Origin of the sequence: Rhizobium brockwellii, assembly GCF_000769405.2 — a bacterium.
GTDB lineage: Bacteria > Pseudomonadota > Alphaproteobacteria > Rhizobiales > Rhizobiaceae > Rhizobium > Rhizobium brockwellii.
The window spans coordinates 3,952,501-4,007,457 of record NZ_CP053439.1; the positions used below are offsets into that span (position 1 = coordinate 3,952,501).

The window sequence follows — 54,957 nt, forward strand, 5'->3', positions numbered from 1 at the left end:
TCGATCCCCTGGCGATCTTTTCCGCCGACGAGCCGCAGCCCGCGCCGCAAAGCCGCACCGGCGCGCTTTACGGCTCCGACGTCGAATCCGAAGTCAGCCTGAAGACCATTCCCTTCCCGACCGGCAAGACCAGCATGCAGATGGCATCCGGCCTGTCGCTTGAGGAGGTCGAAGAGAATGTGCGCTCCAACGGCTCCGTGCTGACCGACGGCAACACGCAGCTCGCAGCCCTTTATTACGTCGATCCGCGTCGTTTCTCCAACGAGGATGCCGATGTCGATCTGACCGCCGGTCTGTCCGCCCGCGTGCTCGAACAGAACATGACGGTCTCCGCATCAGAATCGATCACGCCGCAGACCGAAGAATTCGCCGACGACATCCTGCCCGTGCGTGTCGACACGCCGATCGCCAAGGCGCTGACGGATTCAGGCTATCCGCAGCAATATGCCGATGGCATTGCCGGCTATATCGCGCAGCAACTGGGTTCTGGTGATCTCGACAAGGGCGATGTGTTGCGCATCGGCATAATTCAGAAGGGCGAACAGGCAAAGATCATCCGAGCCAGCGTCTATCGCGGCACGCGCCATCTCGTCACCGTGGCCGTCGACGACAAGGGCAGATATGTGCCCGGCAGCGAGCCGCCGATGCTGGATGCCATCGCCACCGCCTTCGATGACAATTCATTCGCACCGCCCCCCGGCCAGAACCTGCCGCGCGTCTATGACGGCATCTATCGTGCTGCCCTTTCCTACGGCATGACCAAGGATATGACGGCGCTGATCATCAAGCTGCTCGCCAGCAATGTCGACTTCCAGGCGCAACTGAGGCCGACCGACAGTCTCGAAGCCTTCTTCTCCGTCGCCGACAGCGCCGGTCAGGCGACCGAGGATTCCGAACTGCTCTATGTCAACGCCCGTTTCGGCGATACGCAGACTCGCTTCTACCGCTTCCAGGACCCCGACGACGGCACGGTCGATTATTTCGACGAGAACGGCAAGAGCATCCGCCAGTTCCTGCTGCGCAACCCGGTACCGAACGGCATCTTCAAATCGGGCTTCGGCATGCGCCGCCACCCGATCCTCGGTTTTGCCCGCATGCACACCGGCGTCGATTGGGCAGCACCGCGCGGCACGGCGATCATCGCCGCCGGCAACGGTACGGTCGAAAAGGCCGGCTGGGATTCCGGCGGTTACGGCAACCAGACGATCGTGCGCCATGCCAACGGCTATGAATCCTCCTACAATCACCAGAGCGCCATCGCCAAGGGCGTCGTCCCCGGTGCCAAGATCCGCCAGGGCCAGGTGATCGGCTGGGTCGGCACGACGGGCGAATCCACCGGCCCTCACCTGCATTACGAACTGATCGTCAACGGCACCAAGGTCGATCCGCTGCGCATCCGCCTGCCGGGCGGCAAATCGCTGCAGGGCGAGGCGCTGGCGAAATTCGAAGACGAGCGCAAACGCATCGATACGCTGCTCAACAACCAGACGCCGGACCAGGTGGCGAGCAAGTAGCGTCCATCTACGCTGCTTCCCCTCCAACAGACGGCCCCGACCATCCAACGAAAAATGGCGGCCGAAGCCGCCACTTCTCATTCATCCGGCAAACTGGATTTACGCTGCTTCGCTCACCGTCTGCCTCGTCCTGAACTGCAGCCGGTCCGAACCACTCGTCACCGTCACCGTCGATCCATCCGGTACCTGGCCGGACAGGATCTGCTCGGCCAGCGGATCCTGCACGAACTTCTGGATCACCCGCTTCAGCGGCCTTGCGCCGTAGACCGGATCGTAACCCTTGTTCGCCAGCCAGTGGCGGGCTTCCTCGTCGAGATCGATGATGATCTTGCGCTCGGACAGCAGAGCCACCAGCCGCTTCAGCTGGATATCGACGATCGCGCCCATCTCCTCGCGCTTCAGGCGATGGAAGAGGATGATCTCGTCGATGCGGTTCAGGAATTCCGGCCGGAAATGCCCGCGCACGACCTCCATCACCTGCTCGCGAACCGTGTCGCTGTCGTCGCCGTCCCTCAACTGCGTCAGATATTCGGCGCCGAGGTTCGAGGTCATGATGATCATCGTATTGCGGAAATCGACCGTCCGGCCCTGGCCGTCGGTCAGGCGTCCGTCGTCCAGCACCTGCAGCAATATGTTGAAGACGTCGGGATGCGCCTTTTCGATCTCGTCGAACAGCACGACCTGATAGGGCCTGCGGCGCACGGCTTCCGTCAGCGCTCCGCCTTCGTCATAACCGACATAGCCGGGTGGTGCACCGATCAGCCGGGCAACGGAGTGCTTCTCCATATATTCCGACATGTCCATGCGAACCATCGCCGTTTCGTCGTCGAAGAGGAAGCGGGCGAGCGCCTTGGTGAGCTCCGTCTTGCCGACGCCGGTCGGGCCGAGGAAGATGAACGAGCCGATCGGCCGGTTCGGATCCTGCAGGCCGGCGCGCGCGCGGCGGACGGCGCGCGACACGGCCTGAACCGCATCGCCCTGGCCGATCACCGATTTCGCCAGTTCGTCTTCCATCCGAAGCAGCTTGTCACGTTCGCCCTCCAGCATCCTGTCGACCGGAATGCCGGTCCAGCGGGAAACGATATGGGCGATATTGTCGGGGGTGACCACCTCCTGCACCATCGCGCCGCGGTCGCCATCCTGCTTCTCGGCATCGACGAGCTGCTTTTCAAGATCGGGAATGACGCCGTAGGTCAGCTCGCCGGCACGCTGGAATTCGCCTTTGCGCTGGGCAATCGCCAATTCGTTGCGGGCATCATCGAGCTGCTTCTTAAGATCGGCGGCAAGGCCGAGTTTCTGCTTTTCCGCCTGCCAGCGGGCCGTCAGCGCATCGGCCTGTTCCTCGAGATCGGTCACGTCGGTTTCAAGCCGCTTCAGACGGTCGGCGGACGCGACGTCCGTTTCCTTTTTCAGCGCCTCGCGCTCGATCTTCAGCTGCATGATACGGCGGTCGAGTTCATCGAGCTCTTCCGGCTTGGAATCCACCTGCATGCGCAGCCGCGCTGCCGCCTCGTCCATCAGGTCGATCGCCTTGTCAGGCAGGAAACGGTCGGTGATATAGCGGTTGGAAAGTGTTGCCGCGGCCACCAGCGCCGCATCGGCGATGCGCACCTTGTGATGCTGCTCATATTTTTCCTTCAGGCCGCGCAGGATCGAGATCGTGTCTTCGACCGTCGGTTCATCGACGACGACGGGCTGGAAGCGGCGCGCAAGAGCCGGATCCTTCTCGACATGTTTGCGGTATTCGTCGAGCGTGGTCGCGCCGACGCAATGCAGCTCACCGCGGGCAAGAGCCGGCTTCAGCAGGTTGGAGGCATCCATCGCCCCATCCGCCTTGCCGGCGCCCACCAGCGTGTGCATCTCGTCGATGAACAGGATGATCTCGCCGTTTTCCGCCTGGACTTCGTTGAGCACGGCCTTCAGCCGCTCCTCGAATTCGCCGCGGTATTTCGCACCGGCAATCAGCGCGCCCATGTCGAGCGCCATCAGCTTCTTGTCCTTGAGCGATTCCGGCACGTCACCGTTGACGATGCGCAGCGCCAGGCCCTCGACGATCGCCGTCTTGCCGACGCCGGGTTCGCCGATCAGCACTGGATTGTTCTTGGTACGGCGCGAAAGCACCTGGATGGTGCGGCGAATTTCGTCGTCACGGCCGATCACCGGGTCGAGCTTACCCTCGCGGGCCTCTGCCGTCAGATCACGCGCGAATTTCTTCAGCGAATCGAAACCCTGCTCGGCATTGGAAGAATCCGCCGTCCGGCCCTTGCGGATGTCGTTGATAACCTGGTTGAGGCCCTGGGCCGTCATGCCGGCATTTTTCAGCGTCAAAAAGGTAGAGGAGGAGGATTCGATCGCCAGCGCCTGTAGCAGGCGCTCGACGGTAACGAAACTGTCGCCAGCCTTTTTCGCCGCTTCTTCAGCGGTCGAAAGGACCTTGGCGAGCGGTTGTGCCAGATAGATGTTACCGTTGCCGCCGGAAATCTTCGGCAGCTTGGCAAGGGCCGCGTCATTGGCCAGGCGGGCGGCCTTGGAATCGCCGCCGGCACGCTCGATCAGCGACGCCGCCATGCCCTGATCATCATCGAGCAGGACTTTCAGCACATGTTCGGGCGTGAATTGCTGGTGACCTTGCGCCAGCGCGTAAGTCTGGGCCGACTGGATGAAACCGCGCACCCGCTCGGAATATTTCTCGATATTCATATTCTACCTCCATGGATCGCCCTGCCCTGAAGAGGCGCAGACCGATGATTGAGATCGACCCCCTGAAAAGGCAGGCCGCGCTTGGCCCGTCTGGGATTTGGGCGAAGCAGTTCGAGGAGAATATGGTACCCCGTTCTAAGAGTTTAAAGAGCCCATAAAATGAAAATCCCCGACACAAGGCCGGGGATTTTCAAGGAAATTCGAGCAGATCGAATAAGCTTCCCGCTCTCCGCGAAGGGAGAAGCGGAATCCCTTACTCCGATGCGGCATCCGCCAGCACTGGCGCCTCGGCAGAGGCACCCTCGCCTTCACCGGCTGCTTCTTCGCCCTCAGCGCCGCGACGCGGGCGACGGGGGCGGCTGCCGGTGCTGCGGCGGCGGGGCTGGCGTTCGCGCGGCTGGCCGCCGGCACCTTCCTCGTCCATGGCGACTTCGGCCGGAATGCCTTCGATCTCCGGCTGCGGGCCGGTTCCATCGATGACCTCGGACTGGGGTGCCGGCGCAGCCACAGGCGCCTGAGCGGCTACCGGCTTCGGCTGGGCCTGCGGCTGGTGCTGTCTGCTCTGCTGCGGCTGGTGCGGCCTGCTCTGCGGCGGCTGGACGATAACGACATCGTCGCCGTCATTGTCATTCTCATTGTCATTGTTGTCCATATCGTCGCCGTCGCGGTCCGCACCGTCGCGATCATTGTACTCGCCGCGGTCGTCTCGCTGGAAGCGTTCCTGCATCTGCGCCTGGGCGCTGGCGATGATACGATTATAATGTTCGGCGTGCTGGAGATAATTCTCGGCAATCACGCGGTCGCCAGAGCTTTGGGCGTCGCGGGCGAGCTGTGCGTATTTTTCGGCGATATGCTGCGCAGTACCGCGAATCTTCACATCGGGGCCGGAGCTGTCATAGGTCCGGGTTAGCGGATTGCCGCCCTTGCGGTTGAAATTGTTGTTATTGTTATTTCCACCGCCGCCACCGCCGCCGTTGTTATTGTTGCCACGCCCTCGACCGCGCTTGTTCTGCTGTCCTGGCCTCATAGATCGTTCACCTGAATTCTCTGTTTGTGATGGATACATGGCACCAACCGCCATGACCGGAAAACCGGGTCAGGACCTTTGTGCCGCGAGCATACTGCGCCTTTGCGCCGACCTGCCGCTTGGTTCTCAAGTCAGTTTGACTGATTCACGCATTGGGTCGTGTTCAACCGTTGAAACTCTCGTTTAAAAGAGCGGACCCCCGAGGCAAACCAAGTACCGAACGAATCTCGTTCATTCCTATCTGCCCAACACGTGACCGCAACCTATATTGCTTCACCGGGAAATCCAAGCCTTTTCTTCGCAATAACAATAATGTCCTGTTCAATGCCGCATTATCGTCTCTCACGCGAGCGCGAACACGAGCACCCTGTCGTTCTGACCATAGTCTTTCACGGATTTGAGGCACCTGAAGCCCTTCGCTTCAAAGATCGCCGTCACGTCGTTTCGCTGATCGTAGCCGATCTCCAGTCCGACGACCCCATCGGGCCTGATGAACCTTGCCGCATCCTTGGCTATGGCTTTGTAAGCGTCAAGCCCATCCGGGCCGCCATCCAGCGCCGCAACCGGATCAAATTTCGTCACTTCGGGAGCGAGATCGTGAATGACATTGGAAACAATATAGGGCGGATTTGAGACAATCGCGTGAAAGGATCCCTGGATGTTCTCGAACCAACTCGACCGTACGGCTTGAAAACGATCCTGCAATCCATTTCTATCTGCATTCGATCTTGCCGTCAAAAGTGCATCCGCCGATATGTCGCTGCCGACACCTGACGCATCAGGACATTCGCTCAAAAGCGCAAGGCATATCGCCCCCGTCCCGGTTCCCATGTCAAGGATATGGAGACGGCTTTGTGCCTTTGCAAGGTCCTTGAGATAGACGAGAACCGTATCGACCAGGATTTCCGTATCCGGCCGCGGTTCCAGCGTTTCCGCCGAGAGCCGAAGCGGCAGGCCATAGAATTCTCGCTCGCCGAGAATGCGATGCACCGGCTCATGACCAAGCCGCCGCGCCAGCGCCCTGAAAATCACCTCACCCTGCTCAGCAGAAAGCCTCTCGGCCGATCGCGTCAACAGCTCGGTCGGCGACAGTTTCAGAAGGCCCGCGACCAGCAGCCTCGCATCGGTCGCCGGGTCGACGATACCCGCTTCGGTGAAGCGGCGGCGCGCGTCGGCAAGCATATCAGCGACCGTCAAGCTCATTGTTGCTCGCCGAGCTGCGCCAGTTGACTCGCCTGGTAATCAGCCATCAGCGCGTCGACAACCTCCTCGATCTCGCCTTCCATCATCCGGTCGAGCTTATAGAGCGTCAGATTGATGCGATGGTCCGTCACCCGCCCCTGCGGGAAATTATAGGTACGGATACGCTCCGAACGGTCGCCGGAGCCGACCTGACTCTTGCGATCGGCAGAGCGCTCGCTATCGGCCCTCTGCCGCTCGGCATCATAAAGCCTGGAGCGCAGCACCTGCATCGCCTTGGCGCGATTCTGGTGTTGCGATTTTTCCGAACTGGTGACGACGATGCCGCTCGGCAGGTGGGTGATGCGCACTGCCGAGTCCGTCGTATTGACGTGCTGGCCGCCAGCACCCGAAGAGCGCATCGTGTCGATGCGGATGTCTTCGGCCCGGATCTCGATGTCGATCTCCTCGGCCTCCGGCAGCACCGCAACCGTTGCGGCCGACGTATGGATGCGCCCGCCCGCCTCGGTCTCCGGCACGCGCTGTACGCGGTGCACGCCGGATTCGAATTTCAGCTTGGCAAAGACGCCTCTGCCGGTGATCGTCGCGATGATTTCCTTGTAGCCGCCGGCTTCGCCCTCGCTCGCCGAGAGCACCTCTACCTTCCAGCCCTTCTCCGCCGCGAAACGCTCATACATGCGAAAGAGATCGCCCGCGAAGAGGGCGGCTTCGGAGCCGCCCGTGCCGGCGCGGATTTCGAGGATCGCGCTCTTTTCGTCCGCCGCATCCTTCGGCAGAAGCAGGATTTGCATCTCCTGCTCCAGCGCCTCGATTTGCTCCTTCACCTCGGGCAATTCTAGTTCGGCGAGGTCACGCATCTCCCGGTCGACCGATTTGTCCTCGAGCAACGTTTCGAGATCGGCAAGCTCTGCGATCGCCTTCTCGTAGGCGCGGATTTTCGTCACGACCGGCTGCAGCTCGGAATATTCGGATGCGAGCTTCACATAGACATCGGCAGCCGGGCCAGCCGACATGCGCGCCTCGATCTCGCCGAAACGACGTTCCAGCTCGCGCATCTTTTCAACGGGAAGCTTCGCCACCCTTCACTCCGATTCTTCTTAATCTCTGTCTAAAGGGGAATATTGTGGCTCTCGGCGAAGCGGGCAAGCACCTCGCGCATCGGCATCAAGGCGTGGATATCGTCCAGCACCTCGTCCATCGCCTTCGTCAGCGCCCCGACATCAAGACCCAGCAGCATCGCCTTCACCGGTCCGATCGAGGCCGGCGACATCGAGATCGAGCGGAAGCCGATGCCGAGCAGCGCCATCGCCGAGATGGGTTTGCTGGCGAGCTCACCGCAGAGCGTCACCGGTGTCTTGTTCCGGTCCGCGCCGCGCACGATGTCGCGCAGGATGCGCAAGAACGGCTTGCCGAGCGGATCGAAGCGGTCCGAAACCCGCGCGTTACCGCGATCGACCGCCATCGAGAACTGGAAGAGGTCGTTCGAACCGACCGAGACAAAATCGACCGCCTCCATCAGTTCATCAAGCTGCCAAAGCAATGCCGGCACCTCCAACATCGCGCCGAATTGCAGCTTGCGCGGCAGCCCGTGGCCGAAGCGCGACAGATGCTGCACTTCCTTCTGCAAGAGCTCGCGCACCATCTTCAGCTCGGAAACCTCGGTCACCATCGGCACCATCAGCTTCAGCTCGGTGTCGGCCGATGCCTTCAGCAGAGCACGCAATTGGGTGCGCAACAGGCCCGGCCGGTCGAGCGACAACCGGATGGCGCGCCAGCCGAGGGCGGGATTTTCTTCCTCATGGCCACGGAAATAGGGCACGACCTTGTCGCCGCCGATATCGAGCGTACGGAAGGTGACGGTGCGGCCCGCCGCCTGCTTTATCACATTGCGGTAGAACTGCTCCTGCTCCTCCGCCTTCGGCATGGTGGAGGCGATCATGAACTGCAGCTCGGTGCGGAAAAGGCCGATGCCCTCGGCGCCCGATTCCGAAAGCTGCGGCAGATCGACCAGCAGGCCGGCATTCATCATCAGCGCGATCCGCTGCCCATCCTTGGTCACCGGCTCGACGGCGCGCAGCGCCCGGAACTGCTCCTGCCGCCTGGCGCGGAAGCGAACCTTTTCCTCGTAGGAGCGCCGGTGGTCGGCCATCGGCCGCAGATGCACATGTCCCTCGTCGGCGTCGATGATCACGGCATCGCCGTTCTCGGCGAGCGCCACCACGCCCGCTGCCTGACCGATGACCGGAATGCCCATGGCCCGCGCAACGATCACCACATGGCTCGTTACCGCCCCTTCTTCCAGCACCAGCCCGCGCACATTGGCACGCGGATAGTCGAGCAGTTCGGCTGCTCCCATGGCGCGCGCCAGGATGATCGCATCGCTGGGGAAACCTTCGCCGGACGTCCGGCCGGTATAACCGGTCAACTGTCTGAGCAGACGGTTCGCTAGATCCTCGAAATCATGCATGCGTTCACGCAGATAAGGGTCGGTCAACCGCATCATCCGCGCCTTGGTGTCGCTCTGCACCTTCTCGACTGCTGCTTCCGCCGTCAGGCCGTTGCGGATCGCCTCCTCGAGCTTGCGCACCCAGCCCTGGTCATGGGCGAACATGCGATAGGTTTCTAGCACCTCGCGGTGTTCGCCCTCCATCGACACGTCGCGACGCGACAGCATGTCGTCGATCGAAATCCGCAGCGAGCCCATGGCTTCGGCCAGCCGCCGGATTTCCTTCTCGGCATCCTCGTTCAGCAGATTGGTGACGACGATGCGCGGCTCGTGCAGCACGACGTAACCGAGGCCGATGCCGTCATTATAAGTGTCGCCGTCGACGGTGACCGAACGCGTCAGGTCGAGTTCGAGGCCTGGCTTGGTGATCTTCTTGAGCTCGCCGGTGGCGATCATCTCGGCAAGCACCATCGCCGTCGTCTCGAGCGCTTCCAGCTCTTCCTCGCGATAGTTGCGGCTCGCCTTGTTCTGCACGACGAGAACACCGAGCGAGCGCCCGGTCCTGAGGATCGGCACGCCGAGGAAGGAATGGTAGATCTCTTCGCCCGTTTCCGGCAGGTAACGGAAAGCAGGGTGCGACTGCGCGTCGGAAAGGTTGAGCGGCTGGGCCGAGGCCGCGATCGTGCCGACCAGGCCCTGCCCCATCTTCAGTTGCGCGAGATGCACGGCCTCGCGGTTGAGGCCTTCGGTCGCGTAGAGTTCGAGGACGCCGTCGGCGCGCAGCACATAGACGGAACAAACCTCCGCCACCATGTTGCCGGCGATCTGGCGGACGATCCGGTCAAGACGATCCTGCGGCTCCAGCGCCTCCGCCATCAACTCGCGCAGCCGCCTGAGCAGCACGCGCGGACCGCCGGAAAGGTCTCTCATGGCGTCTCAAGCTCCCGAAACAACGCACTCAGTCCCGGCGGGCCGGCCCTCGTCTCCTCAACCTGAAGGGGCAGGCCGCCCGCTGGGAATCAATTCTTATCCAGACCGTAGCAGGAATGCAAAGTCCTGACAGCGAGTTCTGCATAGGGACCGTCGATCAGGATGGAAATCTTGATCTCGGAGGTGGTGATCGCCTTGATGTTGATGCCTTTTTCGGCAAGTGCACGAAATGCGGTAGCGGCGACGCCCGCGTGGCTACGCATGCCGATGCCGATGACCGATACTTTCACCAGCCCCGATTCGTTCTGCACGACATCATAGCCGATCTTCTCCTTATGGTCGCCGAGCACCTTGATCGCCTTCTCGACGTCGCCTGACGGCACGGTGAAGGTCATGTCGGTCTTCGACCCGTCCTCGGAAATATTCTGGACGATCATGTCGACATTGATATGGGATTCGGCGAGCGGCCCGAAGATCGCCGCGGAAACGCCCGGCCGGTCGGCAAGACGGCGAAGCGAGATCTGAGCCTCATCCTTGGCATAGGCGATGCCGGTGACTACTTCCTGTTCCACGATTTCATCCTCGTCACAAATCAGCGTTCCGGGCGGGTTCAGCAGATCGCCCATGCCCGGAGCATCGGGATCTTCGAATGATGAGCGCACGAAGGTGCGCACCTTGTGTACCATGGCAAGCTCGACCGAGCGCACCTGCAGTACCTTGGCGCCGAGCGAGGCCATTTCCAGCATTTCCTCGAAGGCGATCTTCTTCAGCCTGCGCGCCTTCGGCACGATGCGCGGGTCGGTCGTGTAGACGCCGTCGACATCTGTATAGATATCGCAGCGATCCGCCTTGACAGCTGCCGCGATTGCAACGGCCGAAGTGTCCGATCCGCCGCGCCCGAGCGTCGCGATACGGTTGTCGGGTCCCAGCCCCTGGAAGCCGGAGATCACGGCGACCTGCCCCTCGCCCATCCGTTTGACGATGTCGGTGCCGTCGATCTCCATGATCCGTGCCGCGCCATGCGCGTTGTCGGTGCGGATCGGGATCTGCCATCCCTGCCAGGAACGCGCATTGATATCCATCGCCTGCAATGCGATCGCCAGCAGACCGGAGGTCACTTGCTCACCCGATGCGACCACCGCATCATATTCCCGCGCATCGTAGAACGGGGAATTGGCGCCGATGACCTTCGGTGTGCCCTGGACCCAGCCGACCAGTTCATTGGTCTTGCCGGACATGGCCGACACCACCACCGCCACCTCGTGCCCGGCATCGACTTCGCGTTTTACGTGGCGGGCAACGTTCTTGATGCGGTCCAGGTCAGCGACGGACGTGCCGCCGAATTTCATTACGATGCGTGCCATATGCCTCTACCACGACTGGCGCCGGGAAGCGGAAAACCGGACCCGGCATCACGAAAGCTCTGGGGCAGATCGTTTGGGCCAGAGAGCCGGATTCCCAACTTCTGGAACCGCTCTAAAAGCCCAGGCCCCAAAGGCCCCAAGTTGCGGCGTCTCTTAGCGAGTTTGGCGGGGGGAGGCAAGCGCGTCCGATAAAAGCTATTGGCGAGCGGCTCCGTGCTCGTCAGTCCCCTGATCTGCGCCTCTTGACTTATGCTCCCGATCGTCCGACTTCACATGTCACGAATGAAGGAGCGGACGATGACGGAAGGCGCCAGAAGCACGATCGACCAGGGCGAAGTGGACCGCTTCTCGGCGATGGCGGCGGAATGGTGGAGCCCGACCGGCAAGTTCAAGCCGCTGCACAAATTCAATCCCGTCCGGCTCTCCTATATCCGCGACAAAGCCTGCGAGAATTTCAACCGTGATCCAAAAAGCGCGCGCCCGCTCGAGGGCCTGCGCGTGCTCGATATCGGCTGCGGCGGCGGCCTGTTGTCCGAACCTGTCGCCCGCATGGGCGCTTCCGTCGTCGGCGCCGATCCGTCCGAGAAGAATATCGGCATCGCCTCCAGCCATGCGAAGGCCTCCGGCGTTTCGGTCGACTATCGCGCCGTCACCGCCGAGGAACTCACTGCGGCTGGCGAGACCTTCGATATCGTCTTGAACATGGAGGTGGTGGAGCACGTCGCCGATGTCGAATTCTTCATAACCACCTGCGCGAAAATGGTCCGCCCCGGTGGCCTGATCTTCGTTGCCACCATCAACCGCACGATGAAGGCGGCAGCGCTTGCCATCTTCGCCGCCGAGAACATTCTGCGCTGGCTGCCACGCGGCACGCATCAGTACGAAAAACTGGTACGTCCGGAAGAACTGGAAAAGCCACTGGTGGCAAGCGGCCTTGAGATCACCGACCGCACCGGCGTCTTCTTCAATCCGCTGTCGAACCAGTGGAACCTATCTAAGGATATGGACGTGAATTATATGCTGCTGGCAAAGCGGCCGGCATAGTTCCCGCCGTCAATAAGCCGGCTACACTATCGGCGGCGCGAGATGCAGATAGGCGGCCAGACGCGCCGACTGCATGTCAGTTCACGTCCTCCGGCAAAGCCGGAATGGCCGCGATCTCGATGCCTTCTTCCAAGAGCGCCTGCGCCTCGTCGACCGTCGCCTGGCCGATGATACCACGGGCATCCGCCTCGCCGTAATGGATCTTGCGCGCTTCCTCGGGGAATTGCGTGCCGACGTCCTCGGAATTCGCCTTGACCGCCGCAACGGCCTCCTTGAGTTTTTGCAGGGCCTCGCGGCGCATGGCATCCATCGCCAGCGTCTGCCTCTCGTCCTTCCCGCGCGCGGTCGACACCGAAGGCGCCATCAACAGCTTGGAAATGGCGGCGGAATGACAGACCGGGCAGGTCAGGAAACCGGTTTCGACCTGACGATCGAAATCGGCGCTTTCCGAAAACCAGCCTTCGAATTCATGGGCATTGTCACAGGTGAGGGAATAGCGGATCAAGCGGCGACGCCTCCGGCGATTGCCCCCGCAATCTTCTCGACCGAGAATTCCCGGCCATTCCTCAGGTTCGGGATCTTGTCATGCGCGGCCTTGACCGCGGCGGGATCGATCTCGGCGACGATGACCGCCTCACCGGTGGCGCCGGCCGACGCCAGCACAGTGCCCCAGGGATCGATGATCATCGAATGGCCGAAGGTCTCGCGCCCGTCCTCGTGCCGGCCGGCCTGCGCCGCGGCGATGACGAAGACACCGTTCTCGATCGCGCGTGCCCTGAGCAGGATCTCCCAATGCGCCTCGCCGGTCTGCTTGGTGAAGGCGGCAGGAACTGTCATCACCTCGGCGCCGGCAACCGCCTGGGCGCGGAAGAGCGCGGGAAACCGCACGTCGTAGCAGATCGCAAAGCCCATTTCGGCAAAGGGCAGCGACAGGACGCGGGCCTCCGAGCCGGCTGTATAGGCGGCACTTTCACGCCAACTCTGGCCATTGTCGAGGTCGACGTCGAACATGTGGATCTTGTCGTAGCGATTGAGAATCCGGCCGTCGGGGCCGAACAGGAAACCGCGATTGGCGATCTTGCCGTCGGCAAGGGCGATCGCCGTCGAACCGACATGCATGTGGATGCCGAGTTCTACGGCAAGCTCTGAACCTGTCCTGACGATGACGTCATGCGCCTCGTCGGCAAGCACGGCGCGTGCCGCCGCACGGTCGCGCTGCAGTATGCCGGTCATCTCGGGTGTCTGCACATAGGTCGCGCCCTGGCCAACGGCCTCGCGCACCAGCTGCGCCATGGCGGCGGCATTCTTTACCGGATCAACCCCGGAGCACATCTGGACGGCGGCGGCCTTGAAGCTCATCGGTTCTTCCTCAAGCCGCCAGCATCGGATCGAGCTTGCCGGCCCGATCGAGCGCAAAGAGATCGTCGCAACCGCCGACATGATCGGTGCCGATGAAGATCTGCGGAAAGGTAGTACGCCCGTTCGACTTGCCGATCATCTCCTGGCGAAGATCCGGCGAAAAGGTCGCGTCGTGCTCGACATATTCGACGCCCTTTTCTTCGAGAAGGGACTTGGCGCGGGTGCAATAGCCGCAAAACTGCCGTGTATAGATGGTGACGGGTACCATAATCTCTCCAGACTGATGCCGGGTATTCCCTGTCATATAGGCTCGGAGAGAGCCCTTGCAAAGGTCAAAACCGTTATCTCAGCCGCGCCCGCCTTGCGCAGTGTCCGGCTTGCCGCGGCGACCGTCGCCCCTGTTGTATAGACGTCGTCGACGAGGACGATACGCTTGCCGAAAATGTCGTTTTCGCAACCCTTGGCAATCGCAAAAGCGCCCCTGACATTGTCCTCGCGCGCCTTGGCGCCAAGGCCGACCTGCTGGCTGGTGCGCTTGACGCGAACAAGCGTGGCCGCAAGCAGCGGCTTGCCCGAGAGCCTTGCCATATGGCGGGCAAGCTCGGCTGCCTGGTTAAACTTGCGTGCCAGCATACGGCTACGGTGCAGCGGCACCGGGATCAGCGCATCGCAGCTTTCGACCGTCCCGTCGGAAGCGCGCAGCATCCAGCCAGCCATCATCGGCGCCAGATCGGTGCGATCACGATATTTGAGCCCATGGACGAGATCGCGGACGGCATGGTCGTGGGTCGCCGCCGACCGCAGCCGGTCGAAGGGCGGCGGGTTGGCGATCGCCTCGGCGCTGAGGATACCGGCGCCGAGATCATGCGAGAAGGGAATGCCGAGCACCTCGCAATAGGGTCGTTCGATGAAGCGGATGCCGGACCAGCATTTCGCGCAGAGCCCGCGATGGCCGCCGGTGGAAATACCACAGACGGAGCAGGCGGGTGGATAAAAGAAATCGGCAAGCGCCGAAAACGGCCGCAAGAGATGCGCCCGCAGGAACTCTGACGGTTTTTCGATGTTGATCAGTCCCATGCGCAGAGATTAGCGTGTTCTTCGCGAAAGGAAAATCGTCTTGCCGCACGGGCGGTGCGGGACTAAGGACATCGCCATGGAAACGATCTTCGACACAGCCCTGATCGCCGCACATCGCCGTCGCGCGCTTGTAAACAACGACCCGAAAGCCGCCTTCCTGCTCGATATCGCCGCTGAGGAAATGGCCGAAAGGCTTTCCGTGGTCGAGCGGACCTTCGGGACCGCCGTCGAACTGCATGGCGCAACCGGTGCTGCCGCCCGGGCCGCGCTGGCGACGGGCAAGATCGGCACGATGATCCGCGTCGAAAGCGAGATGGCCTATGCCGGGCCGGGCGAAACCTTGATCGAGGCGCCGCTCGAGGACGTGCCGCTCGAACCGCAATCGACCAATCTCATCCTTGCGCCGCTCAGCCTGCATCTGACCAACGATACGCCGGGTGTCTTCATCCGGATCCGCCGCGCCCTGAAGCCAGACGGCCTTTTCCTGGCCGCGATCCCCGGCGCCGGCACGCTGCAGGAACTGCGCGAGGTGCTGCTGGCCGCCGAGGTCGAGATGACAGGCGGCGCAAGCCCGCGTGTCATTCCCTTCGCCGATGTGCGCGATGTCGGCAATCTCATGCAACGAGCCGGCTTCACGTTGCCGGTGATCGACGCGGAAAACTATACCGTGCGTTATGATTCGCTCTTTCCGTTGATGCAGGATCTGAGAGCGATGGGCATGAGCAATCCGCTCGCAGCCCGCGGCCGGATGCCGCTGACGCGCGCATTCTTCCTGCGCGCAGCGGAGATCTACGCCGAACGTTTTTCCGATCCCGACGGACGCATTCGCGTGACCTTCTCGATCATATATGTCTCGGGATGGGCTGCGCACGAGAGCCAGCAAAAGCCGCTGAAGCCCGGTTCGGCCAAGGCACGCCTTGCCGATGCACTGAAGGTGGACGAGCACAAGCTCAGGCAGTAGTGGTCGGTTGCTTCTTCAATTGACGGTCAGATTATTGTTGATCACGTTGAAGACGTCCTGCAGGCTGCCGCTGAAGATTCCTAGAGCGGAGACGAGTGCGCCACCAATGAGGGCGGCGACGAGGCCGTATTCGATCGCCGTCGCACCTCTGTTATCTGCAAGAAATGCTTTCAAAAGACGCATGACCCCACCCGCTGCGCGAAACCGACAACAAACGACGAATTCCACGACCATCGGGACGATGGCCGGCATTTTTCAGCAACCGGCGCCGACGCCGTAGCCCTGGACGACGCAGACCGAGCCGGGCGTATCCTGGAGGACGCTGCGGCGGATCGTATAACGCTTGCCGCTTTCGCTCTTGGGGATCGATCCTGTCGTGATCGTATCGAAATCCGCCGGAGCACTGGCAAAGACGCTTTTCTTCGAGGAATCCGCAAGCATTGGCGTCAGGATGAGCGTCAGCGCGACCACCGCCGTACCGAACAGAAGGGCGATATTCAGCGCACCCGTCCTGCGCGAAGCAGACGAGGCCCGTTCCTTTTCCCGGACAGCTTTCCAGAAATCATCGTCCATGAGGTCAAGCCTTTTAATACACGCACGCCAGATGCTTGATTGAGGCCGATCTTTGGCAGAAGGTGTTAAACGATCCATTAATATCCACAGCCGAAAATGGTGTGGCACAATAATAATCAGATAATGCTAAAGTAAATCCTGCAACATCGGGATGAGCGGCTCGTCGGCCGGCGGCATCGGATAATCGCGCAACGCCTGCGGGCGCACCCATTTCAGCGCCTGACCCTCGCGGCCCTGGGGAATGCCCTCATAGCGCCGGCAGATATAAAGCGGCATCAAAAGGTGGAAGGTCTCGTAGGAGTGGCTGGCGAAGGTCAGCGGCGCGAGGCAGGCGATCTTGGTGTGGATGCCGAGCTCTTCCTCGAGCTCGCGCACCAGCGTTTCCTCCGGCGTCTCGCCCGGCTCAACCTTGCCGCCGGGAAACTCCCAGAGCCCGGCGAGCGACTTTCCCTCGGGGCGCTGTGCCAACAGGATACGCCCGTCGGCATCGATCAGCGCACAGGCGGCGACCAGCAATATCTTCCGGCCCGCCTCGCTCATCGCGGCTCCTTTTGCCAATAGCAATAATGATAGGCGTCGCGAAAACCGAGGCGCTCATAAAGTGCGATAGCCGGGCGGTTGGACAGCTTCACCTGCAGCCAAGCCGAACGGGCGCTGCGCATGCGCGCCCAGCGCAGCGCCGAGGTCAGGATTTCGGTGCCGAGCCCCTCGCGCCGCCGCGCCTCGGAGACCGAAAGCGACATGATGCCGGCAAGGTCGTTGTCCTGGACACAGAGCACGGTCGCAAGCGGACCGTCCACCGCGTTCTCGATCAGGAACAGGCCCGATGGCGGCTTGATCGCCGAAATGATTTCGGCAAGCGCCGGCTTCAGCGTCAGTGGCGCCTGGTCGACGGCGAGGTTGGCATCGACGAAACGGCCGACATCATGGGTCGGCAGGTGATCGAGCGTATCCGGCAGCTCCGCCTCGGCGAGGTCGCAGGTCATCACCACCGTATCGTCGAAGCGCGTCCAGTTCTGCGCGCGCAGAAGTTCGATCAGCATCGGCGAGGCAAGCGGCGTCTGGCGGACTACGGCGACGCGGCCATAGGCCTCGAACTTCCGGCTCGCCTTTTCCAGGCGGATTTCGACGTCGCGATGATCCGAGGGATCGAGCGGCACGATCGAGTTCAACCGGTTGGACGGGTGACCGGCCGTCAGCCGCACCTGCCAGCTGCCGTCATATTGCACGGATGCCGCCGGCCAGGCGCGGAAGCCTACGGCCTCCAGCCTGCGCACTAGCGGCAGATTGTGTGAGGAAATGGATGCCTGCTCCAATGAACGATCAGCTCCGATAGTCGCCATTGATCGCAACATATTCCTTGGTGAGGTCGCAGGTCCAGACCGTTGCCCTGCCGGTACCGAGCCCGATATCGACTTTGACGGGGATATCCTGCGCCTTCATGACGTCCGAGGCCGCCGTCTCGGAATAATCGGGATCACGCTCGCCATTGACGGCGACCCTGATATCGCCGAACCAGATGGCAAGCCGGTCGCGATCCGCCATCTCGCCGGATTTGCCGACGGCCATGACGATGCGGCCCCAATTGGCGTCTTCGCCGGCGGCCGCCGTCTTGACCAGCGGCGAATTGGCGATCGACAGCGCGATACGCTTGGCGGCGGCGTCGCTCTCGGCACCCGTCACGGTGATTTCGAGCATCTTGGTGGCACCTTCGCCGTCCCGCACCACCTGCAGCGACAGGTCCTTCAGCACTTCGTTGAGCGCGGCCCGGAAAGCGGCAAGGCGCGGGTCGTCGGCGCGCTCGATGCGGGCCTGGCCGTCCTCGGCCGCGGCACCCGTTGCAAACAGCATCAGTGTATCGGACGTGGACGTGTCGCTGTCGACGGTCATGGAATTGAAGGTCGGGCCGACGCCGTCGGACAGAAGCGCCTGCAGCGCGGCAGGCGCAATGTCGGCATCGGTGACGACGAAGGAAAGCATCGTCGCCATATCGGGCGCGATCATGCCGGCGCCCTTAGCGATACCGTTGATCGTCACAGCCACGCCGCCGATCTCGGCGCTGCGGGTCGAAACCTTCGGATAGGTGTCGGTCGTCATGATCGCCTTGGCGGCCTCGAACCAGAAATCGCCGGTCGCTTCGACCTGCATCCGATCCAGAACGCCTGCGAATTTGGTGGCATCGAGCGGCTCGCCGATGACCCCGGTCGAGGCCAGATAGACCTCATTTTCGGCGCAGCCGACCGCAGCGGCAGCCGACTTCGCCGTCAGCGCGGTCGCCTGGCGCCCCTTCAGGCCGGTGAAAGCATTGGCATTGCCTGAGTTGACGACGACGGCGCGGGCGCTGCCATGGGAAAGATTGGCCCGGCAGAAATCCACCGGCGCCGACGGGCATTTCGAGCGTGTAAAAACGCCCGCGACAGCCGCCGGCCTGTCGAAGACCATCAGCAGCACGTCGGTCCGGTTCTTGTACTTGATGCCGGCGGAAGCCGTCGCCATGCGCACACCGCGCAACGGTGGCATCGAGACGAACGATTTCGGAGCGAGCGGAGAGACGGAACCGGACATGATGAGACCTGCCAATGAGCATTTCCAGGCGAAATGGAAACCGGTTCGCCGTCCGGAAATGCGACAACAAACGGTGCCAGAGCATGATGCCGAAAAGTGTCAGCGGTTTTCGGACGACATCATGCTCAAATGCTTTGATTTAAATCCGGATTCAGACCTTAGACCGATCAGCCCCAAAATCATCCGGATCTAAGGAAGGGCCTGGAAGAACCGGGCCCTGATGCGAATATTACGGTTTCGGCGCCGGGGCGACGGGCTCGCTGCCCGGCTCCGGCTGCTTGTTGGCCTGGTCGTAGCCCTTGCGCAGCGTCTCGTCCACGATCTCAATCTTGGCGGAGGCCTTTGCCTTGTTCAGAAGCTCAAGATACTTGTCGCGCATGACGAGTTGACGAACCTGATCCTGCACCTGTTCGAAGGGCGGCGGCGGAGCATCGCGCTTATCCTCGACCTTGATGACGTGGAAGCCGAAATCAGTCTTAACCGGCGTCTTGGAATAGGTGCCCTTCTCAAGCGCGAAGGCTGCGTCTTCGAATTCCTTGACCATGCGGCCGCGCGAGAAATAGCCGAGATCGCCGCCTTCCGACTTGTTCGGATCGGTGGACTTTTCCTTGGCGAGTTCGGCAAAATCCTTGCCGGCGTCGAGCTGCTTGATGATGTCCTTGGCTTCGTCCTCGGTCTTGACGAGGATATGACGGGCGTGGACTTCTTCCTGCTTCGGCAGGGCGGCGACTTCCTTGTCGTAGCGGGCCTTGACTTCGTCAGGCGTCACGATGTCGACGACATGCTTTTTGAAGTAGGCATTGTGCAGCTCGCGGTCGGTGAGATACTGCATGCGCTTCTTGAATTCGTCGGTCTGATCGAGCTTCTCGGCCGCAGCGTCGGCGGCGAGCAGCTTCACGTCGATGGCGGCGGAAAGGGCTGCGACCTTCTTCTGGTCATCGGGAAGCTGCGCCAGCTGGGGGTCGAGATTGGCGACGGCGAGGTCGAGTTCCGACTGGTGGATTTCCAGGGTGCCGACCTTGGCGATGACGGCGTCATCGGCATAGGCCGGGGCCTGGAGCGCAACAAAAGTTGCAAACGCCAGAACGGCAAGTTTGTTGGTGCTCAACATGAAATACCCTTCACAGTTACATTGCCGGTTTCAGCATCCCCTGAATCCAGCCCAAAATAGCCATCAACACCGGATTGTGGCCTTTCTGTATCCGCCAAATCCGTTGACATCATTCGACCCCCCTCTTATCTGTCACGCAACCTCGCGTCCAGAACAGTTTCCGGGCGTTTTAAGGCGCGCGCCTGATTTTCGGCTGGGCCGCGGACAAGAAACGCCGGGGATGAATATTGAGAAAGGGCCAGTCATATGGTCAGCTTTGGCGGTATAGCCCGCAAGTTATTTGGGTCTTCCAACGACCGCCGCGTGCGGTCCTACCAGCCGAACGTCACTGCCATCAACTCTATCGAAGAGAAGACGAAGGCCCTGACGGACGAGCAGCTCGCGGCAAAGACCGTGGAGTTTCGCGCCCTACTCGCCGAGGGCAAGACGCTCGACGACATTCTGATCCCAGCCTTTGCTGTCGTGCGCGAAGCCTCGCGCCGCGTTCTCGGCCTGCGACCTTTTGACGTACAGCTGGTCGGCGGCATGATCCTGCATTCGAATGCGATCGCCGAGATGAAGACCGGCGAAGGCAAGACCCTCGTCGCCACCCTGCCGGTCTATCTGAACGCGCTTTCCGGCAAGGGCGTGCACGTCGTCACCGTCAACGATTACCTCGCCCAGCGCGATGCCGCCACCATGGGCCGCGTCTACGGCTTCCTCGGCATGACCACCGGCGTCATCGTCCACGGCCTTTCCGACGAGGAACGCCACGCGGCCTATGCCTGCGACATCACTTACGCCACCAACAACGAACTCGGCTTCGATTATCTGCGCGATAACATGAAGTACGAGAAGAACCAGATGGTCCAGCGCGGCCACAACTTCGCAATCGTCGACGAAGTGGACTCGATCCTCGTCGACGAGGCGCGCACGCCGCTGATCATCTCCGGTCCGCTCGACGACCGCTCCGAACTCTATAATACGATCGACGCCTACATTCCGCTGCTGGTGCCCAGCGATTACGAGATCGACGAGAAGCAGCGCTCCGCCAACTTCTCCGAAGAGGGCACCGAGAAGCTGGAAAACCTGCTCCGCCAGGCCGGCCTCTTGAAGGGCAACGCGCTCTACGACATCGAGAACGTTGCGATCGTCCACCACGTCAACAACGCACTGAAGGCCCACAAGCTGTTCCAGCGCGACAAGGACTATATCGTCCGCAACGACGAAGTCGTCATCATCGACGAGTTCACCGGCCGCATGATGCCGGGCCGCCGCTATTCGGAAGGCCAGCACCAGGCGCTCGAAGCCAAGGAAAAGGTGCAGATCCAGCCGGAAAACCAGACGCTGGCCTCGATCACCTTCCAGAACTACTTCCGCATGTACGACAAGCTCGCCGGCATGACCGGCACGGCGCAGACGGAAGCGGAAGAATTCGCCAATATCTACAATCTCGATGTCATCGAGGTACCGACCAACCTGCCGATCAAGCGCCTCGACGAGGACGACGAGGTCTACCGGACCTTCGACGAGAAGTTCAAGGCGATCATCGAAGAGATCCTCGACGCCCACAAGCGCGGCCAGCCGGTGCTGGTCGGCACCACCTCGATCGAGAAATCGGAACTGCTCGCCGAGCGCCTGCGCAAGCAGGGCTTCGACGACTTCAAGGTGCTGAACGCCCGCTACCACGAGCAGGAAGCCTATATCGTCGCCCAGGCCGGCGTGCCGGGTGCCATCACCATCGCCACCAACATGGCCGGTCGCGGCACCGACATCCAGCTCGGCGGCAACCTCGACATGCGTATCGAGCGCGAGCTCGGCGAAGTCGAAGCGGGTCCGGAGCGTGACGCCCGGATCCAGGCGATCATCGAGGAAATCAAGGAACTAAAGCAGAAGGCGCTCGACGCCGGCGGCCTCTACGTCATCGCTACCGAACGCCATGAAAGCCGCCGCATCGACAACCAGCTGCGCGGCCGCTCCGGCCGTCAGGGCGATCCTGGCCGCTCGAAGTTCTACCTGTCGCTTCAGGACGACCTGATGCGCATCTTCGGCTCCGACCGCATGGACAGCATGCTGACCAAGCTCGGCCTCAAGGAGGGCGAGGCGATCGTCCATCCCTGGATCAACAAGGCCCTGGAGCGCGCCCAGAAGAAGGTCGAAGCCCGCAACTTCGACATCCGCAAGAATCTCCTGAAGTATGACGACGTTCTCAACGACCAGCGCAAGGTGGTCTTCGAGCAGCGCCTCGAACTGATGGAATCGACCAATATTTCCGAGACCGTTTCCGACATGCGCCGTGAGGTGATCGAGGACATGGTCGAAAAGCATATCCCCGAACGCGCCTATGCCGAACAATGGGATGCCGTCGGCCTGAAGACCGGCGCTTTGAACATCCTCAATCTCGACCTGCCGGTCGAGGACTGGGTGAAGGAAGAAGGCATCGGCGAGGATGATATCCGCGAGCGCCTGACGGAAGCCGCCAATGCGGCCTTCACGGAAAAGGCAGAGCGTTTCGGCGACGACATCATGCATTATGTCGAACGCTCGATCGTCATGCAGACGCTCGATCATCTCTGGCGCGAGCACATCGTCAACCTCGACCATCTGCGCTCCGTCATCGGCTTCCGTGGCTATGCCCAGCGCGATCCGTTGCAGGAATACAAGTCGGAAGCCTTCGAGCTCTTCACCGCGCTGCTCAACAACCTGCGCGAGGCCGTTACTGCCCAGCTGATGCGCGTCGAACTGGTGCAGCAGGCCCCTGCCGAACCTGAACCGCCGCTGATGCAGGCCCATCACCTGGATCCGACCACCGGCGAGGACGATTTCGCCCCGGCGATCTACCAGGCGTCGGAAGTCATCGTTTCGCCTGAAAACCGCAACCCGGATGACCCGGCCACCTGGGGCAAGGTCGGCCGCAACGAGACCTGCCCCTGCGGCTCCGGCAAGAAATACAAGCACTGCCACGGCGCCTTCGAGCAGGTCTGAGGCAAGCCGCAAAGATCCGCGAAAATGCCGCCTCCGGGCGGCATTTTCTTTTCTGCGGCAACGCCGGAAATTCGGAATTTCAGCATCGGACGGCACGCCCGATCCGGAACCGTTTCTTAACCCTGTTCTGGCAAGACTTCAGGTGCGATTTGCCTGACCTCAGAGTTTTGCGTGTTCATCATGGCGGTCATAGAAACAGCGGAGAAGATGCTGCCCGCGGGCCTGCGCCCGATCGGCGGCCGCACGCTGCGTTTGCTTGCGGCCGTGCTCACCGAACGCGGTGAGAGGGCGGCCGCCCAGCGCATGGCGCTGACGGCCTTTTCGATCCGCATCCTCAGCGCCGCACTCGCCTTCGTCTCGCAGATCGTGCTCGCCCGGCTGATGGGCGAATATGAATACGGCATCTTCGTTTTCGTCTGGGTGCTTGTCGTCGTCTTCGGCGATCTCTCATGCCTCGGTTTCCACACCGCAATCGTCCGCTTCCTGCCGCAATACAGGGCAGCGGGCGCTTTCGAAGAAATCCGCGGCCTGACCGGCACGGCGCGCATCTTTGCGCTGCTATCAGGCACGGCGGTGCTCGCTGCCGGCATGCTCGGGCTGCATTTCTTCGGCGATATGATCCAGGTCTATTATCTCGTCCCGATCTTCATCGGTCTGCTTGCCATGCCGATGATCGCGCTCGGCGACATTCTGGAAGGGACGTCGCGGGCAAACCATTGGCCGGTGATGGCACTGAGCCCCGTCTATATCGTCCGCCCCATCCTCATCATCCTCTTCATGCTGATTGCGATTGCCATCGGCGCCGATCACACGGCCGTCACCGCGATGCAGGCAGCACTCGTTGCGACCTACGTTACTGCTCTCGGCCAATATGCCGCAACGCTCTATCGCCTTCGCCGGCATTATGACAACGGCCCGCGCAAGGTCGATTTCCTCGCCTGGTTCAGCGTCGCCTTTCCGATTTTCCTGATCGAGGGCGTGAGCTTCCTGCTCACCAATTCCGACGTCGTCGTCGTCGGCATCTTCCTCGAGCCGCACGATGTCGCCATCTACTTCGCCGCCGCCAAGACGATGGCGCTGGTGCATTTCATCAATTTCTCGGTCAAGGCGGCCTCCGGCCCGCGCTTTTCCTCGATCATCGCCGAAGGCAACCACGGAGAGCTGGCAGCCGCTGCCATCGACGCCGCGCGCTGGACCTTCTGGCCAGCGCTCGGGGTCGGCCTTGTCGTGCTTGCGGCCGGCCATCTGCTGCTGTCGCTCTTCGGCGGCGCTTTTACATCAGGCTATCTGGTCATGGCGATCCTGCTCGCCGGCATCCTCGCCAAATCGCTGGTCGGCCCGGCCGAAACGCTGCTGATGATGGCAGGCAAACAGAACCTCTGCGTCGTGCTCTATGCCGGCGCACTGACGGCCAATGTCGGCCTCAACCTCGCTTTGATCCCGCATTACGGCATCGAAGGCACGGCGATCGCCACGGCCTCCGCCATGGCCGTCGAGGCGATCCTCTTGCATGTCGCCGTGCGCCGCACGCTCGGCATCGTCCTTTTCGCCTTCGCCAGCCCCTCCGCCGCAACGCCAGAAATGAGAGTTCGATAGATGGTGCGTATCCCCCCCGTTACCGAAAGCACCGACAGCGCTGCGAACCGCATGGTACATGATCTCGCAGCACTGCATTTCGAAGCGCCGCAAGCCGAGGCTCGCGCCGAGATCGGCCGGCCGGGGCGCGAGCTCTGCCTCTATCCGGGTAAGCTCGGCTATGAGCTTCAGGATGAGCTCGATTTCCTTTCCAACCGGGCGATGGAACCGAACGTCTTTTTCTCCGGCCGCTTCCTCGCCCCCGCCATGCCGCGGCTCGAAGACCGGCAGGTGAACTTCGCCCTGATCCGCGACCACAGTGCCGGCCGCAGCCGCATGCGCTTCCTTTTGCCGTTTTCGGTCGACAAGCCGGGTTTTGCCGTCGGCCCGTCGATCATCCGCGGCTGGTCGAACAGTTTCGGTCCGCTCGGCACGCCGCTCGTCGATGGCGAGGATGCCGCCGAGACCCTCGACAATCTCTTCGAGGGACTGACCGCCCGTGATCTCAATCTGCCCGGCATACTGGTTCTGCCGGATCTCAGGCTGAACGGTATCTTCGTACGCATGGTCAAGGCCGTGGCGCTCAGCCGCAATCTTCCCGTCACCGTCACCAATCCCTACCTGCGCCCGATGCTGCAGAGCGAGGAAGAGGCACCGGCCTATCTCAGCAAAACCATCGCCTCCTCGCATATGCGCGAGATGCGCCGCCAGTGGCGGCTGCTGGAGGAACAGGGAACAGCGGTCTATACCGTCGCCCGCCAACCGCGCGAAATTCATATCCGCTTCGAGGAATTCCTGGCGATGGAAGCTGGTGGCTGGAAGGGCAAGCGGCGAAGCGCTCTCGTCACCGATCGTTATCACACGGCCTTCGCCCGCGAGGCGGTATCCAACCTTGCCGCCGTCGATGCCGTGCGTATTCACACGATCGATCTCAACGGCAAGGCGATCGCCGCCATCGTCGTGCTGATGATGGGCGGCGAGGCCTATACGTGGAAGACCGCCTACGACGAAAACTATGCCCGCTATTCGCCGGGCAAGCTGCTGATGAGCGAACTCACCGAATGGCATCTCGACGACGCCAACATCGTCCGCTCCGATTCCTGCGCCGTCTCGGATCATCCGATCATGAGCCGCTTCTGGCAGGAGCGCGAGGAGATGGGAACGCTGGTAATCGGCCTGACGCAGAACGGCGACCGCGATATGCGCCAGGTCACTGCCCAGCTGCACATGTACCGGAGCACCCGCAACATGGCGAAGATGCTGCGCGAAAAGATCATGTCGCTTGCCGGCCGGGGCTAAGCACTCCAGCAAAATGCGTAGCGGTTCTATTGCTCGCCCGCAGCCCTCTCCCGCAGCAGCCGGCGGATCACCTTGCCGGTGGTGGTCAGCGGCAATGCATCGATGAATTCCACTTCGCGCGGATATTCGTGCATCGAAAGCCGCGTCTTCACCCATTCCTTGATGTCGGCAGCCAGCGCCTCGCTTGGATGATGGCCTGGTGAAAGCACGATATAGGCCTTGACGATCTCGGTGCGCACGGCATCGGGTTTGCCGACGGCGGCGGCAAGCTGCACGGCGGGATGGCCGAGCAGGCAGTCCTCGATCTCGGCCGGGCCGATGCGATATCCCGACGAGGTGATGACGTCGTCGTCGCGGCCTTCGAAGGTCACATAGCCCTCAGCGTCCTGCCGGCCGATATCGCCGGTGAGCAGCCAGCCTTTGACGAATTTTCGTTCCGTCGCTGCCATGTCGTCCCAGTAGCCGAGGAACATGACAGGATCGGGACTGGCGATGGCGATCTGGCCCGGTTCGCCGACCTGCAACTCGTCGCCCGTCTCGCTGACGATCGCGACGCGATGCCCGGGCACCGCCCGCCCGATGGCGCCGGCCCTGCTGACGCCATAGGCAGCGCTGGATGCGAGCACGAAATTGCACTCCGTCTGGCCGTAGAATTCATTGACGGTGATGCCGAGCGTGCCCCGCGCCCATTCATAGGTCTCGCGGCCGAGCGCCTCTCCGGCCGAGCCGATGGTGCGCAGCACCACATCATATGTCGAGCGCGGATCGGAAACGGACCGCATCAACCTCAACGCCGTCGGCGGAATGAAGGCATTGCGCACTTTCATCTCCGCCATGATGCGATAGGCCATGTCGGCATCGAATTTCTGCGCCGGCGACGAGACGACGGGAACGCCGAGCAGAAGGCTCGGCAGCAGCGCATTGAGCAGGCCGCCGGCCCAGGCCCAGTCGGACGGCGTCCAGACCTTGTCGCCCGGCCGCGGAAACCCCTCATGGGCGAACTGCATGCCCGGAATATGGCCGGGCAGGACGCGGTGGCCATGCAACGCGCCTTTGGGGGGCCCCGTCGTTCCCGAAGTGAAGATCATCAGCGCCGGATCATCAGGACCGGTTTTGGCGATGTCGAAGACAGGGGGATAGCCATCCACCAGTTCGGCGAAAGCAGTCGCATCGCCACTCGCCCCGTCGATGCTGACGATATGTTTCAGCGCCGGCAGGCGTCCGCGGATCTGCCGGATGCGTTCGAGACCGAAACCATTGGTGACGACGGCCGCGGCACCTGCCGCCTTCAGCCGGTATTCCAGCGCCTCGACGCCGAAGAGCAGCGCCAGTGGCAGCGCGATCGCGCCGGTCTTGTAGATCGCCACATGTGCGATCACCGTTTCGAAAGATTGCGGCAAGAGCAACGCGACGCGATCGCCGCGTTTGATATCAAGTGAAACGAGCGCATTTGCAAAAGCCGAGGAACGGTCGGCGAGCGCGCGATATGTCATTGCACGGTGATCGCCGTCGGGGCTGAAATGCTCAAGGCACACGCGCTCGGGATCCCTCGCGGCCCACTCGTCGCTGACGGCGCGGCCGATATTGAAATCCTCCGGGATCTGCCAGGAGAAATTGCAATAGAGATCGTCATAGCGATCGTGGTGGGACGGCAGCTGCATGGTCGGATTCCGATAAAAATGCTGCATCAGCTAACATCTTGCGGCGCGGATGTGCAAGCTGCAGCCTGAATCGACGGCGATGAGCGCGGCTTCAGAAGTCTCGATCACGGATCATTGTGCGCATGCAGCATAGATTCTTCATTTGCCACCCTGCGACTTTGACCATCTCGCGCTAAATCATGGGAGGCAGCCTGGGGATTATCAAATTCATCACGGAGTCGTTTCATGGAATACACAAAATTTGGGAAGACCGGTCTCGAAGTGTCGAAGATCTGCTTGGGCTGCATGACCTTCGGCGATCCCGGCCGCGGCAATCATGCCTGGAGCCTGCGGGAAGAAGAAAGCCGGACGATGATCAAGCAGGCGATCGACCTCGGCATCAATTTCCTCGACACCGCCAACACCTATTCCAACGGTTCATCAGAGGAAATCGTCGGCCGTGCCATAAAGGACTTCGCCAAACGCGAGGACATCGTGCTGGCGACCAAGGTGTTCAACCGCATGCGGCCAGGCCCGAACGGCGCCGGCCTGTCGCGCAAGGCGATCTTCGACGAGATCGACAACAGCCTGCGTCGCCTCGGCACCGACTACGTGGATCTCTACCAGATCCACCGCTTCGACTACACGACGCCGATCGAAGAAACGCTGGAAGCGCTGCACGACGTCGTCAAATCGGGCAAGGCCCGTTATATCGGCGCCTCCTCCATGTATGCCTGGCAATTCGCCAAGGCGCTTTACGTCTCCAGGCTGAACGGCTGGACCGAATTCGTCAGCATGCAGGACCACCTGAACCTGCTCTACCGTGAGGAAGAGCGCGAAATGCTGCCGCTCTGCGAGGATCAGAAGATCGCCGTCATCCCCTGGAGCCCGCTTGCCCGTGGCCGCCTGACTCGTGACTGGGACGAGACGACGGCGCGCAGCGAGACCGACGAATTCGGCAAGACGCTCTACACGCAGTCCATCGATGCCGACCGCAAGATCGTCGGGGCAGTGGCCGAAATCGCCAATGCCCGCAACGTCTCCCGCGCCCAGGTCGCAACCGCCTGGATCCTGCAGAAGAGTGCAGTGACCGCCCCGATTATCGGCGCGTCCAAACCGAACCACCTCAAAGACGCCGTTGCCTCGCTCTCAGTCAAGCTTACCGGTGAGGAGATCGCGGCACTGGAAGCACCCTACATCCCGCACGCCATCGCCGGCTTCAAGTAGCCGCTGGCTTTTCGGTCCTCAGGCACATTCAAGGCAGATCCCTCTCCACCTGGAGAGGGAGATCGAAACCATGGCCATTCGCGACTGAGATTATTTCGGGCTTTCAGGATCGAGCTGCCGGCGCATCGTCACCAGAAACTGCTCGGCAAGCGCTCTGTCCTCGACAGCACGAGCAAGAATGACGGCGCCCATCATCGATGAGAGTGTCGTCGTCGCATTGGCACGGCGCTCCTCTTCCGTTTCCCCGGGAACGATGCCGGCGAGCGTATCGACCAGCACGGACAGCCCATCGCTGAAGACCGCACGGACCGCGCCGCGGCTGCGGCTGACTTCCTGGATCAGCGTTGCGAAGACGCAGCTGCCGCCCGGATCGTCAACTGTGCGCCAGTGGATATAATGGTCGAGAAGGGCTGCCAGCGGCCGGTCCGGCGATTCGGCAATATGCTCCTTCCAGCGCTCTTCCACCCTATCGATCAGCTTGCGGCTGACCTCAAGCGCCAGGTCGTCCTTCGAACCGAAATGACCGTAAAAGCCGCCATGCGTCAGCCCCGCCGCCTTCATGATGTCGGCGACGCCTACCCCGTCGAAACCGTTTTCGCGGAAAAGCACGCCGGCAACGCTCAGGATTCTTTCGCGGTTTTCGGCAAATTTCTCGCGGCTGACCCGCATTTGTCATCTCCAGAAATAGTCGCTTGACAAAATATATGACGTCCATCATCAATACGCAAGAAATATGATGGCCATCATGTAAATCGATCCGCTATCTTCTCGGACCTGAATTCAAACGGAATCTTGCCCATGGTTTCCACAGCCCTCGCCTCCACCCTTGCCCGGCGCAACATCCATTACGGCTGGGTCGTCGTCGCCGCGACCTTCCTCACCATGCTGGTCACCGCCGGCGCCATGGGCGCACCCGGCGTTCTCATCAAGCCGCTGCAGGATGAGTTCGGGTGGGAGACCTCGCAGATTTCCTCGGCCCTTGCGATCCGCCTGATCCTTTTTGGCTTCATGGGTCCCTTCGCCGCCGCCTTCATGAATTATTTCGGCGTGCGCAAGGTCATCGTCTTCGCCTTAGCGCTGATCGGCGCCGGCTTCGTTGGTTCGCTGTTCATGACGACGCTGTGGCAGCTGCTGTTGCTTTGGGGCATCGTCGTCGGTTTCGGTACCGGATTGACGGCCATGGTGCTCGCCGCGACGATTTCCAGCCGCTGGTTTACCAAGCATCGCGGTCTCGTCGTCGGCATGCTCTCGGCAAGTTCAGCCACCGGCCAGCTCGTCTTTCTACCGTTGATGGCGGAGCTGACGGAACGTTACGGCTGGCGCTCGACGGTGTTTTTCGTCTGCGCCATGATCATGGTCGCAGCCCTTGCCGTGCTTGCCTTCATGCGCGACCGCCCCGCCGACCTCAACCTGCCCGCCTTCGGTGAGACGCAGGTAACGCCGCCGCCGGCAAGCACCTCGCTTGGCGCCGCGCTAATGACGCCGATCACTGTCCTCAAGGAAATCTCGAAGACCTCGACCTTCTGGATCCTCTTTGCCACCTTCTTCATCTGCGGTCTCAGCACCAACGGCCTGATCCAGACCCATTTCGTCACTCTCTGCGGCGATTTCGGTATCGTGCCGGTGGCTGCCGCCAGTGTGCTGGCCGTCATGGGCATCTTCGATTTCTTCGGCACCATCGGTTCCGGCTGGCTGTCCGATCGCTTCGACAATCGTTGGCTGCTGTTCTGGTATTACGGCCTGCGCGGCCTCTCGCTGCTCTACCTGCCCTTCAGCGATTTCAGCTTTTACGGCCTCTCCATCTTCGCCGTCTTCTACGGCCTCGACTGGATTGCCACCGTGCCGCCGACCGTCAAGATCGCCGCCGACCGCTTCGGCCGCGAAAAGACCGGCCTCGTCTTCGGCTGGGTCTTTGCCGGACATCAACTGGGAGCCGCCACCGCCGCCTATGGCGCCGGCCTCTCGCGCACCGAGCTTTCGAGCTACCTGCCCGCCTTCTTCGTCGCCGGCGCCTTCTGCCTGCTGGCCTCGATCCTGGCGATTACGCTGAAGAAGTCCGGCCTGAGCAACCCGGCATCGGCCGCCGCCCATTGATATCAGACTAGATCCGGCCTCTAAGCGAGGCCGGATCTCTCTACCGGATCAATCCGATAACTTCGCTTGCCCGTCTTGCGCGTCCGGGCGCTCGCATGTTAGACAGCCGCCCGTTCGCATCCGTTGCCCCATTGGCGGAATTGGTAGACGCGCTCGACTCAAAATCGAGTTTCGAAAGAAGTGCTGGTTCGACTCCGGCATGGGGCACCAGCCTACGCTCTGTGAGCTTCGGCTTGGCAAGCCGAAGAGAGCAGCTAAGCGGAGGCTGTCGCGCCGTAGTTCCGTCAGGAACGAAGGCGGACCGGTTCTATAATGCTCCGGTTAGCTGCACCACCATCTCAATTGCATTGGGCCTCAAAGAGCCGATGGCCCTCAGGAACGAATTTCGCATCTAAGCGAAGCTTACTTATTCTTCAGCAGCCACATCTTGCCGGCCATCGTGATGCCGTAGACATCTTTTGATGCGTCGTCATCCAAGTGCCGCCTCTCCAGAAAGCCCGGCTCCTTCAACTCGCCCAGCGTCTTGGCAGTGACCGACTTTATTTTCTGAGGCCGCTCTTTCCACCGGTCAGTTTTTGCATAAGTCACTGTCGCGTTCTCATGCGTCCATTTATTGGCTGGCTGAGGATAAAGGTCTCCATCCCTGGCGAGTTTAAGTGCGGCGATCTGGGACGGCGTAAGCTCAATCATACTAAAAGATCCTGTGCGGGCGGTGTTTGCGCTGGGAACGCGCTGTTACCAAAGGCGTGCTCATAACACCGACAGACGACTTTCACCACTGCATTGAGATATTCTTGCCACAAAAGGCGAAAACCCGGCTCGTCGGAACCGGGCTTCGTCCTTATCGCACATTTTTTCGTTAATTGCAGCGCCGGACCGTCTTGGTGACCTCGCCTTCGTCGGTCTGTCGGATGACGCTCCTGGTTTCGCAGCCATTATCGCGATAGCGGCGATGCTCGCGTTCGCGCACGGCACCGAAAGTGACGCCACGCTCGCTGATGGTGATGCCGGGTCGTACCCGTTCATGACGATAGCCGTCATCATAGGAACGCTCCCTGACATACACGCTGTCGGCAAGAACAGGCGCTGCAAACGAGCAGGCGGCAAGGGCCGCCACAGTACAGTTCAAGATCATCTTCCGCATGTCGTTTCTCCTTTCTTGATGAAAGAGCAACGAGGCACGACGCAAGTGGTTCCAACATCGGTGACGGCCCGACCGTACCGCGGACGACGTCTGCGCCACACCAGCCAAGACTGAGAACGAAAGCCTGAACAGCAGCCCATTCCCAAATCAACTGTTTAATTTTGCTTGCGCTTCGTCCAAAGTGACCGCCGCTATCACAAGAGAGGGCGGACGTGCATCAGGAAGTAGGACTTATCGCGACGGTCGCCGTCAGTTTCGTTTTTGCAGCGATCCTGGGCTATGGGGCCGACCGGCTTCGGCTGCCGCCGCTCGTCGGTTATTTGATGGCGGGCATCCTGATGGGGCCGTTCACGCCGGGCTTCGTCGCCGATACCGCTCTTGCCGGCCAGCTCGCCGAGATGGGCGTGATCCTTTTGATGTTCGGCGTCGGCCTGCATTTTTCCGCCTCCGACCTGCTCGCCGTGCGCGGCATCGCCGTGCCTGGCGCGATCGGGCGTATTATCCTCGCCACTCTGTTGGGCATCGGTCTTTGCAAACTCTGGGGCTGGAGCCTCGGCGCTGGCATCGTCCTCGGGCTCAGCCTGTCGGTGGCGAGCACCGTCGTTCTCTTGAAGGCGCTGGAGGAGCGCAATCTCGTCAACGCGGCCAGCGGACGCGTCGCGGTCGGCTGGCTGATCGTTGAGGATCTGGTGATGGTGCTGGCGCTGGTGCTGCTGCCGGCGCTGGCAGAGCTTCTGGGTGGTAATGCCAGCACTACGACCAATCACGGCCTCGGTGACCTGCCGTTGGCGCTGACGATCGGCCTGACGCTGCTGAAGGTTGTGGCCTTCGCCGCCATGGCGATTTTCCTCGGCCCTCGCATCGTGCCCTGGCTGCTGACGATGATCGCTCGCACCGGCTCGCGCGAACTCTTTACGCTGACGGTGCTGGCGATCGCACTCGGCATTGCCTTCGGCTCGGCGGCGATCTTCGGCGTCTCCTTTGCACTCGGCGCATTTTTCGCCGGCGTCGTCATGAGCGAATCCCAGCTCAGCCACAGGGCGGCCGCCGACTCGCTGCCGTTGCAGAATGCCTTCTCCGTGCTGTTCTTCGTCTCCGTCGGCATGCTCTTCGATCCCTCCATCCTGGTGCGCCAGCCGCTGGCCGTCATCGGTGCGCTGGCGCTCGTCATCCTCGGCAAGGGCATCATCACCTTCCTCATCGTCATCCTGCTCAGATACCCGATCAGCATGGGACTGACATTGGCCGGCGGCCTCGCCCAGATCGGCGAGTTTTCCTTCATACTTGCCGGCCTCGGCGTCTCACTCGGGCTCCTGCCGCATGAGGGCCAGGATCTGATCCTGGCTGCCGCGATCCTGTCGATCACGCTTAACCCGATCGTGATCTTCGCGACCGACGGCCTGAAGAAATATATCCATTCGAAATGGCCCTCCCTCTGGGAAAGCTACGGCAGGAGCAGGCAGAAGGCGCTCGGCAAGGAGCTCGAAAAGATCAGGGCGCTCGGCGAAGAGCGCGAGCGCCAGCACCAACTGAAGATGCAGCAGCTGATCGAGACGTTCCCGCTGTTCTCGGAGGTCGACGAGGACGCACAGGAGGAACTGCTGCTGCTCTTCAAGGCGAAATCCGCGCCGCCTGGCGAACGCGTCATCCGCCGCGGCGACCGCGGCGACAGCATGTATTTCATCTCCTCGGGCGCGGTGGAAGTGCGGCTCGCCAGTGGCGCAATCCGCCTGGAGCCCGGCGCTTTTTTCGGCGAAATGGCGCTATTGACCGGCGCACGGCGCACGGCCGACGTCATCGCCGTCGATTTCTGCCAGTTCGAGGTGCTCGAACGGCGCGACTTCAACATGTTCATGTCGCACCATCCGCATCTGCGCGCCGCCGTTAGCGAAATGGCCCAGAAGCGGACGGAAATGAACGTCCTGCGGCAGCAATGGGAAAAGTCGATGGACCTGTCCTGACGCAACCATCACCGCATGTCAGCGGCAATCGCGTAAAACAAAAAGTTAGAGCGATTCTGCGTTTCCGTGAAAAGCTGAACCGCGCTAGCGTGATGGCTTCAGCCCGCCGGCCAATAGCCATCGGAGCGGAAATCCTCCGGGATCGGGTCGAGCCGCGACAATGTCTCGGCGGCGAAATCGATCTGCAGCGACAGGTGTTTAAGTGACGCCAGCATCGGCACGCCCGTCGCGAATTCCCGGATGCGGGACAGATGATAACCGCTCTCGCTGATCCGTCGCGCAGCCTCCCGGCGCACGTCGTCTTTGCTTGGTACGCGCCGCTCTTCGGACCAGTCATCCATTTGCGCGGCCTGCCCACGGCCGCCTTCGATCACTTTGAACATTCTCATGCCACCCTGCACGTCGACCCCAAACTAGCTTGCCGCAGAATGGCCGATTCGCAATCCCGTGAAATCTTGGGAGAGGTGCCGACACCCCGCATCACGAAAATTTTTCGACGGCGGTGGCAGGAAGGACACGGGCGAGCATTTACAGCGCCGCGCACGGCCCCTAAAGCTTTTTGCACCGCAACAGGAAGGAAACGGAATGCTCCGCAGACTTTACGACTGGACCATGTCTTTGGCCTCGCGCAAATCGGCCGAAGTCTGGCTCGCCGTCATCGCCTTCGTCGAAAGCTCCGTCTTTCTCGTCCCCGCCGATGTGCTCTTTCTGCCGATGGCGCTTGCCAAGCCGGAACGCTCCTATCGCTATGCGTTGATTGCGACTGTCGCCTCCGTACTCGGCGGCATCGCCGGCTGGGCGCTCGGTTATTACGCCTATGAGACGGTGGCGCGGCCGATCCTGGAATTCTACGGCAAGCTCGAAGCCTTCGAGCAGATGAAGGCCTATGTCACCTACGAGACGATCCTGCTGCTGCTCGTCACCTCGGGTCTTGCGCATCTGCCGCCGATCAAGATCGTCACCATCCTGTCCGGCGTCATCCACGTCAATCTGGGGCTTTTCATCGTCTCGGCGATCGTCGCGCGCGGCGCGCGTTTCCTCTTCCTCGCCTGGCTGCTGCGCCGCTATGGCGAGCCGATCCGTGATTTCATCGAGAAGCGGCTCGGCCAGATCGTCGGCATCGGCGCCGCCGCCGTGATCGTGTTATACCTCGCCTACCGCTATCTCGCTCACTAGGCGAGAATGATTTTTGGCCGAATAGGCCTAAAATCTGAATTCGCATCTCATGCTCTACCAACGTCGCGGAGTTCCGCCATGACTGCCACTTCCTCGCCGCTCGCCCGCCCCGGCTTTATCTATTCCCTGTTGCTCGCCATCGGCATGGCGGCGGCGGTCGGCACCGCGCTCGGCTTCCAGTATATCGGCGGTTATATCCCCTGCGCGCTCTGCCTGTTGCAGCGCCAGCCCTATTATTACGCCATCCCGATCGCGATCTTGGCCGCCATCTCCGAACTCGTCGGCCTGCCGAACTGGATCACCCGGGCGCTCATTCTCGCGGCCGGCATGCTGATGCTGGTGACGGCAGGCATGGGTGTTTATCACGCCGGTGTCGAATGGCACTTCTGGCCCGGCCCGGCCACCTGCTCGACGACGGCAAGCAGCATGACGACCAATGCCGGCGATCTGCTCGGTGAGCTCAACACAATCAAGGGGCCGTCCTGCACCGATGCGGCGCTGCGCGTGCTCGGCCTGTCTTTTGCGGGCTGGAACGTGATTGCCGGAATCCTGCTCGCAGCCTTTGCCTTTGTCGGCGTTCGCAAGGCCGCCTGATAAAATTATGCAGCATTCGAAGTGCTGCAGCGTCCTTGCGCCTCTTGAAAGACGCGCGGCGTTGCAGGTCGTTCGATCAGGGCTGCAGTTCGGTATCCCAGTAGAGATAGTCGAGCCAGCTTTCATGCAGATAGTTCGGCGGGAACAGCCGGCCGTTATTGTGCAGATCCTGCACCGTCGGCTGGTAGGGCTTCTGCGCCGGGAACATGCCTGCCTGCTTCGGAAGCTTGCTGCCCTTGCGCAGATTGCAGGGCGAGCAGGCTGCCACGACATTTTCCCAGGTGGTCTCGCCGCCATGGGCACGCGGGGTGACGTGGTCGAAGGTCAGGTCGTCATGGGCGCCGCAATACTGGCATTCGAACCGGTCGCGCAGGAAGACGTTGAACCGGGTGAAAGCGGGATTACGGGACGGCTGAACGTAAGTCTTCAGGCACACGACACTCGGAAGACGCATCGAAAAGCTCGGCGAAGAAACCGAATGTTCATATTCTGCAATGATGTTCACACGGTCGAGAAATACCGCCTTGATCGCGTCCTGCCAGGACCACAACGACAAGGGGTAATAACTCAGCGGCCGGTAGTCAGCGTTCAGGACGAGCGCCGGCAGGGCCTGTGGGGAGACTGCAATCGTCAAGGGACTCTCCTGATCGATTCGGCATCTGCACCTGTATATTAGGCCGGTTGTTACAGGATTGTGAAGTCCAATAAATTCAGAGGATAAAGGCAATTTGAAGAGTGTTGCCGATCAGCCGATCGGCACCATGTCACGGCGCATCTTCGTGGCGTAGTAGGCCCAGAAAAGCCGTGCCGCCACCGAGCGCCACGGCGACCAGACTTCCGAAAGCTCAGCAAGCGCCTTCGCCTGCGGCCGTGCTGCAAGACCGAATGCCGCCCCCACGGCATTCTGCAGCGCGACATCGCCGGCCGGGAAAACATCGGCATGGCCGCCGCAAAACATCAGATAGACCTCTGCCGTCCACGGCCCGACGCCCTTCAGTGCGGTCAATTCGCCAAGCGCCTCGCCCGGCGGCTTAAGGCAGAGCCCGGAGAGATCGAGGCGGCCGGAGGCGACCGCGTCGGCGATCCGCGACAGCGTCTCGGCCTTGGCGCGCGACAGGCCAAATTCGCGCCAGGCCTCGGTGTGAAGCAGTGCGTAACCTTCGGCCGTCAGCGAACCGTCCACCGGCAGCATGCGCCGCCAGATCGCCTCGGCGCTGGCGCGCGACACCATCTGCGAGACGATGATATGGGCAAGACCGGCAAAGCCGGGCTCGCGCAACCGCAGCGGAATGGGCCCGGCCTCAGTGACTACAGGCGCAAGGCGCGGATCGAGGCGAAGCAGCGCTTCGAGCCCATGCCTGACATCGTCGTCGTTGCGGATGATCTGCACTTTGCCTCGCAGTGGTTCAAAAGCCGAATCCATGGCAGAAGAAAGCATGACCACGAGTGAGCGTCAAAAACCCGTCTTTCGTTTTGCGCCGAGCCCCAACGGACCGCTGCATCTCGGACATGCCCTCTCGGCCCTCTTGAACCGCGACATGGCGGAGGCCGAACAAGGCCGCCTGCTGCTGCGCATCGAGGATATCGACCAGACGCGCTGCACGCCCGAGTTCGAGGCCGGCATTCTCAGGGACCTCGAATGGCTCGGTATCAGCTGGGAAAGCCCGGTGCGGCGCCAGTCGGAACATTTTCCCGAATATCAGGCGGCGTTGCATGCGCTGATCGAGCGCGGACTGGTCTATCCGGCCTTTCTGACGCGCGGCGAGGTAAAGGCGCGCGTCGTCGCCTACGAGGCGGCGGGTGAACCCTGGCCGCGCGATCCCGACGGCACTCCGCATTATCCCGCAAATGATCGCGAGCGTCCGACAGACGAATGGCGGGACATGCTGACCTCAGGAAAGAAACATGCCTGGCGCCTCGATATGCGTAAAGCGCTCGACCTGACCGGCGAACTGCTGTTCTGGACGGAAACCGGCGACGGCAGGACAGGTGAGATCGCCGCCGAGCCCGACGTCTGGGGCGATGTCATCCTGTCGCGCTCTGATGCGCCATCGAGCTATCATCTGTCCGTGGTCATCGACGATGCGCTGCAGGGCGTCACCCATGTCGTGCGTGGGCTCGACCTCTTCCACGCGACATCGGTGCACCGGCTGTTGCAGGTGCTGCTCGGCCTGCCGCAGCCGGCCTATCACCATCATCGTCTCATTCTCGACGCCGACGGCCGCAAGCTTTCGAAAAGCCAAGGCGACAGCGGGCTTGGCGAATTGCGTGCCCGGGGCATGTCAGGGGCGGATATTCGCCGCCTTGTCGGGCTCTGATTGCCTTTCGACACGCTCTCTGCCAACGATCGAAAGCGTGCGGGAGAACATCCGGAAGACGCGGAACTTGATCAGCGCCGCGTTGAGTTCCGCGCCGATAATGAAGATGACGCCGACCATGTAGAGGAAGATCAACACGATCATGACGGAGGCGAGACCAGCATAGGTTGCCGTATAATTGGCGAAGGTCGCCAGATAATAGGCAAAGATCAGCGCGCCGGCGAGCCAGAGAAGCAGCGTCAGCAGCACCCCGGGAATGACGTCGAAGACCCGCCGCTTACCGGCCGGCAGCCAGAGATGCATGACCAGCAGTCCAACGGTCAGAACCACCAGCGTGCCGTAAATGCGCCAGCTGAAGACGATGTCGAGCGTATCGGCAAACAGCGGAAACCATTTCCTCGAATAATCGAGCGCCAGCGGTAGGGCGACCAGCAGAATGCTGATCGCTGTGAAGATGATGACCGCGATTAGCACGTAGCCCAGGCTGGCGAGACGGGTGAAATACCAGGGCCGCGTTTCCTGCACCCGATAGGCGCGATTGAGCGAAATGCGCAGCGCCTCGACACCGTTCGAGGCGAAATAGGCGGCCGCCAGCACCGAGATCGTCAGCAGCCCGCCGCGCGGAATGGTCAGCACCTGCAGCACCTGGTCGGCGAGCGGTTTGGCGATCGCCTCGGGCCAGGTGTCGAAGATCAGGTGGATGGCGGTCGAGGAAAATTGATCGGCGCCGAGGAAGCTTGCAAGCGCCGTGCCGAAGATCAGGAAGGGGAAAACCGCAAGCAGGCTCGACAGCGCCACATGGCTTGCCATGGCGAAGCCGTCGTCCTCGACCATGTGACAGATCGCGTCATAGACCACGTCGTAGATCGTGCGTAGCACCTTCGGCATTCCGTCTCCGGCTTTCCAGATTGTATCCTCTGGCCGAATATGGGAAACGAGTCCCATTTTGTACAGGAATCATTCCATGGCGGGAGAGCGCACCATCGTCGTGACCGGATGTTCGTCCGGTATCGGCGCTCATTGCGCGCGGGCGCTGAAAGCCGATGGCTGGCGTGTCTTCGCAACGGTGCGCAAGCCGGACGATCTCAAGGGGTTGGAAGCGGACGGCATCGAAGCCTTTCTGATGGACTATGCCAGGACCGAGACCATTTCCGACCTGGTCAGCGCGGTTCTGGAACGCAGCGGCGGTCGCATCGACGCACTCTTCAATAACGGCGCCTACGGCCAGCCGGGCGCCATCGAGGATCTGTCGACGGCAACGCTGCGCGCGCAGTTCGAGGCGAATTTCTTCGGCTGGCATGAACTGACGCGGCAGGTCATTCCGCCGATGCGCAAACGTGGCCAAGGCCGGATCGTGCAATGCTCGTCGATCCTTGGCGTCGTCCCCTATCGCTACCGCGGCGCCTACACCGCGTCCAAATTCGCGCTCGAAGGCCTCAGCATCACCCTGCGCATGGAGCTGCAGGGCAGTGGCATCCATGTCAGCCTGATCGAGCCGGGACCGATCGCCACGCGCTTCACTGCCAATGCGCTCGCAAAGATCAAGGAACATATCGACCTCGAGAATTCGCCGTACGCGGTCGATTACATCAGGCAACTGGCGAGACTCGACGGATCGGGGCCGGTCAACCGCCATAAACTTGGCCCGGAAGCGGTCTATTCCGTGTTGAAACACGCATTGAACTCGAAAAATCCGAGGCCACATTATCCCGTAACGACTCCGGCTAAGCAGGGCATGTTCCTGAAGCGGCTGCTTCCGGCAGACCTCTTCTACCGCCTGATGCGCTGGACGGACTGACTGAGAAAGCTGAACGCCATGTCCACAGTCACCTATATTCTCGCGATCATCGTTATGGGCCTCGTCGCCCTCGTCCTGATCCGCGGCCTCTTCAACATGATGAAGGGCGGCGATCCCAACCGTTCCAACAAGCTGATGCAGCTTCGTGTGCTGTTGCAGGCGATCGCCGTCGTCCTGATCATGGTGACGCTGTGGCTGACCGGCGGCGGCCGCCCGACCTGACCGGGATTCAAGGGGGAAACCATGGTCAAGCTCAACAAGATCTACACGAAAACAGGCGATGACGGTACGACCGGGCTGGTGTCCGGTCCGCGCCGGCTCAAAGACGATCTGCGCGTCGAGGCTTACGGCACCATTGACGAGGCCAATTCCGCGATCGGCATGGCGCGGCTGCACACGGCCGGCTTGCCTGAACTCGACGCCATGCTGATGTCGATCCAGAACGATCTCTTCGATCTCGGCGCCGATCTCGCCACCCCCGACACCGGTGAGCCGCCGGCCTACGAGCCGCTGCGGATCGCCGAGACGCAGGTCGACCGCGTCGAGCACGATATCGACCAGTTGAACGCCGATTTGGAGCCGCTGAAATCCTTCATCCTGCCAGGTGGCAGTCCGGCCGCGGCACATCTGCATATTGCCCGCACGATTGCGCGGCGCGCCGAACGTTTGATGGTCGAGCTTGCTCGCACCGACGGCGAAATCGTCGGTGAGCCGGCGATGAAATATGTCAACCGCCTCTCCGATTTCCTCTTCGTCGCCGCACGTCATGCAAACGACCAGGGCCGTGCGGATGTGCTTTGGGTTCCCGGAAAAAACAGATAGGCTTGCCTCGATCACGATCGCCGGGGGGCCTTTATGTTCATACCACTTCACGATGCCAATACGCTGAAACATATCAAAGTTCAGTGGGTGACGCTCGCACTGATCGCGCTGAATATCGCGGTCTGGCTTTTGACCAGCCTGGAGAGCGAACAGGCAGCCCAGGCGACGACTGTCGGGCTCGGCTATATCCCGGCAATCGCCTTCGGCCATGCGATGCTGGCTCAGGGGCTCGAAATCGTGCCGGAACCGCTGACCTACCTTACCTATGCCTTCGTCCACACCGGCTTCTGGCATCTGGCCGGCAACATGATCTTCCTCTGGGTCTTCGGCGATAATGTCGAGGATGCGATGGGACATCTGCGCTTCCTGATTTTCTATCTCGTTTGCGCGGCCGCCGGCGCGCTCTGCCACGGCCTGCTGACCATGACCTCGGAAGCGCCGTTGGTCGGCGCATCGGGGGCGGTCTCCGGCGTCGTTGCCGCCTATGTCATGCTGCATCCGCGCGTCAGGGTCTGGGTGCTGGTGTTTTTCCGTGTGCCGTTGCCCCTGCCGGCCTTCGTGCCGCTGCTTCTGTGGATCGGGCAGCAGTTTTTCATGCTGGCGATCGCACCTGACGGCGACGTTTCCTGGGGCGCGCATGTCGGCGGCATCCTGGCCGGGGCTTTCCTGATCCTGGTGTTGCGCCGGCCTGGCGTGCCGCTCTTCGACCGGCAGATCGTCACGCCCCGCGCCGTCAGAAACGACCCAGGCGCCGGCCCGGCCATCGCAGCCGGCACGGACGGACGGACGGCGCAGCGATTTCCCTGGGGCCGCCGCTGACGACAATATTGACGTGAACGTAAACGTTCATATATTGCCGAGGCAAATTGCCTGCCGGCGTCATGCAAGCGTTGAATTTGGAGGAAAAACGCGTATCCATGTCGCCATTCGACAATCGGAGCGGCGCCCAAGCGCGCATTTTCAAAAAAAGTCTCTGAAGCCAGTTTCTCCTGAAGGAAGGACCCCATGAAGATACTCGTCCCAGTCAAACGGGTTGTCGACTACAACGTGAAGATCCGGGTGAAGCCGGATGGCACGGGTGTCGAGCTTGCCAATGTGAAGATGTCGATGAACCCGTTCGACGAGATCTCGGTGGAAGAGGCGCTGCGGCTGAAGGAAGCCGGCAAGTGCGAGGAAGTGGTCGTCGTCTCGATCGGTCCTGCCAAGGCTGAGGAGACGCTGCGGACCGCACTTGCGATGGGCGCCGACCGGGCGATCCTGGTCGAGACCGACGATCAGATCGAGCCGCTCACTGTCGCCAAGATCTTGAAGGCTGTGGCCGATGCCGAACAGCCCGGTCTGATCATCGTTGGCAAGCAGGCGATCGATGACGATTCGAACCAGACCGGCCAGATGCTGGCGGCATTGCTCGGAACCGCCCAGGCAACCTTCGCCTCGAAAATCGAGATCGGTGACGGCAAGGCTCAGGTGACCCGCGAAGTCGATGGCGGCCTGCAGACGATCGAGATCAAGCTGCCGGCGGTCGTCACCACCGATCTGCGCTTGAACGAACCGCGCTATGCCTCGCTGCCGAATATCATGAAGGCGAAGAAGAAGCCGCTCGACAAGAAGACGCCAAGCGACTTCGGTGTCTCCACCACGCCACGTCTCAAGGTGTTGAAGACCGAGGAGCCGTCCGGCCGCAAGGCCGGCGTCAAGGTCAAGTCGGTCGCCGAACTCATCGACAAGCTCAAGAACGAAGCCGGCGTGCTTTAAGCCAGAACTAGGGAGATATCATCATGGCCATTCTTCTTCTGGCTGACCACGACAATGCAAGCCTGTCCGATCAGACCGCCAAGACGCTGACGGCTGCCGCAAAGATTGCCAAGGACCAAGCAAGCGATATTCACATCCTCGTCGCCGGCAAGGCTGCCAAGGCTGCTGCCGATGCCGCCGCCAAGCTTGCCGGCGTATCCAAGGTGCTGCTGGCCGAAAGCGACGAACTGGCCAACAATCTGGCCGAACCGCTGGCCGACCTGATCGTCTCGCTGGCGGGAAGCTACGACACGATCATCTCGGCTGCCACCTCGGTCGGCAAGAATGTTCTGCCGCGCGTCGCTGCTCTTCTCGACGTTGCCCAGGTCTCGGAGATCATCGAGGTGATCTCGTCCGATACCTTCAAGCGGCCGATCTATGCCGGCAATGCCATCCAGACGGTACAGGCGAGCGATGCCAAGAAGGTCATCACCGTGCGCACCGCATCCTTCGCCTCTGCGCCGGAGGGTGGTTCGGCCACCGTCGAAGGGATCCCGGCGGTTTCCGATCCGGGACTGTCGACCTTCGTCAGGGACGCGCTGTCGGCCTCCGATCGCCCGGAACTGACCTCTGCCAAAATCATCATTTCCGGTGGCCGTGCGCTCGGCTCGGCGGAGAAGTTCAAGGAGGTCATCCTGCCGCTGGCCGACAAGCTCGGCGCTGCCGTCGGTGCATCCAGAGCCGCCGTCGATGCCGGTTATGCGCCGAACGACTGGCAGGTCGGCCAGACCGGCAAGGTGGTCGCGCCGCAGCTCTATATCGCCTGCGGCATTTCAGGCGCCATCCAGCATCTGGCCGGCATGAAGGATTCGAAGGTGATCGTCGCCATCAACAAGGACGAGGAGGCGCCGATCTTCCAGGTCGCCGACTACGGATTGGTCGCCGATCTCTTCGACGCCCTGCCGGAATTGCAAAAGGCGCTCTGACCGCGCCAAATGCTTTTCTTTCGCACTTGCGAATGACTGGAAAATTATATTTTATCGGGCTACTACTGCTGCCGGGCGATCCTTCGTCCGGCAGTATTGCTAGAAAAATGCGGCGGCGCGGGGGCGCATGCCGTGCGGGGGTTTGGAGATGAATGCGGTGTTGAAGAATATTGGTATTATCGGTGCCGGTCAGATGGGCTGCGGCATCGCGCATGTTTCGGCCGCCGCAGGTTACAGGGTTCACATCTACGATCTCTCGCAGGACCGCATCGAATCCGGCCTTGCCACCATCAACGGCAACCTGGCCCGCCTGGTGACGAACGGCAAGATGACCGAAGAGGAGCGCAAGTCGACCTTGTCGCTCATCACAGGCTCGTCCGATGTCAATGATCTCGCCCCCTCCGATCTCGTCATCGAGGCCGCCACCGAGGATGAAACGGTCAAGCGCAAGATCTATACGCAGGTCTGTCCGGTCCTGAAGCCGGAAGCACTGCTTGCCACCAACACCTCTTCCCTGTCCATCACCCGGCTTGCTGCCGCCACCGACCGCCCCGAGCGCTTCATGGGCATACATTTCATGAACCCGGTGCCGGTGATGAAGCTGGTCGAACTGGTGCGCGGCATCGCGACCGACGAGAAGACCTTTTCCGCCGCCAAGGAATTCGTCGGCACGCTGGAAAAGACCATCACCGTCGCCGAGGATTTCCCGGCCTTCATCGTCAACCGCATCCTGCTGCCGATGATCAACGAAGCGATCTACACGCTCTATGAAGGCGTCGGCACGGTCGACGCCATCGATACAGCGATGAAGCTCGGCGCCAACCATCCGATGGGACCGCTGCAGCTTGCCGATTTCATCGGCCTCGACACCTGCCTCTCGATCATGCAGGTGCTGCATGACGGCCTGGCGGATTCGAAATATCGTCCCTGCCCGCTGCTGGTAAAATATGTCGAAGCCGGCTGGCTCGGACGCAAGTCCGGCCGCGGCTTCTATGACTATCGCGGTGAAGTGCCGGTCCCGACGCGGTAAACACCTGCTGCTCGAAGCACTATTTTCATGCAGGAGGGTTGGCCGTTCGCGGCCCTACGACCCGATCGCGCCCTTGATCAAAGCCTTGGCATCCTCGCTGTCCCAGGCAGCCGGCCCGTTCATCGCCGAAATCAGGCATCCCTTGTCATCGATCAGCAGCGTCACCGGCAGCCCCATGGCGAGGCCCTCCTTCTTCAGATTGTTGAACACCGAAATCGTATTGTCGCGATAGAGCTGCAGCGCATCGACGCCGATCTCGGTGAGGAACGTCTTCGGCTTCTCGTCGTCGCCGCTATCGATATTGACCGGCACCACCTGGAACCTGTCGCTGCCCATCTCCTTCTCGAGCGCGTTCAGCGCCGGCATCTCCTCGCGGCAGGGAACGCACCATGTCGCCCAGAGATTGAGAAGCACGGTCTTGCCGGCGAAATGATCGAGCGTCAGCGGCTTGCCGTCCGGCCCGTTGAAGGAGACCGCAGTCAGTTTCCGAGGCTCATAGGCGGCGACCATGGCGGCCACCTGTCCCTTCATCAGCGGTGTGACGCTGGCGACGCGATCCCTCGCAAGCTTGCATTCGGCTGACGCCGTTTCGCCGCCGCCATTGCCAATCCCCGTCTCCTTCACGTATACCGCTGCCGCACCGGCAACGACACCCGCAATGGCGGCCATCGCGATCCATTTCAGGGATGGCAGCCCGAGGGGTTTTCTTGTCGTCATTTCATTCTCCTGGACATGCATCCTCAAGGCGGACACCTTCATGGCCGACGACACCACGGACACCAAATCCTCCAACCAGATGTGGGGCGGTCGCTTCGCCTCCGGCCCAGACGCGATCATGGAGGAGATAAATGCCTCGATCGGTTTCGACAAGAAGCTATTCGCGCAGGATATCCGCGGTTCGATTGCCCATGCGACGATGCTCGCCCATCAGGGGATCATTTCCACTGACGATAAGGACAAGATCGTTCACGGGCTAAACACGATCCTGTCAGAAATCGAAAGCGGCAATTTCGAATTTTCGCGCCAGCTCGAAGACATCCATATGAATGTCGAAGCACGCCTGGCGACGCTGATCGGGCCGGCCGCCGGCCGGTTGCACACCGCCCGCTCGCGCAATGATCAGGTGGCGCTCGACTTCCGTCTCTGGGTGAAGGAAGAGCTGCAGAAGACCGAGCAGATGCTGACCAACCTGATCGCGGCTTTCCTCGACCGCGCCGAAGAACATGCCGAAAGCGTCATGCCGGGCTTCACCCATCTGCAGACCGCCCAGCCCGTTACCTTCGGCCATCACTGCATGGCCTATGTTGAAATGTTCGGCCGCGATCGCTCGCGCGTGCGCCACGCCATCGAGCATCTGGATGAAAGCCCGATCGGTGCCGCCGCACTTGCCGGCACCGGCTATCCGATCGACCGCCACATGACGGCCAAGGCGCTCGGTTTCCGCGAGCCGACCCGCAACTCCATCGATACGGTCTCCGACCGCGATTTCGCCATCGAATTCCTGTCGATCGCGGCGATTGCGGGCATGCACCTGTCGCGTCTGGCAGAAGAGATCGTCATCTGGTCGACCCCGCAATTCGGTTTTGTGCGCCTGTCCGACGCTTTCTCGACCGGCTCCTCGATCATGCCGCAGAAGAAGAACCCGGATGCCGCCGAACTGGTGCGCGCCAAGACCGGCCGCATCAACGGCTCGCTGGTGGCGTTGCTGACGATCATGAAGGGCCTGCCGCTCGCTTATTCCAAAGACATGCAGGAAGACAAGGAACAGGTCTTCGACGCTGCCGAGAGCCTGGAACTGGCAATCGCCGCCATGACCGGCATGGTGCGCGACATGACCGTTAACACCGCGCGCATGAAGGCGGCGGCCGGCTCCGGCTATTCGACGGCGACCGATCTTGCCGACTGGCTGGTGCGCGAAGCGGGCCTCCCCTTCCGCGACGCCCATCACGTCACCGGCCGCGCCGTAGCGCTCGCCGAAAGCAAGGGCTGCGACCTTGCCGAGCTGCCGCTCCCCGATCTGCAGGCGATCCATCCCGACATCACCGACAAGGTCTACGGCGTGCTGACCGTCGAGGCCTCGGTCGCCAGCCGCAAGAGCTTCGGCGGCACCGCGCCGTCCGAAGTGCGCAGGCAGATCGCCTTCTGGCGCGCCCGCAACTAAGAGATACCAGGCGTGGCGAAAAGCCGCCGCGCCCTTCCTGCGGGGCGCGCAAAGACCGCCAACAATCAGGGTGCACAAGGCAGATAAACTTCGCTATGAAGATCTCCATCATCCGATATGAATGATGCCGTCACATGCCGCAAAAGAGGATATCCATGAAGAGCTTGCCGCACCTCGTCCGCCTGACGGCGGTTCTCGCCGTCATCGGCCTTGCCGTTGCCGGATGCGGGCGCAAGGGCGACCTCGATCCGCCGAGCGCTGCGGCAACCAAGGAAGGCGACGTGTCCAAGCCGACGAAACGGCCGGGAACCGTCGACAAGCCCTTCCTTCTCGATCCCCTTCTTTAAGGCATAAGCCCGTGAACCATTTCGAGTACCGCGACGGCGTCCTTCATGCGGAGAACGTCCCCGTTCCCGAGATCGCCAAGGCGGTCGGCACCCCTTTCTACGTCTACTCCACCGCGACGCTGGAGCGCCATTACCGCGTCTTTTCGGAAGCCTTCGCCGACATGGACTCTATGGTCTGCTATGCGATGAAGGCGAATTCGAACCAGGCGGTGCTGAAGACGCTGGGCCGCCTCGGCGCCGGCATCGACGTCGTCTCGGAGGGAGAGCTGCGCCGCGCGCTTGCCGCCGATATTCCGGCAAACCGCATCATGTTCTCAGGTGTCGGCAAGACGCCGTCCGAGATGGATTTCGCCCTCGAAGCCGGCATTTACTGTTTCAACGTCGAATCCGAGCCTGAACTCGAGATCCTCAATCAGCGCGCCGTCAGCGCGGGCAAGAAAGCGCCAGTCTCCTTCCGCATCAACCCTGATGTCGATGCAAAGACGCATTCCAAGATCTCGACCGGCAAGAAGGAAAACAAGTTCGGCATCTCCTGGGAGCGCGCCCGCGCCATCTATGCCCATGCCGCCAGGCTGCCGGGCATCGAGGTCACCGGCATCGACATGCATATCGGCAGCCAGATCACCGAATTGCAGCCCTTCGACGACGCCTTCAGACTGCTGCACGACCTTGTCGCGACGCTCCGCGCCGACGGACACACCATCCACCACGTCGATATCGGCGGCGGCCTCGGCATCCCCTACAAGGACGACAACAATCCGCCGCCGCTGCCGGATGCCTATGCCGCAATCGTCAAGAACCAGCTGCGCGGCTTAAACTGCAAGATCATCACCGAGCCCGGCCGCCTGATCGTCGGCAATGCCGGCATCCTCGTGACCGAGGTCCTCTATGTGAAAGATGGCGGCGAAAAGACCTTCGTCATCGTCGACGGCGCGATGAACGATCTCATTCGCCCGACGCTCTACGAGGCCTATCACGAGATTCGGCCGGTAACGATTTCGGCGGCTAACGCTCCCCGCATCCGCGCCGATGTCGTCGGCCCCGTCTGCGAGACCGGCGACTATCTGGCGCTCGACCGCGAGATGGCGATGCCGAAGCCCGGCGACCTGATGGCCGTCAGCACCGCCGGCGCCTACGGCGCGGTCCAGGCCGGCACCTATAACAGCCGCCTGCTGGTGCCCGAAGTTCTGGTCAGGGGCAGCGATTTTCATACGATTCGCCCGCGCAGAACCTATGCCGAACTGATCAGCCTCGACTCCGTTCCGGCCTGGCTCGACTGAACAAGCCATCACTTTTTGGCGAACAAACGTGAAAAGCCGGTAATACCGGCCGCTCGCCCTCGCCTTCGCCACAAAGAGTGTTATCCTTTCGTTCATGAGCGTATTGCCCTGCAATCGCCGGAAGCGCCCTCTGTTCCAGAACGCCAGATCGCGGAGACCGGACCGATGACAAGCCCCTCGCGGCAGAAGAAAGGTGCATTTGCGTTCCGTCCCTCGCTTGCCCGGCTGGTGACGACGAAACGCCTGCTGGCGCGCATCGTGCTCTTTTTCGAGCAGCTGCTGCCGTCTCTGATGCCGGTACTATCCGTCATTGCCTTTTATCTCTCCGCCTCCTGGTTCGGCCTCTTCCGCAGTGTGCCGGACTGGCTGCGCATCCTGCTGCTCATCGCCTTTGCCGGTGCTTTTCTCGTCTCGCTCCTCCCCTTCCGCGCCCTGCGCTGGCCGAGGGTCGCAGAAGCCGACCGCATGCTGGAGGAGCGCAACGGCCTGTCGCACCAGCCGGTCACCGTCCAGGAAGACGAGCCGGCCTTCGATACGCCCTTCGGCCGAGCGCTTTGGCGCGAGCACCAGACGCGCATGGCCGAAAAGATCGCAGCACTCGATGCCGGACTTCCACGGCCTGATATCGCCGCGCATGACCGTTTTGCGTTGCGCGCCGTCCCGGCGCTGCTGCTCGTCACGGCCTTCGGTTATTCGCTGTCGATCAACGGCGGCTCGATCCGCGACGCGTTGCAGGCAGCACCCGAGCAAGTGGTCAGCGATCCGGCGGTGCGCATCGACGCCTGGGTGACGCCACCTTCCTATACCGGCCGCGCCCCGATCTATCTGACGGCTGACGGCAGCGAGCAGGCGCCGATCGGCATTCCGCAGTTTTCGGGCCTTACCGTGCGGGTCAGCGGCGGAAAGACGGCCGAAAAAGTCGTGTTCCGCAAGGCAAACGGCGAGGCCCAGGATATCGCCGTGCAGGCGGATACCAAGCCGCAGCAGACGGCGGCATCAGGCAGCGAGCAGCCGACGGCAGCACCCGCCAGCCAGGCTCTCGTCGCGCAGACGCATATGATGAAGCTCCAGGAGAACGGTGCACTCGAGGTCAACGGTCGGCGCTGGAGCTTCGATGTGCTCCCCGACAAGGCGCCGGAGATTGCCTTCGACGGCCTGCCGAAGCCCAGCGTCAATGGCGCGCTTGAAATCGGTTTCACGGTCAAGGACGATTACGGGGTCCAGGAGGCGCATGCGGAGATCGTTCCCGTCGACACCGATCCGACGGCAACGCCGCTCTATCCGCTGCCGGAATACCGGCTGGATATTCCCCGCCGCAACGCCCGCGACGCCAAGGGCGTGACCAGCCGGAACCTGACCGAACATCCGCTTGCCGGCAAGCGCGTGCGCATCACGCTCGTCGCCAAGGATGCCGCCGGCCAGACCGGCCGCAGCCCGCCGCATGAGATGGTGCTGCCGTCGCGGCCCTTCAACGAGCCGCTTGCCGCGGCCGTCGCCGAGGAGCGGCAGGTTTTCGCGCTCGATACGCGCAAGATGCCGCAGGCAATCGCCCTGAACGAGGCACTGACCATCCGTCCCGAGGAGACGATACCGAAGCTCACCAACTACCTGCTGCTCGAATCCGCCTTGGCGCGCATGAAGCTCGCAAAGGGCGAGGATGCGCTGAAGGATACGGCCCAATATCTATGGGAGATCGCCCTCGGCATGGAGGATGGCGATCTTTCGCTGGCCGAGCGCAAGCTGCGCGAGGCCCAGCAGAACCTCGCCGACGCGTTGGACCGCAACGCTCCGGACGCGGAGATCAAGAAGCTCATGGACGAGCTGCGTAAGGCGATGCAGGACTATATGACCGAGCTTGCCCAACGCATGCAGAACGCGCCGATGCAGCCGAACCAGAACGCGCAAAATATCCTGCGTCAGCAGGATCTGGAACGGATGATGGACCAGATCGAGAATCTCGCCCGCTCCGGCAATCGTGACGCCGCCCAGCAGATGCTATCGGAATTGCAGCGCATGATGAACAACCTGCAGGCGGGCCGTCCCCAGCGCGGCCAGCAGAGCCAGGAAAACAGCGAGGCCCGCAAGCAGATCGACAAGCTCGGCGAGATCCTGCGCGACCAACAGAAGCTGATGGAACAGACGTTCCGGCTCGACCAGCAGCTCAGGGATCGCATGCAGCGCGGCGAGCCTGACATGGGCGAGAACGATCCGCTGCTCGACGAGATGAATCCCGGAGAGAACGGCGAGCCACAGGATCAGCAGCAGGGCCAGCAAGGCAAGGAAGGCCAGCAGCCCTCCGACCAGATGACGGCCGAGCAGCTGCGCGAGGCGCTGAAACAGCTGCGCGCCCAGCAGGACGCGCTCGGCAAGCAACTCGGCGAATTGCAGAAGAGCCTCGGCGAGATGGGCATGAAGCCTGGTCCCGGCTTTGGCCAGGCGCAGCGTGAAATGGAAGGCGCTGGCCGCGAACTCGGCCAGGGCCGCGGCCAACCGGCCGTCGAGGGCCAGGGCCGCGCGCTGGAAGCGCTTCGCCAGGGCGCCCGCGACATGATGAACCAGATGATGCAGGCGCAGCAGGGCCAGCAGGGTCAAGGTCCGAACGGCCAGGTGGGTCAAGGCGACCAGAACGGCCGCGACCCGCTCGGCCGGCCGCGCCGGCCCCAAGGGCCGGATTTCGGCGACAACAGCGTGAAGGTGCCTGACGAAATCGACGTTCAGCGGGCGCGAGAAATCCTTGACGCGATCCGCGAAAAGCTCGGTAACAATCCACCGCAGGAAATGGAACGGCGCTATCTCGAGCGGCTGCTGGACATCCAGTAGGCCACTCACCGCAACGCGATCGACAGCAGGCGCGTTAGAACAAAATCATTCCAGGCCGAAACGGCCTGGAATCTGAATCGTGATCTCAATCAAAGAATTGGAGCATGATTTCGCTCCAAATCACGCCTTTTGGTATGCTGGTTCTAAGCGACAAGCGCTCGGGCGACAGCCTTGCGGATCTCGGGAAGCGCGAATGGTTTGGCGACGACATCGATGATCTTTTCGGCAAGATCGTCGGCCCGTTCGCGCTGTTCGGCATAGCCGGTCATCAGCAGGATTTTCAAACCAGGAAAAGCGTCTTTTGCCTGATGGGCGAGTTCAATGCCGTCCATCACCGGCATGCGGATATCTGAAAGCAGCAGATCGTAGACCCCGTCTTTGAGCTTCTCCAAGCCCTCGGCCCCATCGGCCGCCTCATCGGTCTCGTGGCCATCAAGCCGCAGGGCCCGGGCCACGAAGGACCGCAGGGAGTCCTCGTCTTCCGTAATCAGAATTCTTGCCATATGTGCATCGCTCCGTATCAGCCCCGCGACGGAAATCACCAGACTTTCCTTTTCGATCGGTAAAGATGGTGAAGCGATGGACGAGATGGTTAACAACCCGTCTCGAACGGCAAAGTAGCGCAACGGGTCTTTCAGACGCGCAAAAGCACTGTAACACTTTGCAGTCGCTCAGGCGTCCCCGGTCACCACGCCGACAAAGGGCAGTTCACGAAAGGCATAGGCGACATCCATGCCATAGCCGACGACAAAATAGTCGGGGCATTCGAAGCCGACATAATCAGCCTCCAGCTTTTCCTTGCGCTTGACGCGCTTGTCGAGCAGCACGGCGATCGTGACGTTGCGCGCACCACGCTCGAAGAGCAGTTCCTTGGCAAAGAGCAGCGTCCGGCCGGATTCAAGGATATCGTCGATCAGCAGGACGTCGCGGCCATGCACGTCGCTGTCGATATCCTTGACGATGCGCACGCCCTGAGAAACCGTACCGATGCCGTAGCTCGACAGCGTGATGAACTCGACCTCCGGGGCAAGCCCGCTATCATGCAGCGCGCGGATCAGGTCGGCGGCGAAGATGAAGGAGCCCTTCAGCACGGCGATGACGAGCAGGTCCTTGGTCGGGCCGCTGGCGATCTCCCGCGCCATCGAATGATTGCGCTCGGCGATCTGCTCGGCGGTGAAGAGCGGCTCGATGTTTTTTCCGCGCACGACAGGCATAAGGGCTTGCTCCATGAAAAAGAAGGTAAGCCGTTAGCACATATGCGAGCTTGAAACAGCCTCGCCGACTATGAAATTAGCGCGATTGGCGCGACCTGTGGCGCGAAAGTCGGCCCATCCCGTGTCCTGTTACGTCTGTGGCAGGAAGGAAAGCCGGACCTCCGGCATTTTTCCGCCGGCATGCTGGACGCGAGCCGAGAAGCCCCGGCTTTGGCCGCCATAGATCACATCGGCCGGCGGGTTGATGACGATGCTTGCGGTCAGCCGCTCGTCGGTCACGAGATCGGCGCGGATCGGATGCACCGTCTGCGTCGTGCCGCTGTCGTTTTCGATGATGCCGTTGATGACCAGCACGCGCATGCCGTTCGCATCACGCGGCGTCACGGTGACATGGGTGAAATGCAGCGACGCTCCGGACGTGGCTCGCTCGCCGGAAAGGCCGGAAAAACCACCTGTTAGCCCGAAGACAAGCACGACGAGCGCCAGCACCAGCGCTGCGAAGCTCTGCATCGATGCGCGCTGCAGCCAGGATTCCACGGTCTGCAGAAAGGAAGCAGCCATTGCCGGCATGAACGGCGGCTGTGCAGCGTTTGCGGCAGCAGCCATGCGCTTGCGGTTGTCGTTATAGGTCCTTGCATTGAATTCCCTGGGCCGAACTTTGCCGAGGGTGACGAATTCGGCGTCGGAGATATCGGCAGGACGCGCCGAGCGGTACTGACGGTTGACAGGTTCCGGCGGCAGGAAATCGTAGGCCTGGCCCGGCGTCCGGCGACTGAAGGAGGATGCTTCCATGGTGGCTGCCTCGCAGATGTCCACATGGTTTCGCTGCCAGAGGAAATCTTGGCATTGAAACGAATCCTGCTCAGTCGTAAATTTTAATGGTTAATGCTTCGCAAAGATCGCCATCAAACGGGCGTCTTTCCAGCAAAATTTACCGGCTGTTAACGGTGTTGGTTAACAAGTCGTGCGGTGAAACCCACAACAGACTGAGTTGCCCGTTGATCCACTTCGAGAATGTCGGTTTGCGCTATGGCATGGGCCCGGAAATCCTCCGGGACCTGACCTTCGACATTCCGAAGAAATCCTTTCAGTTCCTGACGGGTCCATCGGGCGCCGGCAAGACGTCGCTGTTGCGGATGCTTTTCATGTCGCTTCAGCCGACACGCGGCCTGATCCGCATGTTCGGGCGCGACATTTCCGAAATCCCCCGCCCCGAACTGCCGCTTCTCCGCCGCCGCGTCGGCATCGTCTTCCAGGATTTCCGCCTCCTCGACCATCTGACCACCTATGAGAATGTCGCTTTGCCCTTACGGGTGCGGGGCAAGGATGAGAGCTCCTACAAGACCGACGTCCTGGAACTCTTGAAATGGGTCGGTCTTGGCGAACGCATCAACGTGCTGCCGCCCGTGCTCTCCGGCGGCGAGAAGCAGCGCGCCGCAATCGCCCGGGCGCTGATGGACCGGCCGGAAGTGCTGCTGGCCGACGAACCCACAGGCAATGTCGACCCGCCGATGGCCAAGCGCCTGCTCAATCTTTTCCTCGAGCTGAACCGCCTCGGCACGGCGGTGGTGATCGCCACGCATGACCTGGCGCTGATGGAGCAGGTGGAAGCCCGCCGCATGATCCTCTCAGAGGGGCATCTCGATATTTATGACTGAGCCCTCGTCCAGAAACCCCGAAAAAGCATCTGCCAAGACCCAGCAGAAGCGGCCGGAATTGCGCGTGCGCCCGACCGCGCCGATCCTGCCGCCTTCCAATATCCAGGGCAGTGCGTTGATGGTGGTGATATCGATCATGGCCTTTCTCGCCTGCCTGACGCTCGGCGGCGTCAGCATGGTGCGCTCGACGGCGGCCAGCTGGGAGAGCCAGATTTCGCGCGAGATCACCATTCAGATCAAGCCGGACGACAATCTCGACATGGAAAAGGCGCTGTCCCAGGCGCGCGACCTGGCGCTGACTTTCGTCGGCACCAAAAGCGGCCAGATCGTCGACGAGGCGGCGACCGCTCGCCTGCTAGAACCCTGGCTCGGCCCCGGTCTCGATCTCAAGGATCTGCCCGTTCCCCGCCTCGTCATCATCACCATCGATGAGAGCAATCCGCCGGATTTCGATTCGATGCGGGCGCTGCTCAAGGACAGTATCCCGCAGGCCAGCCTCGACGATCACCGCACCTGGGTTGATCGGCTGGTGTCCATGGCGCACACGACTGTGATGATCGGCACCGGCATCCTGCTCCTGGTTTTCACGGCGATGGTGCTCACCGTCGTCTTCGCCACGCGCGGCGCGCTGTCGGGCAATCGTCACGTCGTCGAAGTCCTGCATTTCGTCGGCGCCGAAAGCTCCTTCGTCGCCACCGAATTCCAGAAGCATTTCCTGAAGATCAGCCTCAAGGGCTCGGCGATCGGCAGCGCGCTTGCCGCTCTCTTCTTCGCCACCGCCGGTTTCTGGCAGAGCCGCACCCTCGCCACCCCGGAAACGGACCAGGCGACCGCGCTCTTCGGCACCTTCTCCGTCGGCGTGCTCGGTTATGCCGGCATCTTCGCGACGATGATCGTCATAGCGCTCCTCACCACCTTCACCGCGCGGCTGACCGTCATGCGGACGATCTACGAAATCGATACGCTACGCTCGGACCCGACACGCACCGATGGCATCGGAAGTTGATCGTGACCGTGCCCTTTTGCCATGAAAGCGTCTGTTCCGCGCCGCAATCAGCGTATAATCACGATTCATGACCATGGGAGATACGACACCCAACCCGATTCATCAGGACCCGGAGCTTGATCGCCCGGTGGGTCTGCCGCCGCGGCGCGGGCCGATCCGCCGCCTGCTGCGCTGGGGCGGCTTTGGCTGCCTGCTGGCAATCGCCCTGGTGTTCGGCGGTTTTCTGCGTTTTGCCGAT

55 protein-coding genes and 1 tRNA gene (2 of these 56 cut by a window edge) are annotated in these 54,957 nt (G+C 61.7%); 28 read left to right on the forward strand and 28 right to left on the reverse strand.

Annotated features, from left to right (window positions below):
* Positions 1-1,514, forward strand: the 3' portion of a protein-coding gene (locus RLCC275e_RS19400; protein WP_033182109.1) for a M23 family metallopeptidase. It extends 427 nt beyond the left edge of the window; 1,514 of the gene's 1,941 nt are visible here — the last part of the coding sequence; the start codon falls outside the window, past its left edge; its stop codon occupies positions 1,512-1,514.
* A gap of 99 nt (positions 1,515-1,613) precedes the next feature.
* Here the strand turns inward: RLCC275e_RS19400 and clpB are convergent, their stop codons facing one another.
* From clpB to RLCC275e_RS19430, 6 genes are all read right to left on the reverse strand, one after another.
* Positions 1,614-4,214: an ATP-dependent chaperone ClpB gene (clpB, locus tag RLCC275e_RS19405; protein WP_033182108.1), complete on the reverse strand. Its 2,601-nt coding sequence runs from the start codon at positions 4,212-4,214 to the stop codon at positions 1,614-1,616.
* 253 nt (positions 4,215-4,467) lie between these two features.
* Positions 4,468-5,241, reverse strand: a complete 774-nt coding sequence (locus RLCC275e_RS19410; RefSeq protein ID WP_033182107.1) for a DUF4167 domain-containing protein — start codon at positions 5,239-5,241, stop codon at positions 4,468-4,470.
* Positions 5,242-5,583: 342 nt separating this feature from the next.
* Positions 5,584-6,444 carry a peptide chain release factor N(5)-glutamine methyltransferase gene (prmC, locus tag RLCC275e_RS19415; RefSeq protein ID WP_033182106.1) on the reverse strand — a complete coding sequence of 287 codons (861 nt, stop codon included), beginning with the start codon at positions 6,442-6,444 and terminating at the stop codon, positions 5,584-5,586.
* Complete coding sequence (prfA, locus tag RLCC275e_RS19420; protein ID WP_033182105.1) at positions 6,441-7,520, reverse strand: peptide chain release factor 1; 1,080 nt, start codon at positions 7,518-7,520, stop codon at positions 6,441-6,443. The genes prmC and prfA overlap by 4 nt, the downstream gene beginning before the upstream one ends.
* Before the next feature lie 29 nt (positions 7,521-7,549).
* Entirely contained in the window at positions 7,550-9,817 is a 2,268-nt protein-coding gene (ptsP, locus tag RLCC275e_RS19425; protein ID WP_033182104.1) for a phosphoenolpyruvate--protein phosphotransferase, read from the reverse strand.
* 89 nt (positions 9,818-9,906) lie between these two features.
* A complete protein-coding gene (locus RLCC275e_RS19430) occupies positions 9,907-11,181 on the reverse strand; it encodes an aspartate kinase (RefSeq protein WP_033182103.1) in 1,275 nt (424 codons plus the stop codon).
* Between the two features lie 297 nt (positions 11,182-11,478).
* Between RLCC275e_RS19430 and ubiG the strand changes: the two genes are divergently transcribed.
* Positions 11,479-12,225, forward strand: a complete 747-nt coding sequence (gene ubiG / locus RLCC275e_RS19435; protein WP_033182102.1) for a bifunctional 2-polyprenyl-6-hydroxyphenol methylase/3-demethylubiquinol 3-O-methyltransferase UbiG — start codon at positions 11,479-11,481, stop codon at positions 12,223-12,225.
* A 76-nt stretch (positions 12,226-12,301) separates the two neighbouring features.
* Here the strand turns inward: ubiG and RLCC275e_RS19440 are convergent, their stop codons facing one another.
* From RLCC275e_RS19440 to RLCC275e_RS19455, 4 genes are read right to left on the reverse strand one after another with little or no spacing between them, the layout of a single operon-like run.
* On the reverse strand, positions 12,302-12,730 hold the full coding sequence (locus RLCC275e_RS19440) for a DUF1178 family protein (protein ID WP_033182101.1): 429 nt from the start codon (positions 12,728-12,730) through the stop codon (positions 12,302-12,304).
* Positions 12,727-13,584: a carbon-nitrogen hydrolase family protein gene (locus tag RLCC275e_RS19445; protein ID WP_033182100.1), complete on the reverse strand. Its 858-nt coding sequence runs from the start codon at positions 13,582-13,584 to the stop codon at positions 12,727-12,729. The genes RLCC275e_RS19440 and RLCC275e_RS19445 overlap by 4 nt, the downstream gene beginning before the upstream one ends.
* 10 nt (positions 13,585-13,594) lie before the next feature.
* Positions 13,595-13,852, reverse strand: coding sequence for a glutaredoxin 3 (gene grxC, locus RLCC275e_RS19450; protein WP_033182099.1), 258 nt, complete (start codon positions 13,850-13,852; stop codon positions 13,595-13,597).
* A 32-nt stretch (positions 13,853-13,884) separates the two neighbouring features.
* Complete coding sequence (locus RLCC275e_RS19455; RefSeq protein ID WP_033182098.1) at positions 13,885-14,661, reverse strand: ComF family protein; 777 nt, start codon at positions 14,659-14,661, stop codon at positions 13,885-13,887.
* Between the two features lie 76 nt (positions 14,662-14,737).
* On the opposite strand from RLCC275e_RS19455, the gene RLCC275e_RS19460 reads away from it, so the two are divergent.
* Complete coding sequence (locus RLCC275e_RS19460) at positions 14,738-15,622, forward strand: methyltransferase domain-containing protein (protein WP_033182097.1); 885 nt, start codon at positions 14,738-14,740, stop codon at positions 15,620-15,622.
* Positions 15,623-15,637: 15 nt separating this feature from the next.
* Here RLCC275e_RS19460 and RLCC275e_RS19465 read toward each other — a convergent pair whose 3' ends face one another.
* The 5 genes from RLCC275e_RS19465 to argJ form a co-directional block, all read right to left on the reverse strand.
* Entirely contained in the window at positions 15,638-15,805 is a 168-nt protein-coding gene (locus RLCC275e_RS19465) for a Flp family type IVb pilin (protein ID WP_082229797.1), read from the reverse strand.
* 72 nt (positions 15,806-15,877) lie between these two features.
* Positions 15,878-16,195, reverse strand: coding sequence for a hypothetical protein (locus RLCC275e_RS19470; RefSeq protein WP_003543245.1), 318 nt, complete (start codon positions 16,193-16,195; stop codon positions 15,878-15,880).
* 126 nt (positions 16,196-16,321) lie between these two features.
* Positions 16,322-16,735 (reverse strand): 8-oxo-dGTP diphosphatase MutT, encoded by a 414-nt coding sequence (mutT, locus tag RLCC275e_RS19475; RefSeq protein ID WP_011653687.1) that lies wholly within the window; start codon positions 16,733-16,735, stop codon positions 16,322-16,324.
* Positions 16,732-17,538: a GNAT family N-acetyltransferase gene (locus RLCC275e_RS19480; protein ID WP_033182096.1), complete on the reverse strand. Its 807-nt coding sequence runs from the start codon at positions 17,536-17,538 to the stop codon at positions 16,732-16,734. The genes mutT and RLCC275e_RS19480 overlap by 4 nt, the downstream gene beginning before the upstream one ends.
* Positions 17,519-18,760: a bifunctional glutamate N-acetyltransferase/amino-acid acetyltransferase ArgJ gene (gene argJ / locus RLCC275e_RS19485; RefSeq protein WP_033182095.1), complete on the reverse strand. Its 1,242-nt coding sequence runs from the start codon at positions 18,758-18,760 to the stop codon at positions 17,519-17,521. Before argJ ends, RLCC275e_RS19480 begins: the two co-directional genes overlap by 20 nt.
* Here argJ and RLCC275e_RS19490 point away from each other — a divergent pair.
* On the forward strand, positions 18,690-18,953 hold the full coding sequence (locus RLCC275e_RS19490) for a hypothetical protein (protein WP_171816935.1): 264 nt from the start codon (positions 18,690-18,692) through the stop codon (positions 18,951-18,953). The two genes, argJ and RLCC275e_RS19490, sit on opposite strands and share 71 nt — an antisense overlap.
* 36 nt (positions 18,954-18,989) lie before the next feature.
* On the opposite strand, the gene RLCC275e_RS19495 is transcribed toward RLCC275e_RS19490, so the two are convergent.
* Entirely contained in the window at positions 18,990-19,871 is an 882-nt protein-coding gene (locus tag RLCC275e_RS19495) for a peptidylprolyl isomerase (RefSeq protein WP_033182093.1), read from the reverse strand.
* Positions 19,872-20,117: 246 nt separating this feature from the next.
* Between RLCC275e_RS19495 and secA the strand changes: the two genes are divergently transcribed.
* The 3 genes from secA to RLCC275e_RS19510 all read left to right on the forward strand — a co-directional run bounded on the left by secA (position 20,118) and on the right by RLCC275e_RS19510 (position 25,709).
* Complete coding sequence (gene secA / locus RLCC275e_RS19500) at positions 20,118-22,835, forward strand: preprotein translocase subunit SecA (protein WP_033182092.1); 2,718 nt, start codon at positions 20,118-20,120, stop codon at positions 22,833-22,835.
* Between the two features lie 180 nt (positions 22,836-23,015).
* Positions 23,016-24,431 (forward strand): lipopolysaccharide biosynthesis protein, encoded by a 1,416-nt coding sequence (locus RLCC275e_RS19505; protein WP_033182137.1) that lies wholly within the window; start codon positions 23,016-23,018, stop codon positions 24,429-24,431.
* Positions 24,432-25,709, forward strand: coding sequence for a GNAT family N-acetyltransferase (locus RLCC275e_RS19510; RefSeq protein ID WP_130669661.1), 1,278 nt, complete (start codon positions 24,432-24,434; stop codon positions 25,707-25,709).
* A 26-nt stretch (positions 25,710-25,735) separates the two neighbouring features.
* Here the strand turns inward: RLCC275e_RS19510 and RLCC275e_RS19515 are convergent, their stop codons facing one another.
* On the reverse strand, positions 25,736-27,370 hold the full coding sequence (locus RLCC275e_RS19515; protein ID WP_033182136.1) for an AMP-binding protein: 1,635 nt from the start codon (positions 27,368-27,370) through the stop codon (positions 25,736-25,738).
* 225 nt (positions 27,371-27,595) lie between these two features.
* Here RLCC275e_RS19515 and RLCC275e_RS19520 point away from each other — a divergent pair, with 225 nt between their 5' ends.
* On the forward strand, positions 27,596-28,576 hold the full coding sequence (locus RLCC275e_RS19520; RefSeq protein WP_033182090.1) for an aldo/keto reductase: 981 nt from the start codon (positions 27,596-27,598) through the stop codon (positions 28,574-28,576).
* 90 nt (positions 28,577-28,666) lie between these two features.
* Here RLCC275e_RS19520 and RLCC275e_RS19525 read toward each other — a convergent pair whose 3' ends face one another.
* Complete coding sequence (locus tag RLCC275e_RS19525; protein WP_033182089.1) at positions 28,667-29,245, reverse strand: TetR/AcrR family transcriptional regulator; 579 nt, start codon at positions 29,243-29,245, stop codon at positions 28,667-28,669.
* A gap of 129 nt (positions 29,246-29,374) precedes the next feature.
* Between RLCC275e_RS19525 and RLCC275e_RS19530 the strand changes: the two genes are divergently transcribed.
* Together RLCC275e_RS19530 and RLCC275e_RS19535 are read left to right on the forward strand one after the other, a co-directional pair.
* Positions 29,375-30,670: an MFS transporter gene (locus RLCC275e_RS19530; protein ID WP_033182088.1), complete on the forward strand. Its 1,296-nt coding sequence runs from the start codon at positions 29,375-29,377 to the stop codon at positions 30,668-30,670.
* Between the two features lie 125 nt (positions 30,671-30,795).
* A tRNA-Leu gene (locus RLCC275e_RS19535) sits at positions 30,796-30,880 on the forward strand.
* Positions 30,881-31,072: 192 nt separating this feature from the next.
* Here the strand turns inward: RLCC275e_RS19535 and RLCC275e_RS19540 are convergent.
* On the reverse strand, positions 31,073-31,360 hold the full coding sequence (locus tag RLCC275e_RS19540; RefSeq protein WP_003543268.1) for a hypothetical protein: 288 nt from the start codon (positions 31,358-31,360) through the stop codon (positions 31,073-31,075).
* Positions 31,361-31,529: 169 nt separating this feature from the next.
* Complete coding sequence (locus RLCC275e_RS19545) at positions 31,530-31,814, reverse strand: hypothetical protein (protein WP_033182087.1); 285 nt, start codon at positions 31,812-31,814, stop codon at positions 31,530-31,532.
* Between the two features lie 212 nt (positions 31,815-32,026).
* Between RLCC275e_RS19545 and RLCC275e_RS19550 the strand changes: the two genes are divergently transcribed.
* Positions 32,027-33,775 (forward strand): cation:proton antiporter domain-containing protein, encoded by a 1,749-nt coding sequence (locus tag RLCC275e_RS19550; protein ID WP_012759156.1) that lies wholly within the window; start codon positions 32,027-32,029, stop codon positions 33,773-33,775.
* Positions 33,776-33,873: 98 nt separating this feature from the next.
* On the opposite strand, the gene RLCC275e_RS19555 is transcribed toward RLCC275e_RS19550, so the two are convergent.
* Positions 33,874-34,164: a hypothetical protein gene (locus RLCC275e_RS19555; RefSeq protein ID WP_033182086.1), complete on the reverse strand. Its 291-nt coding sequence runs from the start codon at positions 34,162-34,164 to the stop codon at positions 33,874-33,876.
* Positions 34,165-34,360: 196 nt separating this feature from the next.
* Here RLCC275e_RS19555 and RLCC275e_RS19560 point away from each other — a divergent pair, with 196 nt between their 5' ends.
* Together RLCC275e_RS19560 and RLCC275e_RS19565 are read left to right on the forward strand one after the other, a co-directional pair.
* On the forward strand, positions 34,361-34,951 hold the full coding sequence (locus RLCC275e_RS19560; RefSeq protein ID WP_033182085.1) for a YqaA family protein: 591 nt from the start codon (positions 34,361-34,363) through the stop codon (positions 34,949-34,951).
* A gap of 78 nt (positions 34,952-35,029) precedes the next feature.
* The gene (locus tag RLCC275e_RS19565; RefSeq protein WP_033182084.1) at positions 35,030-35,545 is read left to right on the forward strand and encodes a disulfide bond formation protein B; all 516 of its coding nucleotides are present in this window, start codon (positions 35,030-35,032) and stop codon (positions 35,543-35,545) included.
* A 76-nt stretch (positions 35,546-35,621) separates the two neighbouring features.
* On the opposite strand, the gene RLCC275e_RS19570 is transcribed toward RLCC275e_RS19565, so the two are convergent.
* Both RLCC275e_RS19570 and RLCC275e_RS19575 read right to left on the reverse strand, forming a co-directional pair.
* Entirely contained in the window at positions 35,622-36,179 is a 558-nt protein-coding gene (locus RLCC275e_RS19570; protein ID WP_011653702.1) for an HNH endonuclease, read from the reverse strand.
* 111 nt (positions 36,180-36,290) lie between these two features.
* Positions 36,291-36,983: a DNA-3-methyladenine glycosylase family protein gene (locus RLCC275e_RS19575; RefSeq protein ID WP_033182083.1), complete on the reverse strand. Its 693-nt coding sequence runs from the start codon at positions 36,981-36,983 to the stop codon at positions 36,291-36,293.
* Here RLCC275e_RS19575 and gluQRS point away from each other — a divergent pair.
* A complete protein-coding gene (gene gluQRS / locus RLCC275e_RS19580; protein WP_033182082.1) occupies positions 36,982-37,863 on the forward strand; it encodes a tRNA glutamyl-Q(34) synthetase GluQRS in 882 nt (293 codons plus the stop codon). The two genes, RLCC275e_RS19575 and gluQRS, sit on opposite strands and share 2 nt — an antisense overlap.
* Here gluQRS and RLCC275e_RS19585 read toward each other — a convergent pair.
* A complete protein-coding gene (locus RLCC275e_RS19585) occupies positions 37,828-38,751 on the reverse strand; it encodes a YihY/virulence factor BrkB family protein (RefSeq protein WP_033182081.1) in 924 nt (307 codons plus the stop codon). The two genes, gluQRS and RLCC275e_RS19585, sit on opposite strands and share 36 nt — an antisense overlap.
* A 76-nt stretch (positions 38,752-38,827) precedes the next feature.
* On the opposite strand from RLCC275e_RS19585, the gene RLCC275e_RS19590 reads away from it, so the two are divergent.
* The 7 genes from RLCC275e_RS19590 (at position 38,828) to RLCC275e_RS19620 (ending at position 44,233) form a co-directional block, all read left to right on the forward strand.
* Complete coding sequence (locus RLCC275e_RS19590; protein WP_033182080.1) at positions 38,828-39,661, forward strand: SDR family oxidoreductase; 834 nt, start codon at positions 38,828-38,830, stop codon at positions 39,659-39,661.
* Between the two features lie 18 nt (positions 39,662-39,679).
* A complete protein-coding gene (locus RLCC275e_RS19595) occupies positions 39,680-39,883 on the forward strand; it encodes a twin transmembrane helix small protein (protein WP_033182079.1) in 204 nt (67 codons plus the stop codon).
* A gap of 21 nt (positions 39,884-39,904) precedes the next feature.
* The gene (locus RLCC275e_RS19600; RefSeq protein WP_033182078.1) at positions 39,905-40,483 is read left to right on the forward strand and encodes a cob(I)yrinic acid a,c-diamide adenosyltransferase; all 579 of its coding nucleotides are present in this window, start codon (positions 39,905-39,907) and stop codon (positions 40,481-40,483) included.
* A 33-nt stretch (positions 40,484-40,516) separates the two neighbouring features.
* Positions 40,517-41,302, forward strand: coding sequence for a rhomboid family intramembrane serine protease (locus RLCC275e_RS19605; RefSeq protein WP_033182077.1), 786 nt, complete (start codon positions 40,517-40,519; stop codon positions 41,300-41,302).
* Between the two features lie 186 nt (positions 41,303-41,488).
* Positions 41,489-42,238 (forward strand): electron transfer flavoprotein subunit beta/FixA family protein, encoded by a 750-nt coding sequence (locus RLCC275e_RS19610; protein ID WP_033182076.1) that lies wholly within the window; start codon positions 41,489-41,491, stop codon positions 42,236-42,238.
* Between the two features lie 23 nt (positions 42,239-42,261).
* Complete coding sequence (locus RLCC275e_RS19615; protein ID WP_130707873.1) at positions 42,262-43,203, forward strand: electron transfer flavoprotein subunit alpha/FixB family protein; 942 nt, start codon at positions 42,262-42,264, stop codon at positions 43,201-43,203.
* Positions 43,204-43,351: 148 nt separating this feature from the next.
* Positions 43,352-44,233: a 3-hydroxybutyryl-CoA dehydrogenase gene (locus tag RLCC275e_RS19620; protein WP_003543296.1), complete on the forward strand. Its 882-nt coding sequence runs from the start codon at positions 43,352-43,354 to the stop codon at positions 44,231-44,233.
* 54 nt (positions 44,234-44,287) lie between these two features.
* Here the strand turns inward: RLCC275e_RS19620 and tlpA are convergent, their stop codons facing one another.
* Positions 44,288-44,950 (reverse strand): thiol:disulfide interchange protein TlpA, encoded by a 663-nt coding sequence (tlpA, locus tag RLCC275e_RS19625; RefSeq protein ID WP_033179413.1) that lies wholly within the window; start codon positions 44,948-44,950, stop codon positions 44,288-44,290.
* Between the two features lie 40 nt (positions 44,951-44,990).
* Between tlpA and argH the strand changes: the two genes are divergently transcribed.
* From argH to RLCC275e_RS19645, 4 genes are all read left to right on the forward strand, one after another.
* The gene (gene argH / locus RLCC275e_RS19630) at positions 44,991-46,394 is read left to right on the forward strand and encodes an argininosuccinate lyase (RefSeq protein WP_033179333.1); all 1,404 of its coding nucleotides are present in this window, start codon (positions 44,991-44,993) and stop codon (positions 46,392-46,394) included.
* Positions 46,395-46,528: 134 nt separating this feature from the next.
* Complete coding sequence (gene lptM / locus RLCC275e_RS19635; protein ID WP_017995323.1) at positions 46,529-46,741, forward strand: LPS translocon maturation chaperone LptM; 213 nt, start codon at positions 46,529-46,531, stop codon at positions 46,739-46,741.
* 11 nt (positions 46,742-46,752) lie between these two features.
* The gene (gene lysA, locus RLCC275e_RS19640; protein WP_033179334.1) at positions 46,753-48,021 is read left to right on the forward strand and encodes a diaminopimelate decarboxylase; all 1,269 of its coding nucleotides are present in this window, start codon (positions 46,753-46,755) and stop codon (positions 48,019-48,021) included.
* Positions 48,022-48,186: 165 nt separating this feature from the next.
* Positions 48,187-50,841, forward strand: a complete 2,655-nt coding sequence (locus RLCC275e_RS19645) for a TIGR02302 family protein (RefSeq protein ID WP_033179335.1) — start codon at positions 48,187-48,189, stop codon at positions 50,839-50,841.
* A gap of 143 nt (positions 50,842-50,984) precedes the next feature.
* Here RLCC275e_RS19645 and RLCC275e_RS19650 read toward each other — a convergent pair whose 3' ends face one another.
* From RLCC275e_RS19650 to RLCC275e_RS19660, 3 genes are all read right to left on the reverse strand, one after another.
* Positions 50,985-51,344, reverse strand: coding sequence for a response regulator (locus tag RLCC275e_RS19650; protein ID WP_033179414.1), 360 nt, complete (start codon positions 51,342-51,344; stop codon positions 50,985-50,987).
* Between the two features lie 168 nt (positions 51,345-51,512).
* Positions 51,513-52,055, reverse strand: coding sequence for a hypoxanthine phosphoribosyltransferase (gene hpt, locus RLCC275e_RS19655; protein WP_003543314.1), 543 nt, complete (start codon positions 52,053-52,055; stop codon positions 51,513-51,515).
* A 129-nt stretch (positions 52,056-52,184) separates the two neighbouring features.
* Positions 52,185-52,847: a membrane protein gene (locus tag RLCC275e_RS19660; protein ID WP_033179415.1), complete on the reverse strand. Its 663-nt coding sequence runs from the start codon at positions 52,845-52,847 to the stop codon at positions 52,185-52,187.
* A 206-nt stretch (positions 52,848-53,053) separates the two neighbouring features.
* On the opposite strand from RLCC275e_RS19660, the gene ftsE reads away from it, so the two are divergent.
* The 3 genes from ftsE to RLCC275e_RS19675 all read left to right on the forward strand — a co-directional run.
* The gene (gene ftsE, locus RLCC275e_RS19665; RefSeq protein ID WP_003543317.1) at positions 53,054-53,713 is read left to right on the forward strand and encodes a cell division ATP-binding protein FtsE; all 660 of its coding nucleotides are present in this window, start codon (positions 53,054-53,056) and stop codon (positions 53,711-53,713) included.
* Positions 53,706-54,719 carry a cell division protein FtsX gene (locus RLCC275e_RS19670; RefSeq protein WP_033179336.1) on the forward strand — a complete coding sequence of 338 codons (1,014 nt, stop codon included), beginning with the start codon at positions 53,706-53,708 and terminating at the stop codon, positions 54,717-54,719. The genes ftsE and RLCC275e_RS19670 overlap by 8 nt, the downstream gene beginning before the upstream one ends.
* A gap of 73 nt (positions 54,720-54,792) precedes the next feature.
* A protein-coding gene (locus tag RLCC275e_RS19675; protein WP_033179337.1) for a YdcF family protein crosses the window boundary here: on the forward strand, positions 54,793-54,957 show its 5' portion. It continues 546 nt past the right edge of the window; the window shows 165 of its 711 coding nt (coding positions 1-165); it begins with the start codon at positions 54,793-54,795; the stop codon falls past the right edge of the window.

What these genes read in the sequence shown, in the direction of transcription:
- clpB (WP_033182108.1), bottom strand. Translation starts at nt 4,214, where the DNA reads ATGAATATCGAGAAATATTCCGAGCGGGTGCGCGGTTTCATCCAGTCG.
- RLCC275e_RS19410 (WP_033182107.1), bottom strand. Translation starts at nt 5,241, where the DNA reads ATGAGGCCAGGACAGCAGAACAAGCGCGGTCGAGGGCGTGGCAACAAT.
- prmC (WP_033182106.1), bottom strand. Translation starts at nt 6,444, where the DNA reads ATGAGCTTGACGGTCGCTGATATGCTTGCCGACGCGCGCCGCCGCTTC.
- ptsP (WP_033182104.1), bottom strand. Translation starts at nt 9,817, where the DNA reads ATGAGAGACCTTTCCGGCGGTCCGCGCGTGCTGCTCAGGCGGCTGCGC.
- RLCC275e_RS19430 (WP_033182103.1), bottom strand. Translation starts at nt 11,181, where the DNA reads ATGGCACGCATCGTAATGAAATTCGGCGGCACGTCCGTCGCTGACCTG.
- ubiG (WP_033182102.1), top strand. Translation starts at nt 11,479, where the DNA reads ATGACGGAAGGCGCCAGAAGCACGATCGACCAGGGCGAAGTGGACCGC.
- RLCC275e_RS19445 (WP_033182100.1), bottom strand. Translation starts at nt 13,584, where the DNA reads ATGAGCTTCAAGGCCGCCGCCGTCCAGATGTGCTCCGGGGTTGATCCG.
- grxC (WP_033182099.1), bottom strand. Translation starts at nt 13,852, where the DNA reads ATGGTACCCGTCACCATCTATACACGGCAGTTTTGCGGCTATTGCACC.
- RLCC275e_RS19455 (WP_033182098.1), bottom strand. Translation starts at nt 14,661, where the DNA reads ATGGGACTGATCAACATCGAAAAACCGTCAGAGTTCCTGCGGGCGCAT.
- RLCC275e_RS19460 (WP_033182097.1), top strand. Translation starts at nt 14,738, where the DNA reads ATGGAAACGATCTTCGACACAGCCCTGATCGCCGCACATCGCCGTCGC.
- RLCC275e_RS19465 (WP_082229797.1), bottom strand. Translation starts at nt 15,805, where the DNA reads ATGCGTCTTTTGAAAGCATTTCTTGCAGATAACAGAGGTGCGACGGCG.
- RLCC275e_RS19470 (WP_003543245.1), bottom strand. Translation starts at nt 16,195, where the DNA reads ATGGACGATGATTTCTGGAAAGCTGTCCGGGAAAAGGAACGGGCCTCG.
- mutT (WP_011653687.1), bottom strand. Translation starts at nt 16,735, where the DNA reads ATGAGCGAGGCGGGCCGGAAGATATTGCTGGTCGCCGCCTGTGCGCTG.
- RLCC275e_RS19480 (WP_033182096.1), bottom strand. Translation starts at nt 17,538, where the DNA reads ATGGCGACTATCGGAGCTGATCGTTCATTGGAGCAGGCATCCATTTCC.
- RLCC275e_RS19490 (WP_171816935.1), top strand. Translation starts at nt 18,690, where the DNA reads ATGCGCACACCGCGCAACGGTGGCATCGAGACGAACGATTTCGGAGCG.
- argJ (WP_033182095.1), bottom strand. Translation starts at nt 18,760, where the DNA reads ATGTCCGGTTCCGTCTCTCCGCTCGCTCCGAAATCGTTCGTCTCGATG.
- RLCC275e_RS19495 (WP_033182093.1), bottom strand. Translation starts at nt 19,871, where the DNA reads ATGTTGAGCACCAACAAACTTGCCGTTCTGGCGTTTGCAACTTTTGTT.
- secA (WP_033182092.1), top strand. Translation starts at nt 20,118, where the DNA reads ATGGTCAGCTTTGGCGGTATAGCCCGCAAGTTATTTGGGTCTTCCAAC.
- RLCC275e_RS19505 (WP_033182137.1), top strand. Translation starts at nt 23,016, where the DNA reads ATGGCGGTCATAGAAACAGCGGAGAAGATGCTGCCCGCGGGCCTGCGC.
- RLCC275e_RS19510 (WP_130669661.1), top strand. Translation starts at nt 24,432, where the DNA reads ATGGTGCGTATCCCCCCCGTTACCGAAAGCACCGACAGCGCTGCGAAC.
- RLCC275e_RS19515 (WP_033182136.1), bottom strand. Translation starts at nt 27,370, where the DNA reads ATGCAGCTGCCGTCCCACCACGATCGCTATGACGATCTCTATTGCAAT.
- RLCC275e_RS19520 (WP_033182090.1), top strand. Translation starts at nt 27,596, where the DNA reads ATGGAATACACAAAATTTGGGAAGACCGGTCTCGAAGTGTCGAAGATC.
- RLCC275e_RS19525 (WP_033182089.1), bottom strand. Translation starts at nt 29,245, where the DNA reads ATGCGGGTCAGCCGCGAGAAATTTGCCGAAAACCGCGAAAGAATCCTG.
- RLCC275e_RS19530 (WP_033182088.1), top strand. Translation starts at nt 29,375, where the DNA reads ATGGTTTCCACAGCCCTCGCCTCCACCCTTGCCCGGCGCAACATCCAT.
- RLCC275e_RS19540 (WP_003543268.1), bottom strand. Translation starts at nt 31,360, where the DNA reads ATGATTGAGCTTACGCCGTCCCAGATCGCCGCACTTAAACTCGCCAGG.
- RLCC275e_RS19545 (WP_033182087.1), bottom strand. Translation starts at nt 31,814, where the DNA reads ATGCGGAAGATGATCTTGAACTGTACTGTGGCGGCCCTTGCCGCCTGC.
- RLCC275e_RS19555 (WP_033182086.1), bottom strand. Translation starts at nt 34,164, where the DNA reads ATGAGAATGTTCAAAGTGATCGAAGGCGGCCGTGGGCAGGCCGCGCAA.
- RLCC275e_RS19560 (WP_033182085.1), top strand. Translation starts at nt 34,361, where the DNA reads ATGCTCCGCAGACTTTACGACTGGACCATGTCTTTGGCCTCGCGCAAA.
- RLCC275e_RS19565 (WP_033182084.1), top strand. Translation starts at nt 35,030, where the DNA reads ATGACTGCCACTTCCTCGCCGCTCGCCCGCCCCGGCTTTATCTATTCC.
- gluQRS (WP_033182082.1), top strand. Translation starts at nt 36,982, where the DNA reads ATGACCACGAGTGAGCGTCAAAAACCCGTCTTTCGTTTTGCGCCGAGC.
- RLCC275e_RS19575 (WP_033182083.1), bottom strand. Translation starts at nt 36,983, where the DNA reads ATGCTTTCTTCTGCCATGGATTCGGCTTTTGAACCACTGCGAGGCAAA.
- RLCC275e_RS19585 (WP_033182081.1), bottom strand. Translation starts at nt 38,751, where the DNA reads ATGCCGAAGGTGCTACGCACGATCTACGACGTGGTCTATGACGCGATC.
- RLCC275e_RS19590 (WP_033182080.1), top strand. Translation starts at nt 38,828, where the DNA reads ATGGCGGGAGAGCGCACCATCGTCGTGACCGGATGTTCGTCCGGTATC.
- RLCC275e_RS19595 (WP_033182079.1), top strand. Translation starts at nt 39,680, where the DNA reads ATGTCCACAGTCACCTATATTCTCGCGATCATCGTTATGGGCCTCGTC.
- RLCC275e_RS19600 (WP_033182078.1), top strand. Translation starts at nt 39,905, where the DNA reads ATGGTCAAGCTCAACAAGATCTACACGAAAACAGGCGATGACGGTACG.
- RLCC275e_RS19605 (WP_033182077.1), top strand. Translation starts at nt 40,517, where the DNA reads ATGTTCATACCACTTCACGATGCCAATACGCTGAAACATATCAAAGTT.
- RLCC275e_RS19610 (WP_033182076.1), top strand. Translation starts at nt 41,489, where the DNA reads ATGAAGATACTCGTCCCAGTCAAACGGGTTGTCGACTACAACGTGAAG.
- RLCC275e_RS19615 (WP_130707873.1), top strand. Translation starts at nt 42,262, where the DNA reads ATGGCCATTCTTCTTCTGGCTGACCACGACAATGCAAGCCTGTCCGAT.
- RLCC275e_RS19620 (WP_003543296.1), top strand. Translation starts at nt 43,352, where the DNA reads ATGAATGCGGTGTTGAAGAATATTGGTATTATCGGTGCCGGTCAGATG.
- tlpA (WP_033179413.1), bottom strand. Translation starts at nt 44,950, where the DNA reads ATGACGACAAGAAAACCCCTCGGGCTGCCATCCCTGAAATGGATCGCG.
- argH (WP_033179333.1), top strand. Translation starts at nt 44,991, where the DNA reads ATGGCCGACGACACCACGGACACCAAATCCTCCAACCAGATGTGGGGC.
- lptM (WP_017995323.1), top strand. Translation starts at nt 46,529, where the DNA reads ATGCCGCAAAAGAGGATATCCATGAAGAGCTTGCCGCACCTCGTCCGC.
- RLCC275e_RS19645 (WP_033179335.1), top strand. Translation starts at nt 48,187, where the DNA reads ATGACAAGCCCCTCGCGGCAGAAGAAAGGTGCATTTGCGTTCCGTCCC.
- RLCC275e_RS19650 (WP_033179414.1), bottom strand. Translation starts at nt 51,344, where the DNA reads ATGGCAAGAATTCTGATTACGGAAGACGAGGACTCCCTGCGGTCCTTC.
- hpt (WP_003543314.1), bottom strand. Translation starts at nt 52,055, where the DNA reads ATGCCTGTCGTGCGCGGAAAAAACATCGAGCCGCTCTTCACCGCCGAG.
- RLCC275e_RS19660 (WP_033179415.1), bottom strand. Translation starts at nt 52,847, where the DNA reads ATGGAAGCATCCTCCTTCAGTCGCCGGACGCCGGGCCAGGCCTACGAT.
- RLCC275e_RS19670 (WP_033179336.1), top strand. Translation starts at nt 53,706, where the DNA reads ATGACTGAGCCCTCGTCCAGAAACCCCGAAAAAGCATCTGCCAAGACC.